Origin of the sequence: Leptolyngbya sp. FACHB-8 (genome assembly GCF_014695575.1) — a bacterium.
GTDB lineage: Bacteria > Cyanobacteriota > Cyanobacteriia > Elainellales > Elainellaceae > Vacuolonema.
In genome coordinates this window covers 1-57,671 of sequence record NZ_JACJOO010000057.1, presented here as the reverse complement: position 1 = coordinate 57,671, position 57,671 = coordinate 1, and the positions used below count along the sequence as shown (strand labels likewise).

Here is a 57,671-nt window from a genome sequence, read left to right as displayed (position 1 = left end):
GGCCTCATCTTGATAGTTTCGCCGATGAAATGGTGCGGCATATTCGGCAAGTAGGCCGTGTTCCAGATGTAATTCATACTCACTATGCTGATGCCGGATATGTGGGTTGCCGAGTGGCCGGGTGGCTGGGGATTCCCCAAGTTCACACCGGCCATTCTTTGGGGCGCGTGAAGCGCGATCGCCTTTTAGAGCAAGGCACCAAGCCTGAAGCTGTCGAAGAACACTTTCATATCAGCACTCGTATTGAAGCAGAAGAAAAAACTCTGGCCAGTGCTTCTCTAATCATTGCCAGCACCCATCAGGAAGTAACCGATCAGTACGGCATCTACGACCAATACCAGCCCGATCGCATGGTGGTAATTCCCCCGGGTGTTTCCCTGAAGCGGTTTTACCCGGCTGGAGATGATTGGGTTGAGCCACCCATTTTTGATGATTTGAAGCGCTTTCTACGAGAACCAGACAAGCCTATTATTTTGGCTTTGTCTCGTGCAGCTATGCGGAAAAACGTGGCCGGTCTGGTGGAAGCCTACGGTCAAGATCCAGAACTTCAAAAACTGGCGAATCTTGTGTTAGTGCTCGGTAACCGGGATGACATCAATCAGATGGAATCTGGCCCCCGCAAGGTGATGGCTGATATTTTCCGGCTGATCGACCGCTATGATCTCTACGGAAAAGTAGCCTATCCAAAACATCACAAGTCGGAAGAGGTGCCTGATTTATACCGTCTCACAACCAAGACTCGGGGCGTATTTATCAACCCAGCGCTAACCGAGCCCTTTGGATTGACTCTCATTGAGGCGACGGCTTGTGGAACGCCGATCATTGCCACGGCAGATGGTGGCCCTCGCGACATTCTGGCAGCCTGTGATAACGGGCGGTTAATCAATCCTCTCGATATTGCGGATATTCAAGCCGCTCTGCGCCAGGCATTAACCGACACCGAACAATGGCAACAGTGGTCAACCAACGGCCTCAATCGTGTACGCCAAAACTTCTCCTGGAAGAGCCATGTGGAGCGCTACCTGGAGCACCTGCGCCAGCTGCCCCAGCGGCGTGTGCAGTCCCCCTTGAGCTACCTCACGGTGGAAAAAACAGCGACATCTCAAGCATGGAATATGCCCAGCATGAACCGTTTGATGAACGCCGATCGCTATCTGGTCTGCGAAATCGACAATACCTTGTTGGGTGATCATGCAGCGCTGCAACAGCTGATTCAGCGGCTCAATCAAGAGGGCGGCACGACGGGAATTGGGATTGCCACAGGGCGATCGCTCACCAGTGCGTTGGCAATGTTGGGCGAATGGCAGTTCCCCATGCCGGATGTGCTGATTGCTTCAACGGGTTCGGAAATCTACTACGGCCCTCAGGTCATTCCCGATCCCAATTGGGCGCGGCACATCAACTATCGCTGGCAACCCGACGCTGTGCGGCAAGCGATGGCAGAATTACCCGGTATTGAGCTACAGCCTGATGAGTGCCAGGGCCAGTACAAGCTCAGCTACTTTGTCGATGCCAGCAAGGCTCCCAGCTATAACGAGATGATGCAACATTTGCGGCGGCGGCGGCTGCATATCAATGGCATCTTCAGCCACAGCATGTACCTCGACCTGCTGCCTATCCGAGCTTCCAAGGGTAATGCCATTCGGTATTGCGCAATGAAGTGGAATCTGGCGATTGACCGTTTCCTGGTTGCTGGAAGTTCAGGCAATGACGAAAGTATGCTGGCTGGCAACACGCTGGCGGTTGTGGTTGGCAACTACAGCCAGGAAGTTGAAAAACTGCGCGAGTATCCTAAAGTCTACTTCGCGAAGGGTAACTACTCCTGGGGCATTATGGAGGCACTGGATCACTACAACTTTATCGAGGATCGCGATCGCCTCCAGCCCGAAATCGAGCCCGATTTCGATTACGAAGCTGACTTCATAGCCGAAACAGAGACAGAGACAGAAACAGAAGCTGTTGCTGTTTAAGAAACATTGGGAGCAGCAAAACTGTGTGCAACTATTTAGCCAAACAAACTCCTAACGGAGCTTAAGAATCTCCCAAATAAGCTCCAACCCTACTGTGCAACCTGCACAGTTTTTTTTTGAAAGAGAGACAACCCGTTCTATAGCAACCTCAGTTCGGGATAAGCTGAAGTGCTCATTTTGGCGTGCGCTCTGCGCACGCCAAAATGAGCGTTTTCGAGTACCGCGCGTTGCGCGGCACTCGAAAACGCCCTTAACCCGAACTCAGGTTATAGCCATATGTAACCCCAATTTGGGATAAGCTCAAGCGCCCATGTTGACGTGCAGGGAGCACACGGCAATATGAGCTTTTTTGGGGGACGGAAAGCGTGCCCCGAATGAAAAAGAAGCCCAGCTCCTTTAAGGAGCCGGACTTCGAAGATTTGTTCAGCACAGTAAATTAGTGTAAATACACCCAGAGATTGAAGCAGTGTATTAAATTACTGAACCGTGGCTCTCAGGGTCAACCACCGTTTTAGGACTTGCCAAATCATTTTGGGGATAGGTTGACCATTGATTTGCGCCACCCCCTACGGATGACTTCACCTCTTGGCTGCGCTGCTTGCCCAGAGCACGGCTCTTTTCCTGAGCCTCATCCAGGGTATGCTTATTACCCTTAACAGGCTGCTCCACCATGCCCTTCGTCTCTACGACATGCTCATAGGGCTTTTGCACGTACTCCCATTCCTCTCCAGATTCCCAGGCTCCTTGCCCTTGGTTCCAGGGGCCACGAGCATCGGCTCCATTGGACATGTTCATATAGACATGGGTATAGCGGGGGTCGCCTTGCAGAACTCCCGGTGGGAAGTTGGGTTCAATGGTTTCCAGGGCCGACGCGAACATCTTGTAGTGGGCGATCTCCCGTGTCATCAAAAAGCCTAAGGTTTCCTTAACATAGGGATCATCAGTGAATTGCATCAAGTGTTCATACACAATCTTGGCTCGGGATTCAGCGGCGATGTCCGATCGCAAATCCACTGTCAAATCCCCGTTGGCGTTGACGAAGGAGCCCATCCAGGGCGTTCCCTGACTATCCGTTAACCGGGGAGCACCACCGGACAGTAGCAGAAACTGGGGATTGGTCATAGCCTGATGAATCATCTGCTCTTTCTGATTCGGCAGAAGGTTCATCCATGAGGTCGATTCGGAAGCATTTTTCAACTCACCATTGACCCCATCCAACAGCATTGTGATGGTGGCCCCAACAATCTCCAGGTGGCTCAACTCTTCGGTGGCAATATCCATCAACATATCGTATTTGTCAGGATAAGGCTTTCGGGCTGCAAAAGCCTGGGTAAAGTATTGCATGGCGGCTTTTAATTCACCATTTGGCCCACCAAATTGCTCTAATAATAAACTGGCAAAACGAGGATCGGGCCCCGATACTCGTGCATTAAACTCCAATTCTTTAACGTGATAAAACATAGAATGCTCCTTGGCTACATCAATTAAAACGAGTACAAGAACAATTTGAATTCAGGTATTTCTCAACGATTTGAGAAACAGCACCCCTATTAAATGATGAGGCTCATGCTAAATACATTGATCCAAATATAGAACCTATTTATTGATGAGCTGAAATGCCAGAATAGCTGCCAATTCTTAATTTCAAATATTCAGCACAGAACAATTTTTATATGTTTTATTGATGAGCCTAACTATTGTCGTATATTCACTATGTGCCACAAGACTGAGTTTCCTTGGATTGCATCGCCCAACAAAAATTAATTTTAGTAAAGCTCATCCATTAGGGAATAACTTCAATTCAATTTTGAATCTGAGCCGCTTCAGATCTCCTACTGAAACCTATAAAGATAGTTTTTCCGCCATAAAATGACAGGAAAAGCGCCTTCATAGGATTTAACAGTTGGGATGAGTCGTACCTATCTCATCTTGAAAAAGCATTTAGGATTTCTATATCTTTTCTATCAATATGCTCACCATTTTTTTCAAGCCCTTGATTTGTAGACGCGATGCGCCTGCAAAATCAAGGGCTTGAAAAAAATGGTGAAGGTATTGTTCTGCAAGAAACCGTTTTTAAATGGCTCAGCCTGATTAAACAGAAGATCTAAACTGTACCAACCGCTTCGCATGGGACACAGCTTAGGTCTCAACTGCCTCCTTACATGAAGCTTCGCCCACCCCTACAATAAAAACGCATAAGCACATTCATCTATTCAATTAGTTGAAATTAACGTGAGTCATAGTGTAAACATTGCCGAAATTCAAGCTCATCTCTATAAGCATCTAAAGACACGTGGATTTGGAGAAGGCTTTACCCTCACCTTGATGGCCCATGGAGAAGCAAATCTAATTTTTCGCGTCAACTCAAATCGTTTAATACGGGTTGCAGTCAACACCCCCAACAAACGGTTTGAAGGGGATTTCAAGCGCGTAACTCAGTTTGAGGAGAAAATTCTCACCTATTTGAGCGGATCGGGTATTGGTCATGAGTTACAGGCACGCCAGCTACAACCCAGTGACGATTTTAATTACACCTACTTAATTACCAATTATCTGGAAGGAGGGCCATTAGATTATGGGCGATCGCACCTCCAACACTGCGCCACAACCCTCGCTCACCTCCATCGTCTGCCTCAAAACCCTGGCTATGCCCTGGACGAGTTGCGCCACCATGTACCCACGATCGCACACCCCCTCACCCTCTTCTTTGAGGAATCACGCGACTACGCTCAACCCTACCTGCAATCTGCCGATGCCGATGCTGACATTGTAAAAATGCTAGAGGCGGTGTTGGCGAAAGCGGAACAGCGGTTGAGTGCTGAATCTTTGCTATCGGATTACCCTCACCAGTGTCTGGTTCATAGTGACCACACCTACGAAAACTGGGTCGTCAATTCCCAACAGGCTTACCTGGTGGATTGGGAGTGGGCCGAAATTGGCTCCCCCGCTGGGGATTTGGGTCACTTTCTTTCTCCCGTCACGGTGCGCCGCCGCCACAATTATCGTCTGCCAGCCGAGGATCGCGAGTTTTTCCTGCACTGTTATTACGAAGCTCTGGAGGATGCAGATTTAGCGGAACGAATTCGACAGCATTTTGTCGCGTTTGGGCCCTACCCGGCTGTGCGATCGCTCTGTTGGACAGCGGGCTACTGGGTTACCGCAAATCGCTGGTATGCCGATACGGACAGCCCTAATGCAGGCGATCGCATGGCACGGCTGAAGCGCAGCCAGCAGCAATTTCCTGAGCTGTGGCAGGAGGTAATGGACTGGCTTAATTACCCTGTGGAATCAGGGTGAGTGTTGTGTGCGTCACTGGATACGCGTTGCATCTATGTATTTGAATTAGAGCCGCATCAAAAAAGCCCGGCAGAGCCGGGCTTTTTTTGATGCAATTTTCTGAATATCTAAGATTCTGCTAGCAGGATAATCGTATCTTGCGGTTGAAATTCGATGAGTTTGTCTTTAGATGGATTAATGACCACTCCATAGGATCGCGCAACGTTATTCGCATCAGCTTTGTGGCGATACCCGATCGCAGATTCTCCCCGTTGTCTGGCGGCTTCTACTACAGTGTAGAAATTGACAGGGCGATCAACTGTGACGTAGTTATCGACGGGTTTGAGGTAAATCTCTGAGCCTTCAGAACTAAATAAATCCGTCAGCACAGCATTAACGTTTTTCTGTTCTGCGACCTGGGCTAGCATCAGGCTAATGATTTGCTCGCTAATTACGAAATCATCAGGGCGAGCAACCTGGGCCAATGCTTGATTGCGGACATCTAGAATTTCAGTGACGATTTGAAAGTCGTGATGATGGCGATCGCAAATATCCCGCAGATGGAGCAATGTCACCAGAGTTTGAGCATCCGCCTGTTCTGCATCCAGGGTTGAGTTGCACAGGACAAGAGCATGGTTATACTGCGTCAGGTTGAGACTGTCTAATACATCTCGATCCGTTGGATCTCCCTGTTGGTAGCGCACCGTTTGTTTTTGAAGTTGCAGGGATTTCTCCGACAAATCCACCTCAGCATCAGGAAACTCCGCCACGACCATCACCGTCGAGCCCGGTGCCACATATTGATCCAGGAGTTGGATGATGTTGTAGACCCGATCATTCCAACCCAAAATTAGTGTGTGTTCAGCCGTAGGTAACGTCGCTTCGGCAAGGTGAATCGCTTGCCGATCAATTGGAGCTTCTGCGGCCTGATTCAGATGCGTTGTATCGTCATCTTCACTAATAACAATCAGTCGTTCCCCGGGTTGCAAGAGCCTATTGCTGGGAGGATTGAGCTGAATTGCACCCTCTGCATCTTGAATCCCAATGACCACCGAATCGTTGTACGCCAAAAGCGTTTGACCATAGGTACTGCCATAGAGTGCAGGTTCCTCCCGGAAGTAAATTTCATCGCCACTGAAGTTCAGGAGATCGATGTACACCGTGGATAACCCGGACTGACGGCAGGTTTGCACCACAATACGTGAAATTAAATCATTGATTAATAATGGTTCTACGTTGTTATGAGCAACCAGCTTGAGCACATCCAGAGTTTTGGGACTCTGCACTTGCGCGACCAGATGGTAGGGTTGGGGATGCGATCGCGGAATACTGGTAATCGCCAGAAGGGTCTTCACCAACTGCGTATCGGCAGCATCCTGGCCCGGATTCAGAATGATGATAGATCGGGACGTTTGAATGCTCACGATACCCAGGTCTGTCATGCTGCTGGGGCTGCCTGTACGACACACCAGGCGAATTCGAGGCAACCTCCCCAACGTATCGTGAAGGGCAGTTTCCATCTCAACCTTATCTTCTTCACTGAGGATGACAATGCAGGTATCTGAACGATTTGCATTCGCCAGCGCCAACTCCGAGATCAGGGTGAAGATCTGCAGCGACCAACCCAAAATAACAATGTGATCGGTTTCGATGACACGCGATCGCCCTTTCCGCAAATCCTCTAATTTGGCATCAATACCACTGCTGAGTAGACCAATCAGTGTACTGACCACAAAGATGCCACCGAAGGTGACAAACAGCATGGTTAAACGGAACACCCAACCCGTGTCGCCGCCCACAGTTCCTGAGTCGAGTGTTCGCATCAGAACGCCCCACAGAGCTTCTGGGAGATTAAGGCGATCGCCTCCTTCCGGTGCAACTCCTGACACGCTGACCAGCACAGCCATCAGCACAATAAACGCGAAGGAAACCAATGCCAATCCGCTGACCAGGGCAACAGTGCCTCGGGCCATGAAGTTGTCGAACCTGTAACGGAGTTGGCCGGTAAGGGTACTCTGGCGTTTTCGGTTGCTGAATCTTGCACGACTCGGAAGAAGGTTTTGCATGGGAGGCTCGGGAAACAATTCGTTACTTGGTGTTGTAAGACACCAGGGGTATCCCGTAGTATTCCCCATTCGGTTCTGATCGCTACGTCAGCCATCAATATCTACAAAACCCCTCCAGCACCAATTCAATAACCTGAGTTCGGGTTAAAGGCGTTTTCGAGTGCCGCGCAACGCGCGGCACTCGAAAACGCTCATTTTGGCGTGCACATAGTGCACGCCAAAATGAGCACTTCAGCTTATCCCGAACGGAGGGTTCAATAGGAGGATGTGCATTTGTGTGGTGTACGCACACTACATAAATGCAGCAGGTACAGTGAGTGTGCGACAGTCCTGCTATTAAAAAGATGTAAAGTCTGGTGTGACGGGGGAAGTTCGCCGTGGGGACGTACCCTGCTTCAAGATTGCTATAGTTGGGGCAAAAGCGCTTCTCCCTGGATGGCTTAAACTGCATGCTATCTCCATTCTCTCGCGAACCCAATTTGGATCGCGTTGTCGCTGCCGTTGACTATACAGCCGAGGAGTGGGAAGAATTTCTTCAGCAATTTCTCAATGCGGAAGATTATCAGGTTTGGCTGCAACAGCAAGAAGTTACACCGGAAGATTTTGAACTGTGGGTCAAGCGAGAATTAGCGATCCGAAAATTCCAGAACCAACAATGGGGACGCAAGGTCGCATCTTATTTCCTGGATCGTAAGCATGAGCTCGATCGCGTCGTAGCATCACTGATCTACTTGACGGATCAAGGATTAGCACACGAACTTTATTTCAGAATTGCTGAAGGAGAAGCGACCTTTGACGAAATTGCGCGCACCTATTCCCAGGGGGCCGAAGCTAGCAATGGTGGCAGAATTGGCCCCGTTGAGTTAGGACAACTGCATCCGCGATTAGCCCGATTGTTTTATGGAGCCCAACTTGGGCAACTGTGGGCACCCCTAAAGCTGGATCAATGGATTGTTATTGCACGACTGGAGGAAAGTTTACCCGTTCAGTTCGACGACTTTATGCGTCAATCACTACTCAATGAGTTACTAGACATCTGGCTTAAGGACAACCCTGCTGAGTAAGCCAGGCTGAAACGCTTGCAGCAAATTCTTGTACACGATGTCCATATTTCAAATACCTGGATGGGATGTGGTGAAAGGAACACAAAGCGTCTCTTTCACCACATCCCATCCACACGTTTAGAACACTTTTATCCTGGGGAGCATTAAACGATCAATCAACTTTCTAGAGAAACGTCTTATTCAAAAGATTTCGGATCTTATATAAAACAGTTATTTATGCCAATTCAATTATTTTATTCCCACCCTATACAAGCTATTTGGAACCCCGCAACAAAGTTATGATAAAAGATTCTATTAATCTGTAAAACGATCGCTACACTAACAAAACCTCAGAGCTTATATTTCATTAGTTCGGACAGTTTTTCTGAAACCCTTGATTTTGCGTGCGCTTCGCGCACGCAAAATCAAGGGTTTCAGAAAAACTGTCCAGAGTATTGATATTTTTAATGAGTAGATTATCAATAACAAAGTACCCGACCAACCATTCATCCAAGTTTCTCGGGCCATGCTGTCAGTGCTAGAGCAACCAATATTCGGGGTGCGTCATGTCCAGAGCGATCGCCATCAAGTTCGCAAAATCAATGCGAACTGAAAGTAGCCAAAACTTGGCTTGGGCACGGCTCCGCTGAATACCACGGGAAGTCGTGAGCCGCCAGAGTGCGATCGCTAGCGGCAACCAGGGGTAACTGAGACGGAGGATACGCCACTGAAGTCGGCACAGCAGAGTCATAGGATTATGCCAGGGTAGAAACAGGTATAACGTTAAGGGCAACGATCGAGTAACAAGTTTTTCCAGGCTTGTTCCACTGTTCAGGCGCTCAATGAGAAGCTCGACTCCGCCTATTTGAACCTTTGAGTATAAACATACCAAGGGTGCCGTAAGAAGAGACTAACAAACTACACTCCTTTCCATGAGGATATGAGAATTTCTCGCGGGAAGGAACTGTTTTATAGTGTTTCACCTGAAAAAACAACCCTTTCAATCCTTTCTCAGATGCCCCATAGTGTTAAGGGGAGATCTGGGCAAGCAGGCTTCAGGCCGATGCTCTCACGCCTCCTGACCGAACTATGAAGCAAAAGCTGACGGGTGTGATGCGAATGAGACAAATTCAGCAATTTAGCATCATCATTGAACCAGTAAAGGAAGCCCCTGCATCCACAGAGACCCAGCAGGCTACGGATGGAGCCCAACACTATCAGGCCGAATGTCCAGAATTAGAGCTTTCGACGTATGGGGCCACTGCAGAAAAAGCACGGGCGAAGCTTATCGAGGCGATCGAACTATTTTTTCAGTTGGCCGATGCCAGCGAAATTTCTACTCGCTTAAATCGTCATCAACAACCCATCCGTCTTTCCTTTTGGTTAGAGGATGACCCCGATGATGGGTACCGAGCGATCGCCCTGGGGGAAGCAGGCATCATTCAGGACGAGGTGTTCGAGGCGTTGTGCGAGAGCTTGCACCATCCCTAACATCCAAAATTCTGTTTATATAACGCTGTGCGCGTTGATGTAAGTACGGTGGTGTGTGGCACGAAGTTCCCTAAACCACTGTCGCTGTATCTAACGCACTTGCACATTGCTATGTAGCCTTACATCATCTGCTAAGACAGAGTATTAAAGCTGCGCGGAGCGCAGCTTTAATACTCTGTCTTAGCAGATGATGTGGAGTTTTAGCTACAAGGTCATGGGAGCAATTGGCTCAATATCGGGGTCATAGCCTCCCACTTGATTTGTACGCAGGACCCATACCGATGCGTTATGTTGCAGAAACACTCGCACGATAGTGTCACTGGCCTTGCGTGGCAGAAGGGTCCGCCAACTGCCAATGCCGATCCACAGGTTACGCAGGGGTTCATCCTGCAAGGTACTGCCTAGATTGAACTCATTCTTCTCCCAGTCTGGGCGTGGGCCACCCAGGGGTTGCAGTTCCCGTTCCAAAGCATTGCCGACCTGCACCAAATCCTGATAGCGCTTGGCCTGCTCGGGGTTATCGTTCATCCACTGGCTTAAGCTTGCTGCATTAGCCCGTTCAATGCGTCGCTCGATATAGCGGAGACTGTTGAACAACGCCTGGTTAGAATCTTGCGAGCAGTTGTTAGCCGGGCCAACATAAGTGCCTCCCGTACCGTCGCCAATGCGATAGCGCGCCGTCATTACCTGAAGGGCTGCCAGCATCACATCCAGGGCAGATTGCCGCAGATCGTGGGCCGAAAAGCTATCTGTAAACGCCTTTAGTTTAATGACGATGTCGCAGGTAGGGCGATTGCCGAGCCAGCCCAATTGGCGATCGCCCATATACCGTGACCAGTGCAGTGTTCCTGCCGTCAGCCCATCGATGTTGTGGGTGTAGACCTGGTAATACTGAATATCAAATCGGAGCTCATCGACCAGAGGGTCACGAATCACCTTCGCCAGCCCATAGGCAAAGTGCCCGAAAAAGATAGGGCCACCCGCAGCAGGTTCTTTTTTCTTACCTCCAATGCCGCCGTAGGTGTGGAGTACCAGGGCGCGATCGCCTTCCCGCCACTCATCGATCGCCCGCTGATTCGACTCCTCTCGGGGGGTAATCAGCACCGAGTTAATCTTTCCTTTCTGCGCAGCCACATTGGCCCAAGATTCTTTGCGAATGTAGCGGTAGCCGGCCTTATTACCCACAATCACCCGATCAGGCTGGAGGCGGAAAAGCGATCGTGGTGCCAGGGATTGCACCACAAACTGGCCTGCCTCATTCTTTGCCCCATAGATATACCAGCCCGTTTCATTGAGGGGCGATCGCTCAATATCCCGTAAGGTTGAAGGGCAACTGCCATAATCCGCAGCCCGTAACACTGGGGGCGTTTGAACGACTTCCATTGGCCCATCAAACTGCCGGGTCGCACGATTAAAATGCACCACCTGAAAAGCGTCATGCCCGACTGGGGAATGGAACCGCACCAGGGCATAGTAGCGCCCAGTCACCTGGACAGGGGTACTCTGAATGCGAAGAGTGGCAGGGTTTCCCGCATCTACCTGCACTAGCCCTTCCAGCATCACGGTGATGTCATCCTGGGGATGAGAACCCGCCAGGGATTCCAGTGGCCCCACCTGCTGCCGGTGATTGAGCCGGGTTGGATGTACTAACCCGCCATACGTGCTGGTGTACTCCGCATCAGCGCTAAAGTGAACATCCCGTGTCACCGCATTGACCAGGCTGCACAGAGCGGGCTCTTCGAGCCATTGGAGCTTGACCTTCCGCCCCACCAGATGCTCATATCCCTGGGCCGCGTGATACACCTCAAACCAAACCCCTCGCACCTGGGGGCGCTCCTCACGGGTAGGCAGAATCAATCGCCCTATCCAGGGCGCAATCGGCTGATACCACTGAGTATCCACTACCTGTTGGGCTGGGTAGTAGGTGTATCGGTTAAACGCAGCTTCCTGGTAGCGGGTGTACTGACTCATCTTCTGAGGCAGGCGATCGCGGCTGCGGAGAAGTTGCCCCTGAAGAATTTGCACAATAAAGTCGATGGTTTGTTGCAAGTTAGTCCGACCATCGGGGACACGAGCTTTGGGGTCCATCAAGCCCCCCGGAAGTTGGTGCCCAACGGTTGACCCCAGCGCAATAAAGCTGATCTTGCCCAGGCGCTTAGCCCGGTTCCAGTAGGATAGGGGAAACAACTTCCAGCGGCCTGGAAACATAATCGGCCCAATTTTCTCAACGTTATCCTTCCCGCCGACCAGGTGGTAGAGGTGTTCCAGCACAAGGATGTTGTTGTTGGCACTGATGACGCCCCCCAGAGAAATCACATCAATGGGAGCACCGATCGCCCGCTTCAAAAATGCAGCCGAGGCACAGGCCATCTGCCCACCTCCGCTATATCCAATCAAAGTGATGGGCACGCCACTGCCAGTCTGGTAGCCATTCTTAAGCAGAGCATTGTGCATCACCTGAGCAATACCGCGGTTATAGAGCGGCCCGTAGCGTTTGTCTGAGGACACGCCCACAATTAAGACGTTGCGGAGGTTAACGAGTACTCCTAAAAGGCTGGCAGGGTTAGTCCATCGCTGCTTGTCGGCTAGTCGCCAGAGAAATGCCAGGGGACGGTCTTCATCCAAAGGGTTATTGAGCACTGAATAGCTGACCAACCCCCGAATCAAGGCAATATTGTCAGGCAGGGCAGGGGTTAGGGAATCTAGAAAATCCTCTACATCCGGCAAGTACTCCGCAGTAGATTGCCCGATGCCATCCAGGTAAATGATGTAGCGGGAAATACTGCGGGGGTCGGTGATGGGTTCAGCCAATTCCCCCACATTCACATTGGTATTGATTTCGTCGTCATACCACCCGGCCCACCAGCCCAGGGTTTCAAGAGGGGCCAGCAATCCGGCAAAAGCCAGGGCGATTACCCCAATCCACATCAGATCAAACAGGAAGCGTAAAACTCCTGGCAGGGTTGCATACCAACCAAACAATCCATCTCGTACAGGTGCCAGTAGAACGGCCACTATGTAGGCCAGCAGCAGCATACCCACTAAACCGGAGGCAACTTTAACCCACCCCCAACGGGTGCTTTCATCTTTGAACACCAGGGCTGCATCGGCATCGCTGGGAGCATTGCGGACAATGTTTTCTGCTAAATTTTCAACCCGTTGACGGGCCGTTTTAATTAGTTGTTGGGCTTCAGGAATCGGCGATGGATTCGGGGCAGTTAAGAGTGGAGAAGTGGCTTCTGCCATGCGCGATCGCACCATCTCAAGCACATCCTGGCGATTCGTGGACAGCTCTACTCCAGCGACTTTATCTGCCACCCAGCGACCCAAGTTAGCGATCGGTTGCCCAATCACCCGCTGCAAAATTTGCAGCACACCCCACCCCACCGCCACGTACCAGATGGACTGGGTCAGGGAAACCTCTGTCAGCCCAGCAAAACCCACCACCAGAGCCAAAAAATGCCACACCGACAGCAATGTGAGCAGAGGAATACCCAGATAGGGGATTGCCGCTAGAAAGCCAAACAGCAACGGCGCATAGGTGATTCCCAATACCCGGATCAGGTCTCCCAGAGAAGCTTGTACAGCCCAGGGGAATAGGGTAATGAGCCAGGTGCTAAATACCAGGAAAAGAAAACCGCAGACGTAGAGAACGGCATTAAGTAGAAGGCTAAAGATGAAGCGAACTGGCCTCACCCGGTTAATAAATAGAATGATGCTTTGCCCAACGGCCAGAGATAATCCGGCTGCTAATACAACCTCTAAGGCAAACCAGAACCCCCAGGGAACGGCGACGATCTGTTGAAAGGTTTCACCATTCAGGCTGAAAACTCCACCCAGGAAATCCCAAAAGTGAGCAAAGCGGCTGTTTCCCATAACTGTTTTATTAAACGAGAGATTGCGGGAGCAAGTTGTGATGAGGCCCAATTGGCAGTAGCCGACAGCTCTCCCTTGGGCTATGCCCCAGACAATAACCCTAGTTTCGCTAGAGGAACAGGCGATCGCAACTGCCTCGAAGTGGATTTCTCAATCAGTACTGGGAGTCAGGGATGTCGTACTATCCGCCAACTCCAAGGTCAATAACCTAAACTCAGGTTAATTTTAGAAAAACCACTCAGATCAATTGCAACGTTATTAATTTCTTATTTTTTAGAACTACGTTGAATTCAGTCAGCTAAGAGCGTATTGGGGGCAGCCGCAGCCGTCGTGCTTCAAACGCCTTTCAGGATTGCAAGGTATCTAGCCTTCATTCTAAACTGGCAGTTTGGTTCAGGCATTAAACGTGCGTCTTGCCCTTTTTTATATAGAACTGCGGGTGAAAAACCAGAAAGGTTATCTTTGATAAGCTATACGCTTCAGCACGTATCAAAAATAACTTTCGATAGCTAATCTGATCTCCAGTTGAAGAACCATAATAGGTAGCGCTGCAGCGCTACCTATTATGGTTCTTTGCAGAAATCTTCTAAGCCTCCAGCATTTGAAGTCGATAAAGGCTCGCGTACAGGCCATCCATGGCGAGCAACTCGTCATGATTGCCAGACTCTACTAACTGACCATGTTTCAGGACCAAAATGCGATCGACCCGGCGAATTGTAGAAAGACGGTGAGCAATGATAATGGCAGTGCGATCGACCAGCAGCGTATCCAGGGCTTCCTGAATCAGTGCCTCAGTCCCCACATCTAGATTAGCGGTTGCCTCATCCAGTACCAGGATGCCAGGGTTGCGAATGGCCGCGCGGGCAAAGGCAAGGAGTTGTTTCTGACCGCCTGAAAGGTTTGTGCCTCGCTGGCGCAATTCGGTGTTGTAGCCCTGCGGCAGCTGCTCAATAAATGAGGCCACATTCGTCTGCGCCGCAGCCTTTTGCACCTCCAGCATGGAGTAGGATTCTCCCAGAGTGATGTTGCTTCTCACATCCCCCGCAAACAGGAAGCCATCCTGCAAAATGACGGTCATGCGACGGCGCAGTTCTGCTTGGGGCAAATCACGAATATCTACCCCATTCAGCAAGATACGCCCCTGGCTTACGTCGTACAAGCGACACAACAGGCGAATGATGGAGCTTTTTCCGGCTCCTGTAGGGCCAACGAGGGCTACTTTTTCGCCAGGACGGATGGTAAACGTGAGGTCACGCAGTACCATTTCATCAGACTTGTAGCCAAACCAGACATGGTCAAACTGAATCTCACCGGGGATGGTGGGCTCGCTGGCGTGGGGGGTGTGGGCGACGGGAGAGAGGACAGCGGGATCACGAATCTCGATCGGTTCGTTGAGGATGTCACTCACCCGCTCTAAAGCCGTCAGCCCGGCCTGAATGGAGGTGAACTGCTCAGCGAACTCTCGCAGTGGGTCAAAGAGGCGCTGACCATAGAGGATAAAGGAAGCCAGCAGGCCAATGTGAAGGGCATCCTTCAAAACAAGGGTACCGCCCAACCAGAGAACAGCGGCGATCGCCACTAACGAAATCCACTCCAATGTTGCCGACACAGCCGAGTCAAAAAGGATGGTGCGATCCACCTCATGCACATAGCGAGAGTTGATCTTGTGGAATAACTCTGAGTTAAACGCTTCCCGTCGGAACAACTGCACGACGTTAATACCGACAATGTTCTCTTGTAGGGTTGCGTTCAGGGCAGATAGTTCTTCTCGCGCACGGTAATTAGCTTTGCGAAACTGCCGTTGAAAGGTGATGATCAACCCGGTTATGGGAATCAGAATAGCCAGCAGCATCAACGCCAGTTGCCATTGCAGCGTAAACATTGTCACCATCACCACAACGATGGAAAACAAGTTACCCACAATGCCGATCGCCCCGGTAGAGAACACGTCCCCCAGAGCATCGACATCACTGGTGAGACGGGTGATCAGTTTACCAACGGGGGTGCGATCGAAGAAGCGAGTTGCCAACGAGGTGACATGGTGAAACAGGTCATTGCGAATATCAGCGGTAATACGTTGCCCGACCTTCTGCACCAGGTAGCTCTGCATGCCATCCAACGATAGGCGTACGGCGATCGTGACCAGCAGGAGTAAGGCAACTCGGTTTAGAGCATCCCGCAGGGGCAAACCCTGAAAAAAGCTCATCACAGGTTCATTCTTAATCAGCGAAATCGCCTGCCCCACCAAAAAGGGTTGTAGTGCCGTCCCCAGGGAAACTGGAATGAGCAGGACCAGCGACAGGGCTAGAGTGCGCTTATGACGAGCCGCATAGGGAAGCAGCATCTTCAGCAATCGCCAATCTGTTTGGCGAGAAGGCCGAGTGGTTAGCTCATCCGTGGAACGAGAAGTAGCAGAAGACATGAGGCAAGCAGTGAAGATCTAACGTTGTGCTGGAGCCGTTCTAATCAACTGTAGCGTAGTATGCAAATGTCCCCGGGATGCCGCCCGAAATCCCCCTTCGGGTAAGGTTTCGCTATCCTGGGCAAAGTGCCCCCCTATTGGCTCAACCTCTATGACTATCCAGGTTCTGATTTCAGCCATGCTGCTGGTGTTTGTCCCGCTGTCTATTGCAGCGGAGATGTGCCATTGGGGCACAACGGCTGTGTTTCTAACCTCGGTTGGAGCGATCGCCCCCCTCGCCATCTGCCTCAGCATCGCCACCGAAGAACTGGCTGTCGCCACTGGCCCTACCATTGGCGGCCTGATCAATGCCTTGTTTGGCAACGCCACAGAACTCATCATCGCCTTAGCAGCCCTGCGAGCCGGACTGGTGGATATTGTGAAAGCCAGTATCACGGGCAGTATTTTGGGAGATCTGCTGCTGGTATTAGGGCTGGCAATGCTGCTGGGCGGATTTCGCTACAAGGAGCAGAAATTTCAGCAAATTGTGGTGCGGGTGAGTGCGCCAACAATGGCTCTGGCGGTAACGGCGATCGCCCTTCCCACTATCGTCATTAATACGTCCAATGTGGTAGACGCAACCGCCATCACCAATCTGTCGATCATTGCCGCTGCGGTGTTGGTCATCGTCTATGGCCTCACCTTGCTGTTCTCACTCAAAACCCACAGCTATCTTTATGATGTGGGCCTCGCCATCCAGGAAGACGATACTCCTGAAGAAACCAATCACAGCGTTACCCTTTTGATCAGTATTCTGCTAGTTACCAGCGTTGGTATTGCCCTGGAGTCTGAGTTGTTTGTGGGAGTCGTGGAAACCGTCACCCAGCGCTTTGGCCTGACGCCCCTCTTCACAGGCGTCATTCTGCTGCCCCTGTTAGGAGATATTGCAGGCTATATCACAGCAGTCCGGGTGGCGATGAGAAACAACATGGATCTCACGGTATCGATATCTCTAGGGTCAAGCCTGCTAGTTGCGCTATTTGTCGCTCCTGTGCTGGTGCTGGTAGGGCAGATTTTAGGAGAACCGATGGATCTCAACTTCAACCCATTTGAGGTGATTGCGATCGCGATCGCCGTTACCGTGACCAGTTTGATTAGTTTAAGTGGGCGATCGAACTGGTTGGATGGAGCGTTGCTCCTCGCGACCTACATTGTTTTAGGCGTAGCGTTTTATTACCATCCAGCATAATTGCCGTATCCAGAAGCTATTGATCGATCAATCGTCACGTTCACGGGAACATATAAAACATGTCTGAACGGCAGTTGATCCCAATAGCAAAAGACTTCTTCTGCGATGGGTATTACTATGTATTAACGTCATCCAGTTTGGCAAATAGTGGCCTTAAACCAGAGGAACTTGCAACTATCCTGGGTGAATCCGAGCCATCACACATTGAAGATGTGCTTAGACGAGGAATTTGTATTCCATTATTCTTCGATGGTGATTGTGCACTAGACAATCACACTATTTTTGTTTTAGGTGACCTAACCGAAGCAGAAGAACGAGATTGGATTGGCCGAATCTCCTGGAAGTTAAGCATTCCCTGTGGCAAATTGATTCTTCAGTGTGGTGGAGGGGATGAAGAAGATTTAGCTCACGCAATATCAGGACGTCCTCCTGAGCCCAACTACCAATTTTTTCAGGTCATTGATGTGCTACCTGGAGAATATCAGGTCAATGTTTATGCTTACTTATCCAGCATGACCGTCCAGGTATTTCTCCACCCGTTTATCGAAGCGGAAGATAGGATGCAGCGATATGAGGCGATGGAAGCATGGTACAAGACTCATCGTCCTGGACCTCCAGACATTGGCTACATTATCCAGCTCACTCCTCTTGAACAAGAACCTCCATTCCCTGACCTGGTTCCTGAAATTGGTTGGTGCGGATTCGAGTTTCGTGAACCGGATCACGTTGCTTGATGGGCGATCGCACTCAATCTGCATGGAAAAATGGGACGGGGATAACCCGTCCCATTTTCAGTTTCCTATGGTTTAGCGAGAGCCCAGAGGATCGCGCTCCAGCGACTTCTCAAGTTCACGCTCAGGGTCATAATGACCTTGCTCCAGTTCATCAATATTCAGCTTATCTTTGATCGCTTCACCCAGCGATTCAGACTCATCGTTCTTGTTTTCATGGAGAGCAGACGCTTTGCTCTGCCACTCGCGCCGTTGTTCCCGCATCTCAGCGAGATTTTCACCCGGAATAGGCTCGGTAATACCAGGTACACGTACAGGCTCAGCGTCAGCACGAGAAGCCGCTAATACAGCAGTTTGGGTAAGACTTAAAAACATGACGACACCGACAAACAGCATCGTTAAACGTTTGGCGATCGCCTTAAGCGATTGGAATACAGGAGTTGTCATAGCTCTACCCTTTAAACAAATGAACTGACGTAACAAAATCCAATGAAGACATGAATTGGAAGATGTCTATAAGCTCAGCAGTAATGCTTTAGTATTAGCTTCTTAAATAAACCTGCAAAAGATTTACCAGCTAATCGATATTGCTGAGCTTCCGTTTCATTCAGTAGCTTAAACAAGCATCGCCCAGTTCTCGTCTTCCACAGGATAGAAACGATGGGCAGATCTTCGACGGAAGCTCTCTTTCAAGACCTCTTTGGGGCTTACGCAAGCCCACTATATTGAGAGCATTTGGGTTGGTTGTGGTGGCTTCGCACACCACAACCAACCCAAATGCCTAAGTCCTGCTCTTTTTAGAGCCATTTGTTGAGCTTCCACAAACTCAGACACCAGGTGTTTCTAAAAACACCCGGTGTCTAGAGCGCCCCACACCTTTCCAGGCACTTTAGTAGCAAAAGGGTTGCCATGTTTCACATGACAACCCTTTCAAAGCAGAGCGATTGAGTTGTTTGTAATTCAATCGCTCACACGTATTCCTATCCCTTCATCAACCAGGCAGCCAATCCTTCAGGAGCCTTCACCTGCGACAAAATGGCCTCTAACTGGGCATCCTCCAACACTTCCTCTTCCAGCAAGATTTGGGTGGTTGCTTCCAGAAGACTGCGGTTGAGTTGCAGAATCTCAAGTGCCATACCGTGGGCTTTATCAAGCGTCTGCTTGACCTGGCGATCAATCTCCGTCGCAACTTCCGTACTAATTGAACGACGAGAGCTACCTCCGTCTAGAAATTGCGCCGAATTTCGATCAAAGGCAACAGGGCCCAGGGTGCGACTCATACCGTACTGAGTAATCGCCCGTTCCGCCAAATCCGTTGCTTTCTGAATGTCATCGCTAGCACCGGTGGAGACTTTGCCAAAGATGATTTCTTCAGCAGAGCGCCCCCCCAGGAGGATGGCGAGTTGGCCCCGTAGCTCATCTTCGAGCAGCAGGAAGCGATCGCCCTCCGGCATTTGCATCGTATACCCCAGCGCCCCTAACCCACGAGGCACGATGGAGATCTTGGACACCTTATTCGCACCTGGCATCAGAGCCCCCACTAGAGCATGGCCGACTTCATGATAAGCAACAGTTTGTCGCTCCAGAGGAGAGAGGATGCGCGATCGCTTCTCCAAGCCGGCAACGACCCGCTCAATCGCTTCTTTAAAGTCAGCCATGAGCACAGCCTGACGATTGTTACGGGCAGCCATAAGAGCTGCTTCGTTGACCAGGTTTGCAAGGTCAGCTCCAGCGAAACCTGCGGTTTGGGTAGCAATCACCTCCAAATTCACATCCTCACCCAGAACAACGGGACGAGCGTGAACCTGTAGGATTTCCAGACGGCCGCTCTTGTCAGGGCGATCGACTAAGACCTGTCGGTCAAAACGACCAGGACGACGCAGAGCCGGGTCTAGGGTCTCAGGGCGGTTGGTGGCTGCAATCATGATGACGCCATCATTGCCGTCAAAACCATCCATTTCCGTCAACAACTGATTCAGGGTTTGCTCCCGCTCATCATTACCGCCCATGGGATTTGCACCCCGGGTTTTACCAATTGCGTCCAATTCATCAATGAAGACGATGCAGGGAGCCTGCCGCTTAGCCCGATTGAACAGGTCGCGTACTCGGGACGCACCTACACCCACAAACACTTCCACAAATTCTGAACCCGACATGCTCAGGAAAGGGACTCCGGCTTCCCCAGCCACAGCTTTTGCCAGAAGGGTTTTACCCGTTCCCGGAGGCCCAACCAGAAGGACGCCCTTAGGAATTTTGGCCCCGATCTTCCGGTACTTTTCACCATTAGCCAGGAAGTCAACGACTTCTTTCAGCTCTTGCTTGGCCTCATCTACACCCGCAACATCAGCAAAAGTAGTTCCAGTTTTACCAGGGTTATAGACCCGCGCATTGCTGTTACCCATGCCAACGCCTACGCCCAGGCCGTTACCCGTCTTAGCCGATTTCATCAGCCAGGTAGCCATACCCGCTAACACCCCAACCGAAAGCAGGCTCAAAAGCCCTGCTGCGGTCGCTGAAGCACTATCAGGAACGGTGGTAAACGGGACTCCATGACTACGCAACAAGGTTGGAAGGTCTTCACCTTGCCCGGATGATTGGGTGTAATAAGCGTGGCTACCAAACTGAGGCTTGAGGTTGTATTCAATGCGATCGGGTTTGATGGTCACCCGTTGCACCTGGGAGGATTTAACCTGCTCGATAAACTGGCTGTACGCCACATGTGAACGGGTTTCCGTCTTCATAGCAGAATTCCTGTAAGCACGAAGGGAACATGTAGAAACCCAAACTCCAGCTCGCATTAAATTCAGGTTTCTGACTTCCTTGATCATCCTGTAACCGCTTCAGGAATAGCAGGTGAGATTACTACACTCCTTTTACGGGTTTACCGAAAGTTGAGGAGCATAATAATGGCAATCTGATAGTGTATGGCACGACATGCTAAGAACCAGGAAGGTTATTTGAAAAGCCGCGCTAAGCGTGGCTTTTCAAATAACCTGTTCTAACCAGAGTAGTGATAGGAAAGGGAACTGAGCCCCTCTTTAGGTAAGAATGGTGACGCGGCCTGTGTCTAAATCATAGCGACCGCCTACGATTTTTAAAGCACCCGATTGTAGACGTTCGGTCAGGAGGGGCGATCGCTTTAACTGTTCAATCTGGTAATGCACATTAGCGACAACCACATTCTCAACCGCATCACCAGACTTGTTTTTAACGCGATCAACCGCTGGCAGAATGGCTTTTACAAAACTACCAATATCACCGGGTAAGGTTTCGTTTTGAACTGCAGCGGTCACAGCTCCACAGCGCTCATGCCCCAACACCATGAGCACAGGCGTGCCTAACAGAGTAACAGCATACTCAATGCTACCTAAGATTTCAGGGGTGGCAATATTGCCAGCAACTCGGACATCAAAAATATCCCCAACCCCCTGGTCAAACACAATCTCAACCGGCACCCGAGAATCTGCACAACTCAGGATGGTCGCAAAGGGATGTTGAGTCTGAGCAACTTCTCGCACACGCCGTTGAGATTGGTCAGGATACTGCGGGTGATGCTGAGAAAAGCGTTCGTTTCCTTCAATTAACCGTTGTAGGGCTATATCGGGCTCAAGCTGTAGAGTATCTGCTTGAGCAGGTTGCACCCGTAGAACAGATTCTGCTGCTGTTACGAATAGACCCATTGCCCCAGCGACACCGAGCTTTAAAAAGTCACGACGTTCCATCCAGTGCTGCGATAAACTCATCCCTTAACCACCTCCGGGAATAATCCGGTAAAACCGGTAAACAGTAACTTTTTCAGGTTGATGAAATCGCTAGAAATAGACAACGTTTTATCAACAAGAAGTCCCTAAGATGAAACACACTTAACTGAACGAATCTCTAGAGCATCCGTAATGTAGCAGGTTCCCCCGAACTTATTCAGTAAGGGTCGGAGATTTTCGACAACGGGCTTAACCAAATCAGGTGAACAAAACGCAATGATATAAACATTGTCCAGCATGGTCATATCAAGGTCTTCGTTACCCTCGCGCAACCCTTTACCCACAACATTTCTGATGACGGCATGGCCGTGAACACCGGCCTTATCTAAACTATCCAAAATTTTGCCAAGCTCAAAGGAGTTAGCAATAATTTCTATTCGTTTAACTTCGTGCATAGTTTCATCTCCACAGAAACTCAATGCCATATAAATAGAGCGGAATTCCCACAATAATATTGAAGGGAAATGTCACTGCCAACGCCGTTGAGACATATAAACTTGGATTGGCCTCAGGAACCGTCATTCGCATTGCCGCTGGAACCGCGATATAGGAAGCACTGGCACAGAGAACAGCAAATAGAAGGGCATCTCCTTTAGGCATCCCGATCAGCTTGGAAATTAGCAAACCAAGGCCAGCATTGAGGATTGGAATGAATATCGCAAATGAGATGAGAAAAAAACCTGTTTTTTGCAAGTCTTTAATTCTTCTGGCAGCGACAAGCCCCATATCTAATAAGAAGAAGGTGAGGATGCCATAAAACATACCCTGGGCAAATGGCTCTAGCACTTGCCAACCGTGCTCTCCAGTAGCAACCCCAATCAACAAACTGCCTACCAACAGGAACACAGAACTATTCAGAAAGGCTTCTCTCAAAACCTCAGACCAGGCGACATCACGCTTTTCTTCTGTTGATGACAAGTTCACCAAAATCAGGCCCACGATGATAGCTGGGGATTCCATCAACGCCAGGGCGGCCACCATGTACCCGTCAAAATCAATGCCCAATTCTGTCAGAAATGCGCTGGCCGTGATGAAGGTAACGGCACTAATAGAACCGTAGGTGGCAGCGATCGCCGCCGCATCATAATTATCAAGCTTCAGCTTGAGGATAAAAAACGTATAGATCGGGACAAAACATGCCATTAACATAGCTGCCAGAAGTGTCAGAACCACCTCCTGAGTGATTCCACTTTTGATCAGCTCAACGCCTCCTTTAAACCCAATTGCAAATAGCAAATACAGGGATAAGAGTTTGGGAACAGGAGGCGGAATTTCCAAATCAGACTTTACAAGAACCGCCGTCATTCCTAGAAAGAAAAACAGAACCGGCGGATTCAGAATGTTAGACAAAATTAAGCTACCATCCATGCCGTCTCCTCCGGGTAGAGGCTTTTGTATTCAAAAAACTTTGCATTGTGAACCACTAACATAACGGTTGAACCCATCATGTATCGCGTATAGTCCCAATATGTCAATCAGTTAACACATTAAGATTTTGAGTATTTTTTTAATCTGTTCCATTTAGGGGATGTTTAAGCCATTATTTTTTGCATTTATTGCTCAAAAAAATTGACGACTGAAAGTCTTCCCAAGCATTTTGTCAACAACTTTTGAATCTGAAGCTTGATGAATTGGATGCTGTACCCTATATGCAATGTACCGTCCAATCTATCAAGCTTCAGATTTACTCTGATATAAGTTAAGAATCTTATTGCTGTTTCACCTGTTCAAAACTGTTTCTTAGAAATACCTGAGTAAGCTTGGGATTTTGTGATTAATTGAACTGAGCTAGATCTAACTTCTAATTTAACAAAATACGAGGGAGGGATGTGGGGCGACGTCCCACATCCCTCCCTCGTACTTCATTAGGCCGGAAAATGCTTTATAAGAACGGCTTCTCTCAAAAAGAGCCCTAGATGTTGTTTACTGAAAAACAGTATTTTAGGGGAAAACAATTGGCACCAACAACTTTATACTAGTTTTGTACTTAAAACAGTAGCCAATGATTTGCCCTCAAAAGATTTAAACTTATTCATTAATTTCCCCGCCATCTAAACGTTTCTTTCTACAATAAAATCGCGGCAACGCTGACCCCATTCAATGTCCGGCATGGCTGCACCAGTAAAGCCAATTAAAGTTAATCATCTGCTTAAGGCAGCGACCCTGGAGGAGGCGATCGCCGACCTTTCCGGGCGCTTTGTGCGCTTTGAAGAAGGCAAAATCAAACTGGGTAAGCAAGCTACCGACTTTCCCCTGCGCCTGTTCTGCAAAACTTTAATAGAAGACTGGCAAACAGGCAAATTCGGCTATCAATCTGGAAAGGTTACCCTCGTCTTTAACAACGCCCAACCTGGCATTGAAGCGGACTTACTGATCTTTCAGCCAGAGGAGGGCGATCGCTTCCTCTACACCCGCCGCACTCCACGCTCCTTAGGGCAGCTCAACCTGCCCGTTGAGGTGGATATGTTGAAGCAGATGGGTCAGCAAATTCAAACATTGACAGAAACCCTCAAGCAGCTCACGGAGCACCAGCGATCGCTAGAAATCCGCATTCAAGCCAGTTCGTCACCCCCACCACCGGCCCCTACCACGCCCCCCATTGATCCCACTATGCTCCGAGAGCTACTGGAAGCTCAGGCCGCTATGGTTGTAGGTCAGATGGTGAACCAGGTCGCTGAGAAGATGGAGGCGATCGCCACCCGTCTAACGGAACGTATGGATGCCCTCCAATCTCAGTTGGACCAACTAGGAGCTCAGTGGGACACTCCTGAAGAAACTCCGTCTCCCCATTCAGAAACGGAATGGATCCAGCGCATCAAGGAAACTTTTGGCACCGTGGGCGACTATGAGCAGTACAGCAACAGCCATCGGGAAAGCAATGCTGAAACACCCCTATTCTTTACCCCTGACTGGATCGCCTTGTGTGAATTAGATTGGGCCCGTCGCCTGAACTCTACCCTGGCTCAACTCTATAATTTAATCCACGGTGAGGATGGCATTGGGTTCAGTGGAGCCGATGTGCTGCATCAGTTTGGCTGCCATATCGATCCTCGAACTGGCGATCGCTACTACATCTACAGGATCGGGGGCTACTCTGCCTACGAAGCCCTCTGGCAGATGGCAACCCATCCCCAATACCCCTGGCTCCAGGAGTTAGAACGTCTAAGTAAAAAGGTGGGCCGCTTTCGAGAGGTGTTCAAGCTGTTTGGGTGGGAGACGGAAGCGATCGCCGCTCTCGAACAAATCGTTCAACACGGCAAGCAACAACGGCAGGGTGGCTCCCGCTCAGGTTATAGCTCCCAACAGCCTAACCCCCAGCAGCGCTGCCCCGGCAATGCCCTCAGCGATTACCTGGCCGTGCTCAACATCGGCCCCTTTACACCCATCTCCCTGGAATCCCTCAAGCATGCCTATCGCCAGGCTATGAAAACGGCCCACCCCGATACAGGTGGCAGCAAAGAGCGCGCCCAACGGGTGAACGAAGCCTATGAGGCCATCATGCGCCATTATTTCCCAAATGCAATTTAATAGCTCACCTGGAGGGCTCACGCATTTTTGTTAGGGGTAGTGTGCAAAGCACACTACCCCTAACAAAAATGCTCCAGATGCACTGAGGTCAGGTATCGTGGCCGGCGATCGCCAGACAGTTTGTAGAAGAAGAGAAGCTCTACCCCTCTCCTTCTACAAGTTCTGTAACACTGCTGTATCTCGTACAAACCATATGGCGTCAGGGTTCAGTCCGGAAAACCGCCCCTATTGGACGAGATTTCCCAACAATTCCGTTAAAACTACTTTACAAAAGTTAACGGCCTGGTTAATATTAGGACATACATAACCCAAGTCAATTCGTCCTTTACTTGCACTAATTCATCATGACAACAACCCTTCAACGGCGCGAGAGCGCCAATGTGTGGGAGCAGTTCTGCAACTGGGTCACCAGCACCAACAACCGCCTCTATGTAGGCTGGTTCGGCGTTCTGATGATCCCCACTCTGCTCACCGCCACCATCTGCTACATCATTGCCTTCGTCGCGGCTCCTCCTGTGGACATCGACGGTATCCGTGAGCCTGTTGCAGGTTCTCTGCTCTACGGCAACAACATCATCACTGGCGCGGTTGTTCCGTCTTCCAACGCCATTGGTCTGCACTTCTACCCCATCTGGGAAGCTGCTTCCCTCGATGAGTGGCTCTACAACGGTGGTCCCTACCAACTGGTTGTATTCCACTTCTTGATCGGCGTCTTCTGCTACATGGGTCGTGAGTGGGAACTGTCCTACCGCCTCGGTATGCGTCCCTGGATCTGCGTTGCTTACTCTGCACCTGTTGCAGCCGCAACCGCAGTGTTCCTGATCTACCCCATCGGTCAAGGTTCCTTCTCTGACGGGATGCCCTTGGGTATCTCTGGTACCTTCAACTTCATGTTCGTGTTCCAGGCAGAGCACAACATTCTGATGCACCCCTTCCACATGCTGGGTGTAGCGGGTGTGTTCGGTGGTTCTCTATTCTCTGCGATGCACGGTTCTCTTGTGACCTCTTCTCTGGTGCGTGAGACCACCGAGACTGAGTCTCAGAACTACGGTTACAAGTTTGGACAAGAAGAAGAGACCTACAACATCGTGGCAGCCCACGGTTACTTCGGTCGTCTGATTTTCCAATACGCGTCCTTCAACAACTCTCGCGCACTGCACTTCTTCTTGGGTGCATGGCCTGTAGTGGGAATCTGGTTCACCGCGCTGGGTATCAGCACGATGGCGTTCAACCTGAACGGGTTCAACTTCAACCAGTCGATTCTGGATTCTCAGGGTCGGGTAGTGAACACCTGGGCGGACATTCTGAACCGCGCGAACCTGGGTATGGAAGTGATGCACGAGCGCAACGCTCACAACTTCCCTCTCGACTTGGCTGCTGGTGAGGCTGCTCCTGTCGCTCTGACCGCTCCTGCTATCAACGGTTAATCTTTAGTCTGTATCGAGCCAAAATGAATTGATGGGCGCTTCCTTCGGGGAGCGCCCTTTTTTATAAAGTTCCCCTTCAGCTGTAGCCCTGTTGCGCAACAGGGCTACAGCTGAAGGGGAATGTATTCGCGTTAGGGGCGATCGCCCACCTTTAACCCGCTTTCCGATGCTCCGTTAGAAACCAGACCCGCCGCTTCACAGCAGGTCTGATTGCTCCCAGGCTCACCAGGTCCTCATCCTCCTCAACTCTCTGCCAGAATTCCTCCTCATTCCTGGCCGTACCCATCACAACCCAGGGATGACCAAACCGGGTTTCTGCTACCCACAGCTCAACGTAAAACCCTCCGCCATCCTCTAGCAATTCCTCGCCAACCGGTCGAGATTGGAGTTCGCCGACCCGTGCTAATAAGTGCTTACCTGGGCATTCGTGGGGTAAGACTTGGGTTTGGTAAATGGACAGCAAATGAGCTTGTTTATGCTCTGCTGTAGCGATCGCCGCCTCATACTCTGGCTCAATGGCATTCCGAAAACCAGGCCGCTCAACTTTTAGCAGAAGAAAATGCTCACACCCAGCCTCTTCCCGTTGCAATCGATAGAGTATGTAAATATCCAGGGGGATGCCCATCCGTGTCTCAATCCAGTGCTAGCTGGCATTATTTCCGAAAATAGATTTATAACCCTTTCTGAATCTGGTGAGGGACGAGAGCACAGATACGGGGCTTTGTCCCACATCCACCCCTGGCACCCCACCAGACCGGAAGATGCTGTATAAGCTGAAACCCCTATGGTAAGGACATCGCATGCAGTGCGCCTACCGTACGGGTTTCAGTCGACAAGATCGAGACTATAAAAAAGGAGGAAATCCGTATCTCAACCACCCACGTTCATTGCCCAAACGCTGGCAATATAGAATGGATGAATTAGCAGTTCGCAACATTACGATACTCGCGAGGAGCATCGCTACGCATGGGCAAGGTCGTCGGCATTGATTTGGGCACAACCAACTCTGTAGTTGCCGTCATGGAGGGCGGGAAACCGATCGTCATTGCCAACGCCGAGGGAATGCGAACGACGCCATCGGTGGTGGCCTTCAGCAAGGAGGGAGAACTCCTGGTAGGGCAGATGGCTCGTCGCCAATCAGTCCTCAATCCTCAAAATACGTTCTATGGGGTCAAACGCTATATCGGTCGGCGCTACAGCGAAATTAGCCCCGACTCGAAGCGCGTACCCTATACCCTGCGGCGCGACGAAAACGGCAACGTCAAAATCAAATGTCCCCGTCTCGAAAAAGAATTTGCTTCCGAAGAAATTTCTGCCATGATTTTGCGGAAGTTGGCAGATGAAGCCAGCCGCTATCTGGGGGAACCGGTCACGGGGGCCGTTATCACGGTGCCGGCCTACTTCAACGACTCCCAGCGTCAGGCCACCCGTGATGCAGGCCGTATTGCGGGGCTGGAAGTCAAGCGTATTATTAACGAGCCTACCGCCGCATCGCTGGCCTATGGGCTGGATCGAGCTGACAACCAGACCATTCTAGTTTTCGACCTGGGGGGTGGCACCTTCGACGTCTCTATCCTGGAAGTCGGGGATGGTGTGTTTGAGGTCAAGGCTACAGCCGGAGACACCCAGCTTGGGGGTACCGACTTCGACAAGAAGATTGTAGATTGGCTGGCGGACCAATTTCTAGAAGCAGAGAATATTGATTTGCGGCGCGATCGCCAATCCCTTCAGCGCCTCATGGAAGCATCCGAGAAAGCCAAGATTGAGCTATCGGGCGTTAGCGTTTCTGAAATCAACTTGCCCTTTATTACCGCCACGGAAGATGGGCCAAAGCATTTAGAAACCCGATTGACCCGCTCCACGTTTGAAGGGCTGTGCACCGATCTGGTCAGCCGTCTGCGGGGTCCGGTTAAACAGGCTGTACGCGACGCTAACCTTCGCCCCAGCGATATTGATGAGGTGGTGCTGGTAGGGGGTAGCACTCGCATGCCCATGGTGAAAGAGCTGGTGCGATCGCTCATCGACCGGGAGCCTAACGAGAACGTTAACCCTGATGAGGTGGTGGCAGTCGGTGCCGCGATCCAGGCAGGCATCCTGACCCAGGAAGTGCGCGACATTCTGCTGCTGGATGTAACCCCCCTATCCCTGGGGTTGGAGACCATTGGTGGGGTGATGAAGAAGCTGATCCCCCGTAACACTACAATTCCGGTGCGGCGTTCCGACATCTTTTCCACCGCCGAGAATAATCAGACGATGGTGGAAGTTCATGCCCTGCAAGGGGAGCGTGAAATGGCTTCGGACAACAAATCTCTGGGCCGCTTCAAGCTGATGGGGATTCCCCCGGCTCCCCGAGGGGTACCTCAGGTGCAGGTTTCCTTCGACATTGATGCCAATGGCATTCTGCAAGTAACGGCAGTGGACAAAACCACAGGCCGGGAGCAAGGCATCACCATCCAGGGAGCATCCACCCTGGCTGAAGATGAAGTGCAGCGGATGATTCAGGACGCCGAGAAGTTTGCCCAGCAAGACCGTCAGCGGCGGGAGCAGGTCGAGAAGCGTACCCGTGCCGAAGCACTCACCTACCAGGCTGAACGGCAACTGCGGGAAGTGGCGTTAGATTTTGGCATGCAGTTTGCCAGCAACCACCGTCGCCGCATCGAGAACCTGGTTCAAGAGCTACGCGACGCCCTCAAGAAAGACGACGATCGCAGCATTGACGTCGCCGAGGCAGACCTACGCGATGCCCTGTACGAGTTGCAGCAGGAGATCTACGACTTCAATAAGGAGGAGGAAGGCGAAGGGATCCTGGGCTCCATCAAGCGCACCTTGTTTGGAGATGAGGAAGACGACGATTTCTTCTACCGCAGCGATCGCGACTACAACTCCCGCTGGGACGAGCGCGGCGACTCCTGGGGCAACCGTCGTGATCCCTGGGATGAGCGTCGTGATCCCTGGAGTAGCGATCGCCGTCCGGCACCTCGCGACAACTGGGACAGCCGCTCCACTGATCGTCGTCCGGCCGCTCGGGATAATTGGGACAATCCGCTAAATGACCGTCGCCCGGCGGCTCGAGATAATTGGGATGACCCGGTAGATCGCCGCCCCGCCGCTCGGGATAACTGGGATAACCCCAGTGATCGGTGGTCTAGCAACAACGATCGCCGTCCTGCGGCTCGGGATAATTGGGACAATCCGGTAGATCGTCGCCCCGCCGCTCGCGATGATTGGGATGAGCCTACGAGCGATCGCCGTCCGGCTGCTCGGGATAATTGGGATGCTCCCACAGGCGATCGCAATAACCGCCGCTCTAACCCTCCTCGTAATAATGGTTGGGATGAGAGTCGTCGGGATGAACGGCCGGCACGCCCCGCTGCCCGGCGCGATCGCAACGATGACTGGGATACTCCAGCCCGTCCTGCTAACCGTCCTGTCACGGACCGTTCGGATGATTGGGATGCCCCAGCTCGTCCCACGAACCGTCCTGTTCAGCAGCCAACTGAACGGTGGGATGACGACGATGCCTGGAGCGACTCCCCCAGTCGCCGTGAGCCAGCGCGTAACCTCGATCGCGAGAATCGCGATAATGGAGATCGTCGACCGAGCGATGCCCGCCGTGATAGCTTACCCCCAGCCCCCTCTGACCGTCGCCCTGTGGAGGATCGCCCCTTGCCTGGCCGCAGTCGGGGTGCTTGGGATGACGACGATGATGACGACAACTGGCTGTAACGGGGCATCTACCTTCCGCTGTCTGCCTTAACCTTTCGTGTCTTACCCCTGTGCTACTTGAATGCAAAATTTTCGGAATTACTATCAAATTTTAGGAGTTGGGAAGGACGCAACCCCTGAAGAAATCAAGCGAGTCTACCGTAAATTGGCCCGCCAGTACCATCCGGACTTGAATCCAGGGGATCAGGCGGCGGAGGAACGGTTTAAGGAAATTGGCGAAGCTTACGAGGTTCTGTCGGACACCGGGAAGCGGGCCAAGTATGACCAGTTCAGTCGTTTTTGGAAACAAAGTGGATTCCAAACGGCAGGTAACGCGGCCACTCGTACTCGCAAATGGGCCGATCGCCCCCGTAAAGCGCCTGACGAGGTCGACTTTAGTCAATATCGCGACTTCAACACCTTCGTTGATCAACTCCTAAACCGTCGGGATGATGAGGTCGGAGCGCCGCGTCCTGCTGCGGAGCGTGACCCCTATCGACCGGGTACCAGCAAAACAGCGTACACGGTGCCCCGCGCTACCCCCCGCAATGCCGAAGCTCGTCTCACCGTACCGCTAGACAAAGCCTATGCGGGAGGTCGTGAGCGGATTCGTCTGGAGGATGGGCGATCGCTCGAGGTCAACATGCCCGCTGGTATGCTGGACGGTCAGAAAATTCGACTGAAAGGCCAGGGCGTGAATGGCGGCGATCTGTTTCTCAAAATCAACCTGGCTCCCCATCCCCTCTTCCGCCTTCAGGGGGCCGATGTCTACTGCCAGATTCCGGTTACTCCCAGTGAAGCGGTGCTGGGGGGAGCGATCGAAGTGCCAACTCTAGATGGCCTGGTCAAAATGATGATTCCTGCGGGAGTTCGCAGTGGCCAGAAATTGCGGATGTCGGGCAAGGGCTATCCCATTGAAGGGCGACGGGGCGACCAGATTGTAGAAGTTCTGGTGCTGGTTCCCCGTGACATCAGCGAACCCGAAAAGGAACTCTACGAAAAACTCCGCCAGGTCGAGACTTTTAACCCTCGAGCCGATTTATTAGTTTAAGCATTTTGGCTACCCACTTTATTTATCTCTCCAGAGGGCATGACAGAATAGATAAGTTTAGAATCCTCCCACAGCAAGAAGCGCATTGCGTCTCCGCAAGAACCCTTTCCAAAAGATAGGCCGCCAGCCTTGGCCCCTTAAGTGGCACCTCGTGGTGTTGATCGCGGGGTCTTTACTGCCCGTAGCCTTGTTTGCCGTTGTCATTGTCCAGAAGCTATCCATAGAGGAGCAAGAAGCCACTGAACGGCGCACAGTTCTGGCGGCCCGTACATTAGCGGAGACGGTTGAACAAGAAACCTCCAGCACCGTCAGAACTCTCCAGGCTTTAGCTGAATCTGAAAGGTTGGAGCAGGATGACCTTAAGGGCTTTCATACCGAGATCCGAAGGGTTCTGAAAACCCAGCCCACCTGGATGACCATCGTTCTGGTTGCACCCAACGGCCAGCAATTAGTTAATGCTCGACAGCCATTTGGCAAACCGTTGCCGTCCATCAATGAGCGAGGTAGCTTTTGGCGCGTCGTACAGACTCGTAAGCCGGCGATTGGAGACTTAGCCGTTGGTACGCTTACTCAAACCATGGCCTTTCCCATTCGGGTGCCTGTACTTCGTGATGGTGAATTACGGTACGTTCTGACAGCCGTCATTACCCCCCAAGCTCTGACCAGTACGGTAGAAACTCAGGCTCCCATTGATGGCGAGTGGACTCGCACCATCGTTGATAGTGCTGGCATCGTCGTTGCCCGTACCCGCTCGCCTGAACGGTTTGTGGGGCAACGGGGGACACCCCTATTTCTAGAACAAATTGCCTCTAGCACAGAAGGCATCTACCAAAATACAAGCTTAGAAGGTGAACGGGTTTATATGGCCTTTCATCGGCTGAGCGATTCTCGGTGGACGGCGGCGGTAATTGTTCCCATCGATGTCGTTCATGGTCCGGCGCGGCAAGCCATGGGATTGGTAGTCGGCTCGGGGGTGGTCTTGTTATTGTTCAGTATTGGAGGAGCGCTCGCCCTCTCAGATCGCATTTCTCGTAGCATTGCCTCCGCAACAGCCGGAGCTGAAGCCCTCGCCCAAGGGGAAGACCCCAAAGTTGGCTTTTCAGCCATTCTGGAAGTAGCGTTGTTGGGAAAAGCGCTGGAGCGTTCGGCTCAGTTGCTGACCCAACGGGAGCAAGAGCGAGCCGAGCACTTAGCCCGAGCTGAGGCAGCCCGGGCTGAGGCAGAAACCGCCAACCGTCTGAAAGATGAATTTCTAATTACCATTTCCCATGAACTGAAAACGCCGCTGAACGCCATCTTGGGCTGGAGTACGCTACTGCGAACGGGGCGATTAGAAGGGGAGAAGATGGAGCAGGCGATCGCCACCATCGAGCGTAACGCCAAAGTTCAAGCCCATTTAGTGGATGATCTGCTAGACACATCGCGGATTATTACCGGTAAACTGCGGCTCGAAACCCAGCCCCTGGATCTTTCCAGCGTGGTTGCCAGTGCTATGGACTCCATTCGGCATGCGGCTGAAGCCAAAGATATTGAGCTGTATCTACATCGGTTGTCCACCATAGAGCCCATCATGGGGGACCAAAACCGCTTACAACAGGTCGTGTGGAACTTGTTGTCTAATGCGGTCAAGTTCACCCCACGGGGAGGGCAAGTAACGGCTGAGGTGCAATCGATTGACTCGTTTACCGAGGTTGTGATTCGCGACACGGGTCGGGGCATTAAGCCAGAGTTTTTGCCCCATGTATTTGACCGCTTCCGTCAGGCAGACAGTTCGACGACTCGGGAATTTGGAGGGTTAGGACTGGGATTGGCTATCGTTCGGCATCTAGTGGAAATGCATGGCGGCACAGTTGAGGCGGATAGCCCCGGCTCCGGCCAAGGAGCAATTTTTACTCTTCGCTTTCCCATCACCACAATATCTCCGTCAATACGGCGGCGATCGCCCCAGGCTCTAACCACCCAAAATCCAAATCTGTCAGTTTTGGAAGCCAATAAACTACCCGATGTGCGGGTCGTAGTTGTTGACGATGAACGGGATGCCCGCGAATTTATCGCCGCCGTGCTGATGCAACAGGGGGCTGAGGTTAAAAGCTGTAGCTCTGCAGCAGAGGCATTTGAAACGATTACGGCGTGGAAACCCGCGGTCATTCTGTCTGACATTGGGATGCCCCAGGAAGATGGGTATGTCTTTATGTCCCGGGTACGAGCCTGGGAAGCAGGCGTTGGAGGGACCATTCCAGCCATTGCTTTGACAGCCTTTACCCGTAAGGAAGATCGGGAGCGGGCGATCGCCGCAGGCTATCAACTTCACATCCCTAAACCCGTTGATCCCATAGAGTTAGTCACAGCCATTGTTGAATTAATCAAGCAATAGTCAACCCGACTCAGGTGATGGCCTGACGCACTCTGGTTCTAGGCGCTACGCGCTCTAAAGCTAATACAGCCATTCAAGAGACCTACTGCGTGAATCGTTGCACGGCTTCATGTTGTAATACCAATTTGAACAGAAGCCAGTGCAGATGTTTGTAAGGAAATGGCTCGTAGAACCATTTCCTTACAAACATCTGCACTGGTTTGGTCTTTAGATTGGTATAACGATTCACGCAGTAGGTCTAAGGAGATTTCCAGATAAGAACTTCCCCATTATTTGGAAAAAAGGCGCGGCTTCGCCGCGCCTTTTTTCCAAATAATGGGGATATTGTTTCTCAGAAATCTCCTAAGAGAAGAGGACAGATGCATTGCACCCGTCCTCTTCTTCTGAATGGTTGTCACTCAAGCCCGTAACTAGGCAATTACAAGCCCCTGACGGCCTCCAAGGGAAATATGGAGGGTATCTCCTTGCCGGTCTACGGTTCCGGAGCCGTAGAGAACATGTTGAGAGACAGAGTCCATAGTTTCGTTGAGGGTGATGGCCACTTTTTGTGGCTCTGTGTCAGCATTGACGACCACAATCAGCGTCTCACCCTGGTGTTGACGGGCAAAGGCGTAGACCAGGCCCTCAGCATACAGGATGCGATAGCCGCCTAACCGGAGACAGGGATACTGATGCCGCAACGCAATCAGACGACGATGGTAGTCCAGCACTTGCCGGTCCCACTCGTCTTCTGGGGGGAAACCTCGGCGGCAGTCGGGGTCGAGCCAGCCTTCCAGACCCACTTCGTCGCCGTAGTAGACGCAGGGGGCACCGGGGGAGGTGAACATCAGCAGAGTTGCCAACTCCATGGCCGGGCGATCGCCCCCCACAATCGACAACAAACGAGCTGTGTCATGACTATCCAGCAGGTTGAGCTGGGTCAGGGCAATGTCCCAGGGATGGCGGTGGAAGATGTCGTGAGCCTTCTCGGCATAGCCCTGAGCAGAGAGGGCTGGGTAGGGTTCATAGGAACGGTCCAGCACCAGATCCATGACGACGCGATCGCCTCCTACAAAAGCGATGTTAGCGGCCGTTAACGGATAGTTCATTACCCCGTCAAACTGGTCGCCCTCTAGCCATTCGGTGGCGTTTTCCCAAACTTCCCCAACAATGTAGGCCTCGGGGTTTACAGCTTTGATGCGATCGCGAAATTCTTGCCAGAATCCGGGCTCTTTCACCTCAAAGGGTACATCTAGACGCCATCCATCCGCTCCCTGGCGAATCCAATGTTCGCCCACCTGCATAATGTAGTCGCGCACAGCAGGATTTTTGTGATTGAACACAGGGAGAGCACGGTTCCCAGCCCAACCAACATAGTTAGCGGGGAGAGATCCATCGTAGGCCGATAAGCCCCAGCTCTCAATTTGGAACCAATCTACCCAGGGGGAAAAGGAGCCATTTTCAAGAATGTCATTGAAGAAGAAAAAGCCCCGGCTGGCATGGTTAAACACACCATCTAGCACCACCTTCATGTTTCGCGCATGGCAAGCATTGAGTAGCTTCTCAAAAGCCACATTCCCCCCTAATAGGGGGTCAATCTGATAGTAATCGTGGGTGTGATAGCGATGGTTTGAGGTGGATTGAAAAATGGGCGTAAAGTAAATAGCGGTAAAACCGAGATCTTGTAAATAATCGAGCTTTTCAATAATGCCCCAGAAATTACCGCCTTTGTAACCCTGCAAAGTAGGCGGATCATTCCACGGTTCAAGAGGCACCCGTTCTGCAGGTAATGGCCCGCCAGGAGGGATAGCCCGGGCAAAGCGATCGGGGAAAATTTGATAGAAAACAGCATGTTTAACCCAATCTGGGGTGTGTATCAGCACCATGGCGACAAACCCATAACTCCAAGGATTAAGATAACGATCCCATCACGAGCAAGCGAGGCCTGAACGGAACATTTAAGGAATAATTTTTAATTTCATTAGTTACTAGAAAATATCTCCTTATTTACCTCTCTAAAGACAGATGAAATTACTGTAAAGAAATTGTCAAGGCTATTTGAAGCAACACATTTCTTGAGATAAATTAGGGGCATGAGAGTAAGTATTACTACGGATTCTTCTGTAAAGATACGTATTGTACGTTTATTGCAATGATGTCGTGGTGGTTCCCAAAAGGCATAGATTTTGTCTTGCCAGCCCTTTTCATAGGCCAAAGGTAAGAGCTTTCAATATCTAACTTTTGGTAGAGCGTTTGTGTTGGTTTATTGGTTTTCAAACTATCAGGGTTTCTTTGTAAATACGCCCAAATAGAGAGACTGTAATCGCTCATTTCTTCATATGTTGAGTTTGCCTCTACAGAAAATGTTTGAGGCAGTAATCTTTGTGCGCATTTTCATAGAAAATCAGTCCATTTCGGCAGGCTTCAGACACGTTTTAACTTCAAGATTAATTTTTGGTTGTTGGCCCGAGCATTTTCTTAAATCTATTTGGTTGGCCAAAACCCTCATTCTTTGGGAGGCAATATGTCCACAGCTCCACTCCAAATCCTGAATTTCGCACCTGGTACCGCTTACATCAGTAGCAGCTTTACTGCTGTCAATGATCTAACCTACGTTGCTGTTGAAGAGAGCGATGATCTTTACCCTGATGAAGGTGTACGCGATCGCCACCTCTGGGTTCTGGATGGCACCGTAGAGGGTACCCGCGCCATTAACCACACTGGAGCTTTGATCGGCACAGTTGGAAGCATTGGAAATCAAGTCTATTTCTTCACTTACCAACAAGGCACAGGGGCCACTCCGGGGGGCGCGTACCTATGGGTTACCGATGGCACTGATGCGGGTACCCGACGGCTCTCGGGGCCAAATCCTGGTACCTATCAGGAGCTCGAATTCAGCCTGGAAACCCAACGGCCCACAGTGTTCGACGGGAAACTGGTCTTCTCCTTTGGGACCGATGGAGCCTTTGAGCCCTGGATTAGTGATGGCACTCAAACCGGCACCCGGGTCTTAGACGATTTGCAACCCAATACATCACCTGAGAAAGGCTCCGACTCTAATAACTTCGTTGTCTTGGGCGGTCGCCTCCTATTCTCGGCCTACACCGATGCCACCGGGCGGGAATTTTGGATCAGCGATGGCACCCCCGAAGGTACGCAACTCTTAATGGATATTGCAGAGGGGGATGTTTCGTCATACCCATCCCTTCTAGGGCAGGTTGGCAATCGTCTGATATTCAAAGCCTACGACGAAACCGTAGGAAGAGAGCTTTGGGTCACGGATGGAACAGCAGCAGGCACTCACCTGCTCAAAGACATTAGAAGTGGTCCAGAGTCCGTAAGCGAGATATACCGAGGAACTTACACGGCGGACGGCAGCATGGTGTTTTTTGCCGGTGACCAGGACGGCAATATGGATCTGTGGATTACCAACGGTACGACTGCGGGTACCCAAAAGCTGTATGACACCGATTTTTATGAAGTAGGGGTGGGGGCGATCGCGGCTGGTGACAAAGTTTTCTTTGCAGGGACCAGCTTCCTGGGAGTTACAGATGGCACGGTAGCCGGCACTCGACGTCTAGCTGATATCGATTTTGAACTGGTAGATCGGCCACCTAATTACAACACTGTTGTCCCGGCGATCCTGGATGGTAAGGCCATATTCCGCTCCAGCACAAACGCTGCTGGTGGTTCGGAGCTTTGGATCAGCGATGGCACTGCAGCAGGCACCCAGTTATTGAAAGATCTGAATGCCAGTGGCAGCTCTCGCCCTTTTGACTTCTATATGGCCAATGGCCGAGTTCTTTTCAACGCCAATTACAACGAGTTATGGGTAACGGATGGAACAGCAGCGGGTACCCGTCGTTTAATGGCAGGGGTCAGTGACGATGACTTCTTCGAGGCGAACGAAGGTGGCAACGCCTATTACGAAACCGTCCCGTCTGGTTTTACCTCGCTGGCTGGAAAAACATACTTCCAAGGCTATGACCTATCCCATGGGTTTGAACTCTGGGTTACTGATGGCACAGCAGCCGGCACTTCTCTCGTTGCAGACCTGAATCCAGGTAGCGCAGGTTCTTACCCCCGTGGGCTCGCTGTAGTCAATGGGCAGCTCATGTTTATCGCGGGAAATGGCGTCTGGGCAATTGACCCCAGCAGCGAAACGCCAACGCTATCTGGGGCAGGGGGACGACGCAGCTTTACCGTACGTACCGGAGATGGAACGGTAGAAATTGCGAATTTCGGTGGCTATGGTACAGGTTCCCTCAGCACAACCGAAAAAGCTGAATTGGATACCCTGAGGCTTATTGGCTCTGGGTTAGATCCCCGTCGTATGTTGCTGCAACAACAAGGTGCGGATCTGGTGCTGGCCTTTGAGGGAGTTGCGAACACCCGCATCGTATTGCAGGATTTTGCCCTGGAAAACCTGGAGAACTTCCCTTCAGGGCTGGGGAACATCATCTTCAATGGGCAGAGGCAAGTACGCGACAGCTTTGACGTATTTGATGCCAACTCGTCTCGGCAAACCCTCTGGCGGCGAGACACGACCACGTTTTTAAACGATCGTGCCAACTGGGTACGCGGGTTTAACAATTCCGATGATGCCATCAATGGCCAGGATGGTGCAGATTGGATTGATGGCCGCAGCGGGAAGGATACCCTGCGTGGTGGTAAGGGGAACGATGCCCTGGTCGGAGGCCGGGAAAATGACCGCTTAGTGGGCAACGATGGAGCCGATGCATTCCGTTTTACAGCGAATCAATCCTTCAGCCAGGCCCGGCTTGGGGTGGACACGATCGCCGATTTTACCGGGGATGAGGGCGATCGCATCGTTCTAGATAAAACGGTATTCCGTAAACTTCAGAGTGGGGTGGGCGAGGGGCTTCGCTCAAGCGAATTTGCCAGAGTCAGCGAGGATGCTGCAGTAACCCGTAGTGGAGCGCTAATTGTCTACAACACCAGCAATGGCCGTCTGTTTTACAACGAAAACGGTAGCCAAAGTGGTTTTGGCTCAGGCGGCCAGTTTGCAGTTCTGACGGGCAGCCCCGACCTATCCCGGAACGGGTTCACGGTACAGGCATAGGCATAGGGCTTCGTTCCCTTCGTAGAAGGAGAGGCGAACTTCGTTCGCCTCTCCTTTTAAATGAACCTGAGCTTGAATTAAGGGATTTTTCCGAGGGGCGTACCCTTCGAGATACCTCATTTTGGCGCACACCAAAATGAGGTTTGGGCTGATCCCAAATTGAGGTTAATTAATGAGAGCACTGCATTGAGTCCGACTTTCCGCATCGGGCACTCCGCCAATTCGGTTGCGTGTGCGGCACTCTTCCCAGGCCAGGCGGTTGCCGACCTGTTTTACCAATCGATCGCGATATTGCAGAGCTTGCTGAAAATAATCCAGGCTGGCCTGATCTTGCCCCTGGCGTACCAGGATTTGGGCTTTGAGGTAAAGCAAATCAGGGTTATCTGGAGTGTCTGCGAGGGCAGAATCAACAGCCCGAATCGCATCGTCAAATTGATTCAAGTCGCGGTATCCAATTGCAATTCCCCGGTTTGCCATATAGTCTGGGCCAGCTTTTTCCTGGAGACGGGCGATCGCCTGAGCTGGGTCTGAAAAGGGCAGGTTTACCGCCAGCATCAGATCCATAAAGCCACGCACCAGATTCAGTTCTGGGTCATCGGGGTTAATCTTTTCAGCATCGTTGAGGTTGCTAAACACCTGCTGAAGTTTCCGCAGCAGGGTAGGTGTTGCCTCCAGCAAGCCCTGATCGTGGGCAATATACGCCCCTTCCAGGAAGTGGCCTACCGCAATATAAAGATGACCTCGCAGCGGATCGGCATCAACCAATGCCTCAGCGCTTTCGCGGGTGCGCACGCTGCTGCGCTCTAAAATGTCCCAATCTTCGCCCAGGTAAGCGATCGCTGCCCGCAGGGCATGGGTCAGGGGCTCATCATCCTCGGCCGTGCGAAGCAGTTCCCGAGCCTGTTTATAGTCACCCTCCTTAAACATGGCATTGAAGGCGGCTTCGGCCTGCTCACCCACAGCGTGGGGTTGAGCCGCACGGAAGGGATCGGCCAGAGCCGCTTCACCCAACAGACTGAGGGCGATCGCACAGCCGCCCACAAAGGTAGCAGCCCATCGCTTCAGAGGCTTCCAGCGCCCCTGCTCCAAAAACTTGCTCTTAGGGGAGCGATCTCCCCGAAAAACCTGAGAGTCAACCATAGTTTCAGACCGTGTGCGACGTTGCATAAGAGGAGGATGAGGGCAGCGTCACCCGTCGGGGCTCAGCTGGTGCCATTGACGAAAAGGGGCCTATCAAGGGTTCCCACGCCATTCTAAAAGGTAGGATTCAAACTCGCCGAGAGGTACAAATTACATCTGTCATAACATTTTGGAAAGACACAATCCGAAGCCTTTTCAGCAAAATCTTGCGACCTGTTTTACCGTTCATAACCGGAGTTTGGATTCAGGATATTTTCGAGTGCGGGCGCATCCCATTTTTGTAAGTGAAGCGGGCGAAGCCCGCTTCACTTACAAAAATGGGTTTCCAGATTGCAAAAGTGGGATGCGCCATCGAGTGCTGCATATTGCGTAGCACTCAAAAACATGAATTTCGCCTGGGAAGCACACCCAAAAACAGGTACTTCGCCTATCCCAAACTTAGTTCATCAGTTATCTAGTCAGGCCAGCTTATAGCGCTACGCACTCAGACCTAGGCGTTTTTTATAGGGCTATAGTCTCTCTGACCCAACCAACTCGTGGTCTGTCAATGTTCAAGTGTGGGGTACCCCCACACTTGAACATTAAATCTGAGAAGTTTTTGAGGGGTCTACGACCCCTCAAAAACTTCTTGACAGAGGACTAGGGCTAAAGTTCATGTTTTACTGTCGTGTGGCGATCGCAAACCCTGGAATTTTAGCCCTCCCCAGACAAATACCACGAACCCCTGATTGTTTGCGGGTATCTCAGAGTTTGCCACAATGGATAAAGCCTTTTAGACTGACACCGAATGCTTCGCGTCAAAGACCTGGCCTATCACCCAGCCGCTACCCCAAACCCCATCCTACAAGACATCAACCTGGAGCTAGGCCCTCAGCAAATGGGCCTGATTATCGGCCCTAGTGGCTCCGGAAAGAGCACCTTACTAGAAATCTTGTCAGGTTTAGCAAAGCAAACCTCTGGCCAGGTATTGTGGCGCGATCAGGAACTGAACCCTGACGATCTACGGCAGTTGGGGGGGCTCGTCTTCCAGTTTCCTGAACGGCATTTTTGTGGGGGCACCCTGCTGGAAGAGTTGCGGTTGGGCCATCCTGATGTGAAGAGCGATCGCATCGAACAAACCCTTCAGGAAGTCGGGCTCAATCACTTGCCCCGCAATACCTCCCCCCAAGCCCTCAGCGGCGGCCAACAACGGCGGCTGGCCCTGGCCGTACAACTGATCCGACAACCCTTCCTGCTCATGCTCGACGAACCTACGGCGGGTCTAGACTGGTCAATGCGCCAACAACTCGTGAGCGTCCTCCGCAAACTCAAAACGGAGTGGAGCCTACTTGTCGTCTCCCACGATGCGGGAGATATGGCGGCGATCGCTGACCATTGCTGGATCATCGATCATGGGCGCCTCATCACCAATCCCGTCCCCCAGGCCAGCTAACCCATCTCACTCCACGACTTCTCCCGTCCACTCCCCTGCTCCATCCACCCATCTCTCATCCCATTAATGATCGAATCCCCCCCCTCCCTCCCCTCCCAAACCGACCTGTGGCAATCGACCCTTCAGTGGGTCCCTACACCCATCCAGCAGGAGTTACTACAACAGCTCTATCAGGGCGTTTTGGAGGGAAATCAGGTCTTGAACCTGACCCGTATCACGGCCCCCGAAGAATTCTGGGAGAAGCATGTTTGGGATTCGTTCAGTGGGCTACAGGGCTATCTCACTCAAACGACACCGCCTCCCACCCGCATTATTGACATCGGCACCGGGGGCGGCTTTCCGGGCCTCCCTGCCGCGATCGCCTTCCCTGAAAGTACGATTACTCTCCTCGACGCCACCCGCAAAAAGATCGCCTTTCTCGAAACCCTGGCCCACTCCCTGGGGCTCACCAATGTTATTCCAATCACCGAGCGGGCTGAAGCGTTGGGTCAGCACCCCACACACCGTGAGCAGTACGATCTGGCTCTACTTCGGGCAGTCGCCCCTGCGAACGTCTGTGCAGAGTATGCACTCCCCCTGCTAAAACAAGGCGGACGAGCCATCCTGTATCGGGGCCAATGGACGCCAGAGGAGGAACAGGAGCTGGAGGGCGCGATCGCCCAATTGGGAGGTCAACTTTTCCGAGTTGATGCCCTGACGACGCCACTGAGCCAAAGTCTGCGCCACTGCATTCATCTCGACAAAGTCGCCCCTACACCGGAACGCTTCCCCAGAGGGGTTGGCATTCCGCGCCAACGTCCGCTTTGAGGATTTCGTACAGCATCAAACCCGATTTTGTGGGGAGTACGACTTAGCCGCACTCCCCACAAAAAAGTCCACTTGCCTTTCTTACGACTGCATCAGGCGTCGCCCTTCAGCACCGCCCAACAGCTCATGGGCTTCCTGCAAAAATGCTGGGAGCTTCTCTGCGTGGGGGCTACGGCTCAAGCATGCCTGTAGCTCCGGCATCGTTGCATGGGTCAGCTTGTTACCAGGGAACCAGTGTCCTGCATTCCCCAGCATGTTGTAACGGGCTCTGGCATAGTCCACCATGCCAAAGGCGATCGCCAAATTTCGCAACCACAAAATGCTGCGTACACTCACCTGACCCGGCACCTCCTCCAACCGGGGTAAGCCCACTTCCCAGGTGCGATACCAGTCCTCCCCCAGCGTCCGAATTGCCTCCTGTTCCAGCCGATCCAGAATAGGGGGCAATACGTCTTTGACTCGATCCAGAAAGGCCAGGGTTTTAATATGTTCATCAAAATCGCCAGGGTGGGCAGCCCCGATGCTTAAGGTATGAACCTGAGGATGGCTCAGGCAGAATAGGTTGTTAAACACAATAGGACTGAGAGGCGCACAAAGATCCACCAACTTCTGAGGTGGGCTGTACAGATGCCCCCCCTTATCGGTGGGGCTGATGATGAAAACCCCCATGTCATGCTGGGTTGCTGCTTCGATCGCCGCCCAGTTGATCTGGTTGATGTAGTACCAGTGCAGGTTGACGTAGTCGAATTGATCGGAGGCGATCGCCTGCACAATCACTTCCGTCGGAGCATGGGTCGAAAAACCAATAAATCGAACCCGTCCCTGGCGCTGAAATTCTCGCGCCACATCCAGACAACCGCCAGGCCGTAGCGTCCATTCCAGGATTTCCGGCGTGTTGATGCCGTGCATTCCCAATAAATCCACCTGCTCCAGTTGCAGGTAGGCGAGCGATCGCTCTAAATCTGCTCGAAACTCCTCTGCATTCTCCGTAGGACTGACCTTGGTTTGCACAATCAGCTTCTCGCGGGGAATGCGGGGCAGAATGCGCCCTAGCTGCATTTCAGAGGTTCCATACCCCCGAGCCGTCTCGATATGGTTAATTCCCAGGTCTACCGCCCGACGAATGGTCGCCTCCAGATTTTGCTGGCTGTCCTCAGAGACTTCGGCCTGGGGTACATCTTTCCATTTGTACTGGTAACGCATTCCTCCACAGGAAAAGACCGGCATGGCCAGTTCTGTTCGTCCAAATCGGCGATAGTCCATAACATCAACGGGTTGCAATAGTGCTTTGTGCACTGTATCAAGTCGAGCGATATAGCGTGGTGATCCATGCCACCTTGTTTATGTACGAAGTGCAGCGACCCTCCTGAAGAAGTTGTTTGGCTCAGTCTGTCTACCTGAGAGGCAATGCAAATAAACTCCTTAATCAAGTTCTAAACGTGCTCGGTCATATCTCAAGCCTGAGGATGAGGTTGTGGTGAAAGGGGCACGAAGGAATCCTTTCACCACAACCCCATCTGCCTGTCTAAAACACTACTAAGTGCTTTATCCCTAATTCAATCAGTAACTCAATGACCTGAGCGCGGCTTAGAAGCTCCTTCGAGGGGCGGGCAAAGCGCACACCAAACCAGACAATTGGGTTTATCCGAATTGAGATTGAGTAGGTAGTTATTACTAAGGAGGTTTCTGCATAAGAATTTACCCAGAATGTTGGTGCTTTGCCCGCGAAGCGGGCAAAGCACCAACATTCTGGGGGTAATTTCATTACTGGAAATCTCCTAAATATAAGGTCTAGAAGACTGTGCCACCCACAAAGTAGGTGGCACAGTCTTCTAGACCTTATGTTTCACTGAGTTGAGCGACTTAAAATCATCTAAATAAATTGCCAATACCTAACTTAAGGCTGATTTCCCTACTGATTTAAGCTTTTGCAGAAACTAACATTCCAAACCTTCGTCTATCGAGTTATTAGATACGGCAAAAATTAAGTTCATACTACCTTTACACGGAAAAATACAGTGTGAGTTTTTCGTGTTGAAACCTCCGTATTTACCCTGAGTATCGGGAACAGATATTAAATTACACGAATACTTTAATAGTGCCCCTGTCGCCTGGTCTCTTATGACACAACAGTTGTTAAAACCCAACACGCGCAGGAGAGATTCATCAGAGCCTCTACCACCTGTCCAGAGAAGCTATCGAATCCCCTCCGCGCCTGAATCAGATGCGCTTAGTCCACCTACGGTTCCCACACAATCCATTTACCTGTCTGTTATTCTCCCAACTTACAAAGAACGTACAAACCTACTGGGAATGGTTACCGCCCTTTCCTACCTGTTAGATGAAGTGCTACCCAACGCTTACGAGCTCATTGTGGTAGATGATAATAGCCCCGATCAAACCTGGAACGTTGCTCTACAACTGATCCATCACTACCCAGCGTTACGAGTCATTCGACGCATGGAAGAACGAGGTCTGGCGACTGCTGTGGTCAGGGGTTGGGAAGCAGCGCAGGGGGAAATTCTGGGAGTCATTGATACAGACCTCCAACAACCTCCGGAAGTACTTCTAGAATTGGTCAAACGGATGCAACAGGGAGCCGATCTGGCGATCGCCAGTCGCAATGCTCAGGGTGGGGGTAGCCGGAACCTGAGCCCCGCTCGCCGTCTTCTGCGGTTTGGGGCGCGTTTGTTAGGAAGGCTCATCCTACCGAATGTGGTAGGGCGCGTGTCCGATCCGATGAGTGGCTATTTTCTGGTGCGTCGGGAAGCGATCGCTGGTCGCGTTCTCTTTCCCTCAGGCTATAAGATTTTGCTGGAAGTCTTGAGCCGAGGCGATATTCAAAACATTGCCGAGGTTGGGTATGTGTTTCATGGCCGGCCAGACAAACGGAAACATAGCTTCGGTTCTAAGGTGATTGGTTATTTACGTCACCTGATGCAGCTACGACAATCCCTAGAAACGCTCTAGTCACGTTAATCCATTGGTATTTGTAACCGCCTCAATCGAATTCACAACCCAGAGTATTATTCAGAATTTATTGGATAGATGCTTCGCCAACTCCCAAAAGACTTGACGTGCCATCTATTGAACAATTAGCGCTCAGGGCTTCATATATGTTGCGCCAACTCTCCCAAGTCTTGCCGAATCATTTATTGAACGCCTTAGCACACATTTCCCTGCAAGATGATTTGGTGATATGACATCCGGTTGAAGAACCGTAATCAGAAATGGTGCGACGCAACGTGGCATCTCTGATTAAAATTCTTCAGCCAAATTGGGTGTAAATAACCTGAGTTACGGTTAAGGGCACTTCAGCTTATCCCGACTTGAGGTTGAACATAAAGAATGGCGTGGCACAATGTGCCACGCCATTCTTGCCAAGTACTCAAAGGATTTTACATTTCCCGCACGGTTGGAACACCGTCAATAATTTCTCCAATCAGTACCAGATCGGTCAGGCCGACAAACAAACCGTTATCCAGCACTCCAGGGATGTTGTTAATAGTTTTCTCTAGTTCTGCCGGGTTATCCAGGCTATCGAATTTCACATCCAGAATCATGTTGCCCTGGTCTGTGATCACTGGGCCATCCTTCTTAACTCCCATGCGGATTTCAGGCACCCCACCCAGCTTTTCCATCGCCTGCATCACCGGTGTCACGGCCATCGGCATGACCTCTACGGGCAGCGGAAACGCCCCCAAGTGATCAACCAGCTTGGAGCTATCTACCACCACCACAAATCGTGATGCCAGACCATCTACAATTTTTTCCCGGGTGTGAGCAGCCCCGCCGCCCTTGATCAAGTTCTTCTGTGGATCAACTTCATCCGCACCGTCAATGGCGATGTCAATGCGATCGACTTCGTCCAGCGTCGTCAGCGGAATGCCATACTTACGGGCCAGAACGGAAGCCTGGAACGATGTGGGAATCCCCTTGATATCTGTAAGAGTACCTGCCTGCAGCCGTTCTCCCAGGTATTGGATCATGAAAGCGGCCGTAGAGCCTGTGCCTAACCCAACAATATTGCCGGATTGCACCAGATCGGCGGCGGCTTTACCGACCTGCTGTTTCATGACCTTGACGGGATCTGTTCCTGTACTCATGGGAGCCTGTCCTGCGTTTAAATGCTTACCAACACTAAAGGCTATCATTTCTAAGCCCCGCAAAAAATAGGCTCAGATCTTGCACCGGACCTCAGAGCCCTTATCTTTTGTCGCTTCGTGGGGAAAATAAGGGTTCTGAGCTCTGGTGCAGGAAAGGTACAAGATCTAAATACTCTCGCACCGCGCCGGGCGGAAAGGGTTATAAATGCGGCAAGATAACAAAGGTAGTCTTGCGGAACACCATGGTTGAGCAGCCTTATCCTCCCTCTTTTTCGTTGTCTCTAGAGGAATGCCAGCAGCGGTTGCAAAACCCTCATCTATCCACCAGCGAGCGTACCCACCTCCTGTGTCGCCTTGCAACGCTACATCTGCAACGCGGCAACCCTACAGCAGCCATTACTACCACCGAGCAAGCCCTTCAGCTCCAGCCCGATTCTGCCCTGGCCTACTACTACCGTGGCCTTGCGCTAGAACACCTCGGGCAACTGCAAGCAGCCCTGGCCGCCTACGACCGGGCGATCGCCCTCACCCCCCAACCCTCTGCGCAATGGTGGTGCGATCGCGGCAATGCCTTACGGGGTCTGGGCCGTTACAAAGAATCCCTACATAGTTATGACCAGGCATTAGAAATTGCCCCAGCCCATGAGGAAGCCATGGGGGCAAAGGGTTCCATCCTGGCACTCCTGGGACGGCGGCGGGAAGCACTTCAGATGTGCGATCGCGTGCTGGAGCACTATCCCAGTTCAGCCCAGGCCTGGAACAGCAAAGGAGTCGTGCTGATCACAGGGGGCAGACTCCAGCCAGCGCTGGGGTGCTTTGACCAGGCGATCGCCCTGAATGGTAACTTCGATCGCGCCTGGTGCAATCGGGGCAGCACACTGATGCGGCTGGGGCATACCCAGGAAGGAATCAACAGCCTGGATACTGCCCTATCGATTCAACCGGAGTCACGGGAGTACTGGAAAGCCAACGGTTTGACGTACCGGGGTTATGGCCAGATGAAATTGGGGCTGTATGAGGAAGCGATCGTCGATTTTGACCAGGCTCTTGAGATTAAACCGGGTTATCCTCTCGCGGCGCTTTACCGATTTGTCACTTTAGTCCAGGCTGGAGAATTTTTTCGCCATCTTTCCCATCGGCAGCTGCGTCCCCCACTACTCCGTAACCTGGGCATTATTTTCAACACGTTGAAGTACCGGCTGGGAATTTTGGTCGGGCTGATATTGCTCCTGGGGTTTGGTCAAGGAGCATGGGTTATGGCTCTGCGGCAAGTTCTGCCTGCGCTGCTGTCTCTGGGGGTGGTGGCAGTAGTGGTAGCAGACCTATGGCGCTATCGGCTGCGTCTGGGTTTTGTGCGGCAGACCTATTTCCACAAAAATCCGCTGATTTACTTGCGAGCCTTTTGTACGGTGGTGCTGACCCTCTTTACTTACACCGTGACAGATGCGATCGCTCCAGCCTGGATGCGTTGGGGTTGGGCCAACTGGGTCTTTGGTCAGCCAGGAAACATTATCTTTCAACCCTTCAATCTGTTTTCTGAGCAGACAGGTGAGGCGATCGCCGTCTCCTACAGCCCCTCTGCGCCTCTCCTCAGCACCGCTGGCTTACTGCCGTTTGACGGCAAAGTGTTACTCATTCTCGGCTTCTGGCTGGTTCTGATTCTGGGAATTCCCTTTTGGTCCAGCCTGGAGGAACGCATTTTTCGTCGGGGAGCCGATAGCTGGAGACAAATTGGGGTGCGATCGACCCAGTTCGGGCTCATTCACTTGCTGGCGGGAATTCCCATTCTGGGCGGATTTGTGTTGATTTTGCCAGGATTTTTGTTTGCGTGGCGCTATAAGTTTGTGCGCGATCGCCACTTCCGCAAAACTGGCGATACCCTCCAGGCTCAAGAAGCCGGAGTCGCAGCCAGCACAGCCGATCACGCGATTTACAACGCCATTCTGATTACCCTTGCGGTGGGCTCGATCCTGGCGTTCGGCAACGGGTAATGTGCATTGCAAAGAAGGTGAATGCCACGCACCCCCTTCTTGACCATAACGTTGGTGCATCCCACTGTTGTCAGTGAAGCGGGCGAAGCCCGCTTCACTGACAACAGTGGGATGCACCCATGACGTTTTACGGTTGGTGTTACGCCTTGGACTTGGCCTCTAAACTCTCCAGGCGACTGCGCAGCTCCTGGTTATCCTTCTTGACCTGTTCTAGATCTTCCTGAAGTTTCTTCACGGCCTGGTTTTCTCCGACTTTGCGATAGACGCGCTTGACGGCTTCCTCGGCAATGCGGCGAACACGACCATCGGGGGTGCGATCGCTCAAGCTCTGCAAAATTCCGATGGCACGGGTCGTTTCCATCTGCCCTAGAGCGTTAACCACGGCAACTTGCGTCAGGAAGAAGGCTTCGTCGGCCAGCTCACTCAGTCGCTCTAGAATGCGATCGAGTTGGCTGGGAGCTTGACCACTGGAGATAGCCCCCAGAGAACGAATCGCATTCAAGCGCAGAGCTTGTGGTGTACCGGGAGCCGTGTAGGCCAGAATCAGATCGAGGGCAGCTTCCGAGGTTTTGAGACGGGCCAAGCCAGTGATCGCCCCACTCCGCACCACCTCATTCCATCCGGCCCGCTGCTCTAGCACCGACTTCAGTACGGCCAGCACTGTGTCCTCCTGAGTTTTGCCATCGATGGATACGGTGGCAGCGCTGGCGAGAGAGCGAATGGCAGCAGCCTCGGTGTAGTAGCTGGGGTCACCTTTTTCCACAACCGTTTTGAGGGCGTTAAAGCTGGCGGGAGTCTTTTGTTTGCCCAGCGCTTCGACCACGGCACGACGAACGCGGGCTTCGGGGTCTTTCAATCCCTTCAGAAGAACTTCCACCACCTGATCGAGCTTGATGGTGCCCAGTTGTTCCGCCACCTCGGCCCGAACGGCCCAAAAGGGCTCGTCATGGAGGGCTTTGGCGAGGATTTTGACAGCTTCTAGATTACCTTTTTTGGCGAGGGCGATCGCTGCCATCGTTCGAGAAATGGGGTCGGGGTCGTGCTGTAGCTGGGCCTTCAGCTCAGCCATCGGATATTCCAACTTGACCGTTTTGAGAATGGCGTTGCCTGCATCAAAGCTGACAAATTGGGGTTTCTTTTCCAGGGGGAAGTAGAAAGTTTGTTCCTTCTCGAAGACCCGTACCGTAAAAGTTTGGAGGGTTGAAGTGGCACCTTTCTTGCCCTTTTTGGCATCATCCACATAGCCAAAGCCAATGGGAATTTTCAGGTCAAACAAATCGCTGGCAAGGGGCGTTTCTCCATCCTTCGCCTGAGTCTGAACAATCGTGACCTTCGCCAGCTTGCTGTCGTTATCCCAGGAATAGCTCACCTTGTAGTCAGGGTGACCGCCCCGGAATACGTATTGATCAAACAGGAATTGCAAATTGCGTCCTGTTGCTTTCTCGATCGCCCGCAACAGATCTACTGTTTCAACGGTCTGGTGGGCGTTGTCATTGACAAAGGTGTGGATGGCCTTGAAGAACAACTCATCCCCCAACTCTGCCCGAATCATGTGATAGACGCAGGCTCCCTTTTCGTACAGGTGACCATCGTAAAGTTCGATCGCCTCCCGATATACATGCGTGACGATGGGACGACGGTAGCGGGAACTGTCTTCGTCAATGTAGCTACGGGCTTCATTGAGGCGATAGTAGGCCGCTTCCTCGGCTCCATACTCGTGGTTTGTCCACAGCACCTCGGAGTAAGTCGCCATGCCTTCCTTAATCCAGGCGTGCGACCAATGTTTTACAACCACCAGATCACCAAACCACTGGTGGGCCAACTCGTGAGCCACCAAACTTTCACAGGTACGGTTATCCAGCGCCGCTCGTTCATCCAACAGGCAGCGGTCTGTCAGGAGGGTTGTGGAGGTGTTCTCCATGCCACCAAAGATGAAGTCATCAACGCAGACCTGGGCGTACTTAGGAAAGGGGTAGGGATAGCCAAAGGTCTGGCTGAAGAACTCAATCATAGACGGGGTTTTGCCCATACTACGAAGCGCATCATCAGCCCGGCGTTTTTCTACATAGTAAGTCACAGGTCTGTCTTGCCAGGTGTCTTGAAACTCGGCAAAGTCACCCACCGCCAACGTCATCAAATAGGTGGGATGGACCTGCTTTTGCATCCAGTGGTAAATTTTCTCGTCGCCATCCTCCAGGGTCTCGACAAGTTCCCCATTGGAAATCGCCAGCAGGTTTTGCGGCACGCGCACACGAATCTCAGACGTCGCCAGTTGCCCTGGATAGTCGAAGCAGGGGAACCAGTAGCGTGAGTCCTCGTCCTCCCCCTGAGTCCACACCTGAACGGGCTTGTTGGGATAGTGAGGCTCAGGACCAACAAAATAGAGACCCCGTTGGGGATGGTCGTTGTGGTAGGCGATCGCCACTTCCACCCGCTTCCTAGCCACCGTCGGCTGCTTCAGGTGAATGTGCAACACCTCGCCATCGTAGTCAAACTCCAGTTTGGTCTTACCCACGGTCACTGTATCAATGTCCAGGTTCACCGCATCCAGGGTCAGCGTTTCGATGCCGTCCCGAACAGGATTCAGGCGAATGGTACAGGTGCCGCTATAGCGCTGACTCGGAATGTCCAGCCGCAGATCCAGAGCAATGTGCTCTACCTGGCCAGGGCGATCGGGGGTGTAATGGGGTTTCGCACCGGGTAACTCAAACTTGCGATCGCTCTCACCATTCAACAAGCGGGCAAAGAAGTGGGACTGCGACATTGGTGGACTGGCCTTTAATAGTCATAGAGTCAGCAAAGCTCAACCAGACCCCCACGCGACGAAGGGTAATCTGGAGATGCATTCTTTCTCAGAGTAACGCGAGGGTCAGAGAACGCGACAGGAATTCTCTAAACGGCTGAAGTCTCTGAAAAAGTGAGGTTGTATGCAACGTCACTCCTTCAGAGCGAGGTCATACTCCAAAGAGATGGATGGTGCGGTCAAAGTGGCACTTTGCAGCCCCTTTCACCACTCCATCTGTCTAATCCAACCTCAGTTCGGGATAAGCTGAAGTGCTCATTTTGGCGTGCGCAAAGCGCACGCCAAAATGAGCGTTTTCGAGTGCCGCGCGTTGCGCGGCACTCGAAAACGCCCTTAACCCGAACTCAGGTTAATTCAGGTTAGCGGGATGAATAAGATGCCTCAATTTTTCCTGATGATGGGGCTTTGAGGTTGCAAAGAGTAGCGAATCCTTTGAGATAAGGGTATCGCTGACGTTTGCGAAGTGAGACAAAGCGCTATGCAGCAGAACTGGAAGTCCTTTGGCGTGCTGAGCGGTGTGCTCATGGGGGGATTGGTGGGATTCCCGGTAGCCATCCTTCCGGTGGAGGCCCAAACCACGGTAGCTCAAGCATCAGGGGTAGATGACGGCTACCTGGTGGGAGCGGGCGATCGCGTCCGAGTCGATGTTTTCAACGTGCCCGAGTATAGCGGCGAGTTTACGGTACTGGCGAATGGCACTGTGAACCTACCCGTCGTGGGCGGAGTGGCGGTGGAGGGGTTAACGCTGGCTCAGGCGTCTCAAGTGGTAGCTCAGCGGTATCTGCAGGTGATTCGACGGCCCTATGTGACGCTGTCGTTGTTAGAAATGCGGCCTGTAACCGTAGCGATCGCCGGAGAAATCAGCCGTCCCGGCTCCTACACGTTGGACCCGCAGAATCCGCCTAGCCTGACGAATGCGCTACGGCAGGCCGGGGGAGTGCGACAGTCAGCTAATATTCGTCAGGTGCAGATCCGACGGCGACGTCCTTTTCAGCAAGCCGAGATGCTGACGGTAGATTTGCGGCAACTGGCGCAGTCAGCCGACTTGAGCCAGGATATTTTGCTGCGAGCCGGAGATCAGATTATGATTCCAACGGCTATGAATATGAGCCTGGAAGATGCTCGATTCTTGGCCAGTACGACCTTTGCCAGCCGCGAAACGGAACCGATTCAGGTGGCGATCGTGGGTGAGGTGAACCGCCCCGGCCCTCACATTTTGGCCGCAACCAGCGGCGAAAATACCCCGCCCACTGTGACCAAGGCCATTCAGACGGCAGGGGGCATTACGCAAACAGCCGATATTCGCAACATTCAGATACGACGCGCCCTCGCGAATGGGCAGGAACGCGTCATCGACGTTGATTTCTGGGCCTTACTTCGGAATGGCGATTTACAACAGGACTTGCCCCTGCAAGCGGGAGATACCGTAGTGGTACCCACTGCCACTGCCCTTACCCCCGAAGAATTGACCGAGCAGGCTTCAGCCAGTTTCTCGGCTGATTCTATGGCGGTTAATGTGGTCGGGGAAGTGCGGCAACCGGGGACGGTTTCAATTCCACCCAACACGCCACTGAACCAGGCGATTCTCACAGCGGGTGGTTTTAACAACCGGGCCCGACGTGGGAAAGTGCAACTCATTCGCCTTAACCCAGATGGCACCGTCAGCCGCCGCGACATTGATGTGGATTTCTCCAACAATGCCAACCTGGAAAGCAATCCGCCTCTACGCCCAGGGGATACCGTGGTCGTTGGGCGATCGGGCATTGCAGCGCTTTCAGATGCTCTCAGCAACGTAGCCGTACCGCTGGGAATTATGTTGCGATTGTTTGGGATTTAAGAGTGCTAAAAAGACACGACCTGAGGTTACTTAAGATGCTTTGAACAGTTCTGGCAAATAAATTTCGTTGAGAAACAGGCTGTAGTTGTCGGGGAGAGGTTGTTGTAGGGGCGATCGCTCCCAAAAGTAAGAAAACCGCAATCCTGCATCATTGCCGGTGCCATGAACTGTGTGAACCCAACTATCGGCAATATCATTCGGTGCTTCTAACAAGTAGAAGTGCCGCCGTACGGTTACACGACTATTTAAGCGACAACGCTCTGAAATCCCAATCTTCCGTATCAAGGTCAAGTCGGTTAAACCGCTTTCCTCATTAATTTCTCGATAGAGGGCCGCCTCAATCGTTTCACCCTTTTCGATACCACCTCCCGGCACCTGAACCGGAACATCCTTTTTGTCTAGATGCCGAAATAATAACAATTCGTACTGATTTGCCCTTAAGCGCACAATGAAGGCTGCAACCTTCTCTGCAATATCCTTGGCCATGAAGCCTGTTTTACCTAACTCAGGAAGATTAACTTCAGCTTTTCAGGATATCCTTCCAGCTAACTAATGATATGAAATGACATAGAAATTATTTCGGCAATAGACAAATTGTAGCAAGCGCTACCAAGCCAATATAATTAATACCTTCAGATACTGCATTGACATCCTCATAGCCATTGAGGTAGGTCAAAAAGGCGGCCATGTTTCAAACCTATAGATGAAGTGTGGAAGAAAGCAGACCGCGTGTCCTTTCCTCCGCATCTTATCAACAGCTCTAAAACAGTACTAAAAACCGAAACTCCACCCCTATTGATAGCGGCAGAGTCTCTGTATTTATGCAATCTTTGTGGACAAAAACGATGGAAAGCAGTTAACGTTTTGAGTTCGTCAAGTGCTTAAGCGTGTGCTCCTCAACAGGCGATAACTCTACATCATCAGAGTTTTGAGCCGCACGGGCTTTATCAGCCAGAGATTGCCACTTGTCACTGGCCTTATCGCGCCCCTCCTGAATAATTTCGTTGCGCTTTTCGGTTTTACCAATGATCTTCTTGGTTTTATCTAATCCTTCATAAATTTGATCGGGTGCTTGCTGGGCAGCATCAATGCCTGCATCCAAATCCACACCACTTTGGTTCGTGCCTGCCGTACCTTGAGTGAGCAGATAGAGGGGACTTTGAGCGGGAAGAGAGAGTACATTCAAAGCCTGGGCACTGCCTACAGGAAAGGTGAGGGCGAGCGCCATCACCAGTACAACTAAACCCTGCCACAAACGACGAAATCGAGAGAATAAAACAGGTTTTGCCATAGCAAAGTCCCCAAAAGAATCCATCAAGAACACACAACTACTCCGCAGGCATCTGATCACGATAATGAGCGTCTACCCAACAGCGGGGCAGTTCTTCTCCTGAGGGAAAAACCAATCCGTCTTTCGAAAAGGCAGTTGGCGGTTCCTCGTTTTGACCAGCTTGCATTTGGGCCGAAATTTGATTGTTGCTAGGGTTGATTAACTCAGTTATTTCAACCACTTCAACCAATTGACCAGTTTGCTTGTCTTTCAGAAACATAGCAATAGACGGTATGTATAAGGGGGCAAAACAACCCAAATAATTGGGTTATCTGAACCGTAACGTTTTACCGAATATTCTTTCATCTATCATCCGAACGAATCTAAAGAGAACGTTTGACAAGCCAGTTCTCTGTGCAAATGACAGACCAAAGAATCGTCTCTTTAAACATTCTTAAAACAGGAGTAACAGGCAGTGGAGAACGCAGGTTCAATTGTTAGATGCTACAAGATTTCATAATTTCTGAAGTAGTTTTTGCAGGACAAAATTTGAACTGCATTCCCCATACCTCACAAAAAACATTTAGCTCTAGGCAGCTCAGCTAATTCACATAAGTTTGGGTTAAGAACGTTTTCAAGTACCGCGCAATGCATGGCACTCGAAAACGCCCATTTTGGTATGCAAGAAGCGCATGCCAAAATGGGCACTTCAGCTTATTCCGAGCTGGGTTTACGTACAGCTACTCAACTCAAATGTTGAACCCTGGGTTGATCAATTGAAATTGCAAAATCTTCCAGGTTAAACGCCATCAGGGGATGGTTCAGCTTTAGAGGAGCAAAGGGGCTATCCGAGGGAACTTCCACTTCTGCTCCCATTAATAGATGAGTTTTCGCACGGCCCTGAGCTTTAAACCACACGAAATTAGAGTGTAGTAAGCTAAATGCTCCCAAAAACGGGGGAAGAGAAACCGGCACACCCGGAAACTGGCTGTGATATTTCAGCCGACAAAGCAACTGATCATCTTGGTAAACCGCCACTTGAGGATTTTCTCCAGCCGTCCAGCGGAACGAGGCCATTTCCTTCGGCAAGCCCCAAATCTCTCGGCCCCCAGCAACCGATCGCGGGTTATCCACATAAATGTGAGTTACCCAGGGGCCAATGCGATCGCCATACCGAGTCAGCCCACAAAACACAATCAACTCGTTGTAGGTCAACACTGACCCCTCTTCATAGGAGGACAGGTACACCCCTCCCAACGTCTTACCGGGAAAAATCTGAATCACATCCAGGGCAGCGGGCAAAAATTCTCGCATTGCGGCGACATCAACCGTTTGCACACTCACCAGCGCTCGGCCCTGGAGTGACCAGGGAGCGGCTGGATACTGCTGAGTATTGGGAATGGCAGATTGGGTAGTCATAGGGTTTCCCAGTGGTGAAGGTTTGGGAGGATCGTTAACCAACGTCAGCTATCTTTATGCTGAAAGACTTTGCGAGTCATCCAGCGAGTCAATTGAGGGAGGGCGGCATGTAGCGCTGCAGTGGCCTGTGCGGAACCAACATAAACTTTCTCTTTACGAGACTGCACGGCATCCCATACTGCGCCTGCTACATCTTCGGGCTTTTCAACCAGGGGATTTTCGAGCAATTTCTCAACTTGTCGTCGTCGCTCCTGTTGGTCGTTTTCGTCAACTCCCCGAAAGATAGCTCGCTCCAGGAAGTCGCTTCTGATGATGTTGGGGTAGATGCCACAGACATGAATACCTTTGGGGCTAAGCTCTGTATGCAGCGATTGGGTCAGACCATCGACCGCAAATTTTGTCGTGGTGTAGGGCGTCAGGTAAGCCGCAGGAACACTACCCCCAATAGAGCAAAGATTCACAATGGTACCCTTACCCCTTTCCAATAGATGAGGCAACAGGGCATGAATGGTATGGATGTAGCCCCACAGGTTGGTATCAATCGCCTGGTGCCAGTCAGCCAGGGTAAACGCTTCGACAGGGCCAGAAAGATAAATGCCAGCATTATTGATGAGAACATCAACGGCATTAAAGCGGGTAACCGCAGCCTGAGCCAGAGTCGCAACTTGATCCGCGTCCCGCACATCCGTGGGCACAGGGAGAGTCGCAACGGAATAGCGCGATCGTAATTCCTCTGCCGCTTCTGTTAACCGCTCCTCATTCCGCGCCGCCAGCACTAAGTTGTAGCCATGCTTGGCAAAGCGGTGAGCGATCGCCCGCCCAATCCCCTGAGAAGCCCCTGTAATCAAGACGGTTTCTGTCATCGTTAGCCTCTACAACTACCTCGTCGTGTTTCCCTTCGATGTTGAGTTGTGGATAGATTGCACACACCCTATTCACAACTCAACACAGGTTGAGAACACCACAAACTACCTCTTCAGTGTTGTCAAAATTGCGGGTAAAAGGGTCTAACTTTTGTCAGGTATTTTGGCTAAGCACAGCCCAGTTACGCTATTTCACTGGGTGAAACCGTGAAACGATTTCACCCAGTGAGGAGCTTGCTGTTACTTCATAACAACTTGAATAGAAAATAAAAGGAGAGGCGGTGCCATGCAGCGCCTCTCCTTTTGCATAAAAACCAACAGGAACTCGAGCTTCATGCCCTGCGTCCTGATAAGAAGAAACGCATCCTAATATCAGGGAGCATTTACTTTTCGCATAGAGCCTGCGAATTTCACCCCTTAAGTCTGATGACTTCTAGGCATACCAAGTTTTTGTCGATGATTGGGAATGACGGACCGCACAAACGGTGAGGCCGTAATACAACGCAGTTGTTGAGGTGTTGGGCTAGCAACGAAGGCCCGCGCTCCCTGCAAAAAATGATAAGGAAGGTGCAGCGTCTCCAGTAACGTACGGAGCTGCTCGATCGCCCGCTGCCCATTATCCCGAGGTTCAGCAATATGCTGTACCGATTGCACTCGGAAATTCATCCCCCGCCCAGAGGGGGGATGGGTCAGTTCCAAAACGGAGTCCGGTGCCTCGACCTCAATGAGGACGGACACCGGGTCAGCCTGCTCGGATGCGATGAAATTTCTCAAATCCTCATTCCGGATTTTCTTCTCCCAACGGTCTCCCGAGGTAGCCATACGTAACTCCTAGTGGGTCATCTGGCGTGAGTATTGCCATTTCAGGTGGAGCATTTCAGGCCACCAAGGACTGGGTTACAGCCCCAGACCCTCCTAATCGATGCTTAGGTCGTTTAGATCGCGCTCGTTGTCGTCGTGCCGCTCGCTTGCCACCCCACTCAAACGGTGTT

Annotated in this window: 37 protein-coding genes and 1 pseudogene (1 of these 38 running past the window's edge); 17 read left to right on the top strand and 21 right to left on the bottom strand. The window is 51.6% G+C overall.

The features are described 5' to 3' along the window. Nucleotides 1-1,970 carry the 3' portion of an HAD family hydrolase gene (locus H6F91_RS14050; RefSeq protein WP_190772374.1) on the top strand. 298 nt of this gene lie to the left of the window's left edge, so only the last 1,970 of its 2,268 coding nucleotides appear in the window; its start codon lies beyond the left edge, outside the window; it ends in the stop codon at nucleotides 1,968-1,970. Between the two features lie 471 nt (nucleotides 1,971-2,441). Here H6F91_RS14050 and H6F91_RS14045 read toward each other — a convergent pair whose 3' ends face one another. Further along, the gene (locus tag H6F91_RS14045; RefSeq protein ID WP_190772373.1) at nucleotides 2,442-3,431 is read right to left on the bottom strand and encodes a manganese catalase family protein; all 990 of its coding nucleotides are present in this window, start codon (nucleotides 3,429-3,431) and stop codon (nucleotides 2,442-2,444) included. A 771-nt stretch (nucleotides 3,432-4,202) separates the two neighbouring features. Here H6F91_RS14045 and H6F91_RS14040 point away from each other — a divergent pair. Further along, on the top strand, nucleotides 4,203-5,267 hold the full coding sequence (locus H6F91_RS14040) for a phosphotransferase (protein WP_190772372.1): 1,065 nt from the start codon (nucleotides 4,203-4,205) through the stop codon (nucleotides 5,265-5,267). Between the two features lie 107 nt (nucleotides 5,268-5,374). On the opposite strand, the gene H6F91_RS14035 is transcribed toward H6F91_RS14040, so the two are convergent. Then, on the bottom strand, nucleotides 5,375-7,219 hold the full coding sequence (locus H6F91_RS14035; protein ID WP_199307826.1) for an NAD-binding protein: 1,845 nt from the start codon (nucleotides 7,217-7,219) through the stop codon (nucleotides 5,375-5,377). A 542-nt stretch (nucleotides 7,220-7,761) separates the two neighbouring features. Between H6F91_RS14035 and H6F91_RS14030 the strand changes: the two genes are divergently transcribed. Further along, nucleotides 7,762-8,376: a peptidylprolyl isomerase gene (locus tag H6F91_RS14030; RefSeq protein WP_190772370.1), complete on the top strand. Its 615-nt coding sequence runs from the start codon at nucleotides 7,762-7,764 to the stop codon at nucleotides 8,374-8,376. Between the two features lie 517 nt (nucleotides 8,377-8,893). Here H6F91_RS14030 and H6F91_RS14025 read toward each other — a convergent pair. Next, nucleotides 8,894-9,106: a hypothetical protein gene (locus tag H6F91_RS14025; protein WP_190771456.1), complete on the bottom strand. Its 213-nt coding sequence runs from the start codon at nucleotides 9,104-9,106 to the stop codon at nucleotides 8,894-8,896. Nucleotides 9,107-9,444: 338 nt separating this feature from the next. On the opposite strand from H6F91_RS14025, the gene H6F91_RS27560 reads away from it, so the two are divergent. Next, on the top strand, nucleotides 9,445-9,846 hold the full coding sequence (locus H6F91_RS27560; protein ID WP_199307825.1) for a hypothetical protein: 402 nt from the start codon (nucleotides 9,445-9,447) through the stop codon (nucleotides 9,844-9,846). Nucleotides 9,847-10,050: 204 nt separating this feature from the next. Here the strand turns inward: H6F91_RS27560 and H6F91_RS14015 are convergent, their stop codons facing one another. Both H6F91_RS14015 and H6F91_RS14005 read right to left on the bottom strand, forming a co-directional pair. After that, the gene (locus H6F91_RS14015) at nucleotides 10,051-13,722 is read right to left on the bottom strand and encodes a CAAX protease (protein WP_190771457.1); all 3,672 of its coding nucleotides are present in this window, start codon (nucleotides 13,720-13,722) and stop codon (nucleotides 10,051-10,053) included. 586 nt (nucleotides 13,723-14,308) lie between these two features. After that, entirely contained in the window at nucleotides 14,309-16,144 is a 1,836-nt protein-coding gene (locus tag H6F91_RS14005) for an ABC transporter ATP-binding protein (protein ID WP_190771459.1), read from the bottom strand. A gap of 151 nt (nucleotides 16,145-16,295) precedes the next feature. On the opposite strand from H6F91_RS14005, the gene cax reads away from it, so the two are divergent. Beyond that, nucleotides 16,296-17,372: a calcium/proton exchanger gene (gene cax / locus H6F91_RS14000; RefSeq protein WP_190771460.1), complete on the top strand. Its 1,077-nt coding sequence runs from the start codon at nucleotides 16,296-16,298 to the stop codon at nucleotides 17,370-17,372. 59 nt (nucleotides 17,373-17,431) lie between these two features. After that, a complete protein-coding gene (locus H6F91_RS13995) occupies nucleotides 17,432-18,106 on the top strand; it encodes a hypothetical protein (protein WP_190771461.1) in 675 nt (224 codons plus the stop codon). A gap of 72 nt (nucleotides 18,107-18,178) precedes the next feature. Here H6F91_RS13995 and H6F91_RS13990 read toward each other — a convergent pair whose 3' ends face one another. The 5 genes from H6F91_RS13990 to H6F91_RS13970 all read right to left on the bottom strand — a co-directional run bounded on the left by H6F91_RS13990 (nucleotide 18,179) and on the right by H6F91_RS13970 (nucleotide 23,232). Further along, nucleotides 18,179-18,550 carry a hypothetical protein gene (locus H6F91_RS13990; RefSeq protein ID WP_190771462.1) on the bottom strand — a complete coding sequence of 124 codons (372 nt, stop codon included), beginning with the start codon at nucleotides 18,548-18,550 and terminating at the stop codon, nucleotides 18,179-18,181. A 533-nt stretch (nucleotides 18,551-19,083) separates the two neighbouring features. Next, a complete protein-coding gene (gene ftsH / locus H6F91_RS13985) occupies nucleotides 19,084-20,844 on the bottom strand; it encodes an ATP-dependent zinc metalloprotease FtsH (RefSeq protein ID WP_242035784.1) in 1,761 nt (586 codons plus the stop codon). Nucleotides 20,845-21,141: 297 nt separating this feature from the next. After that, on the bottom strand, nucleotides 21,142-21,846 hold the full coding sequence (locus H6F91_RS13980) for a carbonic anhydrase (protein WP_199307824.1): 705 nt from the start codon (nucleotides 21,844-21,846) through the stop codon (nucleotides 21,142-21,144). 104 nt (nucleotides 21,847-21,950) lie between these two features. Further along, the gene (locus tag H6F91_RS13975; protein ID WP_190771464.1) at nucleotides 21,951-22,259 is read right to left on the bottom strand and encodes a P-II family nitrogen regulator; all 309 of its coding nucleotides are present in this window, start codon (nucleotides 22,257-22,259) and stop codon (nucleotides 21,951-21,953) included. Nucleotides 22,260-22,263: 4 nt separating this feature from the next. Continuing rightward, a complete protein-coding gene (locus H6F91_RS13970; RefSeq protein WP_190771465.1) occupies nucleotides 22,264-23,232 on the bottom strand; it encodes a sodium-dependent bicarbonate transport family permease in 969 nt (322 codons plus the stop codon). A gap of 741 nt (nucleotides 23,233-23,973) precedes the next feature. On the opposite strand from H6F91_RS13970, the gene H6F91_RS13965 reads away from it, so the two are divergent. Further along, nucleotides 23,974-25,392: a J domain-containing protein gene (locus H6F91_RS13965; protein ID WP_190771466.1), complete on the top strand. Its 1,419-nt coding sequence runs from the start codon at nucleotides 23,974-23,976 to the stop codon at nucleotides 25,390-25,392. 344 nt (nucleotides 25,393-25,736) lie between these two features. Further along, complete coding sequence (psbA, locus tag H6F91_RS13960) at nucleotides 25,737-26,819, top strand: photosystem II q(b) protein (protein WP_190770234.1); 1,083 nt, start codon at nucleotides 25,737-25,739, stop codon at nucleotides 26,817-26,819. A 151-nt stretch (nucleotides 26,820-26,970) separates the two neighbouring features. On the opposite strand, the gene H6F91_RS13955 is transcribed toward psbA, so the two are convergent. Further along, nucleotides 26,971-27,444 carry a hypothetical protein gene (locus tag H6F91_RS13955; RefSeq protein WP_190771467.1) on the bottom strand — a complete coding sequence of 158 codons (474 nt, stop codon included), beginning with the start codon at nucleotides 27,442-27,444 and terminating at the stop codon, nucleotides 26,971-26,973. 341 nt (nucleotides 27,445-27,785) lie between these two features. On the opposite strand from H6F91_RS13955, the gene dnaK reads away from it, so the two are divergent. From dnaK to H6F91_RS13940, 3 genes are all read left to right on the top strand, one after another. Continuing rightward, nucleotides 27,786-30,545, top strand: coding sequence for a molecular chaperone DnaK (gene dnaK, locus H6F91_RS13950; RefSeq protein WP_190771468.1), 2,760 nt, complete (start codon nucleotides 27,786-27,788; stop codon nucleotides 30,543-30,545). 61 nt (nucleotides 30,546-30,606) lie between these two features. Next, on the top strand, nucleotides 30,607-31,575 hold the full coding sequence (locus H6F91_RS13945) for a J domain-containing protein (RefSeq protein WP_190771469.1): 969 nt from the start codon (nucleotides 30,607-30,609) through the stop codon (nucleotides 31,573-31,575). 151 nt (nucleotides 31,576-31,726) lie between these two features. Beyond that, nucleotides 31,727-33,949, top strand: coding sequence for an ATP-binding protein (locus H6F91_RS13940; RefSeq protein ID WP_190771470.1), 2,223 nt, complete (start codon nucleotides 31,727-31,729; stop codon nucleotides 33,947-33,949). A gap of 410 nt (nucleotides 33,950-34,359) precedes the next feature. Here the strand turns inward: H6F91_RS13940 and H6F91_RS13935 are convergent, their stop codons facing one another. Beyond that, nucleotides 34,360-35,811, bottom strand: coding sequence for an alpha-amylase family glycosyl hydrolase (locus H6F91_RS13935; RefSeq protein ID WP_190771478.1), 1,452 nt, complete (start codon nucleotides 35,809-35,811; stop codon nucleotides 34,360-34,362). A gap of 641 nt (nucleotides 35,812-36,452) precedes the next feature. Here H6F91_RS13935 and H6F91_RS13930 point away from each other — a divergent pair. After that, nucleotides 36,453-39,011, top strand: coding sequence for an ELWxxDGT repeat protein (locus H6F91_RS13930; RefSeq protein WP_190771471.1), 2,559 nt, complete (start codon nucleotides 36,453-36,455; stop codon nucleotides 39,009-39,011). A 165-nt stretch (nucleotides 39,012-39,176) separates the two neighbouring features. Here the strand turns inward: H6F91_RS13930 and H6F91_RS13925 are convergent, their stop codons facing one another. Then, a complete protein-coding gene (locus tag H6F91_RS13925; protein WP_190771472.1) occupies nucleotides 39,177-40,151 on the bottom strand; it encodes a Sll0314/Alr1548 family TPR repeat-containing protein in 975 nt (324 codons plus the stop codon). A 787-nt stretch (nucleotides 40,152-40,938) separates the two neighbouring features. Between H6F91_RS13925 and H6F91_RS13920 the strand changes: the two genes are divergently transcribed. Together H6F91_RS13920 and rsmG are read left to right on the top strand one after the other, a co-directional pair. Then, nucleotides 40,939-41,583: an energy-coupling factor ABC transporter ATP-binding protein gene (locus tag H6F91_RS13920; RefSeq protein ID WP_190771473.1), complete on the top strand. Its 645-nt coding sequence runs from the start codon at nucleotides 40,939-40,941 to the stop codon at nucleotides 41,581-41,583. 66 nt (nucleotides 41,584-41,649) lie between these two features. Beyond that, a complete protein-coding gene (gene rsmG / locus H6F91_RS13915; protein ID WP_190771474.1) occupies nucleotides 41,650-42,390 on the top strand; it encodes a 16S rRNA (guanine(527)-N(7))-methyltransferase RsmG in 741 nt (246 codons plus the stop codon). Nucleotides 42,391-42,471: 81 nt separating this feature from the next. On the opposite strand, the gene H6F91_RS13910 is transcribed toward rsmG, so the two are convergent. After that, nucleotides 42,472-43,653: an aldo/keto reductase gene (locus H6F91_RS13910; RefSeq protein ID WP_190771475.1), complete on the bottom strand. Its 1,182-nt coding sequence runs from the start codon at nucleotides 43,651-43,653 to the stop codon at nucleotides 42,472-42,474. Nucleotides 43,654-44,646: 993 nt separating this feature from the next. On the opposite strand from H6F91_RS13910, the pseudogene H6F91_RS13900 reads away from it, so the two are divergent. Beyond that, nucleotides 44,647-45,261, top strand: a pseudogene (locus tag H6F91_RS13900) (glycosyltransferase); the annotation flags it as partial. Nucleotides 45,262-45,788: 527 nt separating this feature from the next. Here the strand turns inward: H6F91_RS13900 and rpiA are convergent. Next, on the bottom strand, nucleotides 45,789-46,496 hold the full coding sequence (gene rpiA, locus H6F91_RS13895; protein WP_190774693.1) for a ribose-5-phosphate isomerase RpiA: 708 nt from the start codon (nucleotides 46,494-46,496) through the stop codon (nucleotides 45,789-45,791). 242 nt (nucleotides 46,497-46,738) lie between these two features. Between rpiA and H6F91_RS13890 the strand changes: the two genes are divergently transcribed. Next, on the top strand, nucleotides 46,739-48,487 hold the full coding sequence (locus H6F91_RS13890; RefSeq protein WP_190774692.1) for a tetratricopeptide repeat protein: 1,749 nt from the start codon (nucleotides 46,739-46,741) through the stop codon (nucleotides 48,485-48,487). A 139-nt stretch (nucleotides 48,488-48,626) separates the two neighbouring features. On the opposite strand, the gene H6F91_RS13885 is transcribed toward H6F91_RS13890, so the two are convergent. Next, complete coding sequence (locus H6F91_RS13885; protein WP_190774691.1) at nucleotides 48,627-51,251, bottom strand: M1 family metallopeptidase; 2,625 nt, start codon at nucleotides 51,249-51,251, stop codon at nucleotides 48,627-48,629. A 517-nt stretch (nucleotides 51,252-51,768) separates the two neighbouring features. Here H6F91_RS13885 and H6F91_RS13880 point away from each other — a divergent pair. Continuing rightward, on the top strand, nucleotides 51,769-53,127 hold the full coding sequence (locus H6F91_RS13880) for an SLBB domain-containing protein (protein ID WP_190774690.1): 1,359 nt from the start codon (nucleotides 51,769-51,771) through the stop codon (nucleotides 53,125-53,127). A gap of 30 nt (nucleotides 53,128-53,157) precedes the next feature. Here H6F91_RS13880 and H6F91_RS13875 read toward each other — a convergent pair whose 3' ends face one another. The 5 genes from H6F91_RS13875 to H6F91_RS13850 all read right to left on the bottom strand — a co-directional run bounded on the left by H6F91_RS13875 (nucleotide 53,158) and on the right by H6F91_RS13850 (nucleotide 57,501). Next, nucleotides 53,158-53,613 carry an NUDIX domain-containing protein gene (locus H6F91_RS13875; RefSeq protein ID WP_190774689.1) on the bottom strand — a complete coding sequence of 152 codons (456 nt, stop codon included), beginning with the start codon at nucleotides 53,611-53,613 and terminating at the stop codon, nucleotides 53,158-53,160. Between the two features lie 370 nt (nucleotides 53,614-53,983). Continuing rightward, nucleotides 53,984-54,418, bottom strand: coding sequence for a hypothetical protein (locus H6F91_RS13870; RefSeq protein WP_190774688.1), 435 nt, complete (start codon nucleotides 54,416-54,418; stop codon nucleotides 53,984-53,986). A gap of 723 nt (nucleotides 54,419-55,141) precedes the next feature. Further along, complete coding sequence (locus H6F91_RS13860) at nucleotides 55,142-55,816, bottom strand: acetoacetate decarboxylase family protein (protein WP_190774686.1); 675 nt, start codon at nucleotides 55,814-55,816, stop codon at nucleotides 55,142-55,144. Nucleotides 55,817-55,860: 44 nt separating this feature from the next. Continuing rightward, nucleotides 55,861-56,679, bottom strand: coding sequence for an SDR family oxidoreductase (locus H6F91_RS13855; protein WP_190774685.1), 819 nt, complete (start codon nucleotides 56,677-56,679; stop codon nucleotides 55,861-55,863). Between the two features lie 417 nt (nucleotides 56,680-57,096). Further along, nucleotides 57,097-57,501, bottom strand: a complete 405-nt coding sequence (locus H6F91_RS13850; protein ID WP_190774684.1) for a hypothetical protein — start codon at nucleotides 57,499-57,501, stop codon at nucleotides 57,097-57,099. Nucleotides 57,502-57,671: the final 170 nt, after the last annotated feature.

Bases quoted from the DNA above. Each gene is read 5' to 3' on its own strand.
- H6F91_RS14035 (WP_199307826.1), bottom strand. From the start codon at position 7,219: ATGGCCCGAGGCACTGTTGCCCTGGTCAGCGGATTGGCATTGGTTTCC.
- rpiA (WP_190774693.1), bottom strand. From the start codon at position 46,496: ATGAGTACAGGAACAGATCCCGTCAAGGTCATGAAACAGCAGGTCGGT.
- H6F91_RS13930 (WP_190771471.1), top strand. From the start codon at position 36,453: ATGTCCACAGCTCCACTCCAAATCCTGAATTTCGCACCTGGTACCGCT.
- H6F91_RS27560 (WP_199307825.1), top strand. From the start codon at position 9,445: ATGAAGCAAAAGCTGACGGGTGTGATGCGAATGAGACAAATTCAGCAA.
- H6F91_RS13860 (WP_190774686.1), bottom strand. From the start codon at position 55,816: ATGACTACCCAATCTGCCATTCCCAATACTCAGCAGTATCCAGCCGCT.
- H6F91_RS13980 (WP_199307824.1), bottom strand. From the start codon at position 21,846: ATGAGTTTATCGCAGCACTGGATGGAACGTCGTGACTTTTTAAAGCTC.
- H6F91_RS13975 (WP_190771464.1), bottom strand. From the start codon at position 22,259: ATGCACGAAGTTAAACGAATAGAAATTATTGCTAACTCCTTTGAGCTT.
- cax (WP_190771460.1), top strand. From the start codon at position 16,296: ATGACTATCCAGGTTCTGATTTCAGCCATGCTGCTGGTGTTTGTCCCG.
- H6F91_RS13875 (WP_190774689.1), bottom strand. From the start codon at position 53,613: ATGGCCAAGGATATTGCAGAGAAGGTTGCAGCCTTCATTGTGCGCTTA.
- H6F91_RS14025 (WP_190771456.1), bottom strand. From the start codon at position 9,106: ATGACTCTGCTGTGCCGACTTCAGTGGCGTATCCTCCGTCTCAGTTAC.
- H6F91_RS14045 (WP_190772373.1), bottom strand. From the start codon at position 3,431: ATGTTTTATCACGTTAAAGAATTGGAGTTTAATGCACGAGTATCGGGG.
- H6F91_RS14005 (WP_190771459.1), bottom strand. From the start codon at position 16,144: ATGTCTTCTGCTACTTCTCGTTCCACGGATGAGCTAACCACTCGGCCT.
- H6F91_RS13995 (WP_190771461.1), top strand. From the start codon at position 17,432: ATGTCTGAACGGCAGTTGATCCCAATAGCAAAAGACTTCTTCTGCGAT.
- H6F91_RS13925 (WP_190771472.1), bottom strand. From the start codon at position 40,151: ATGGTTGACTCTCAGGTTTTTCGGGGAGATCGCTCCCCTAAGAGCAAG.
- H6F91_RS13880 (WP_190774690.1), top strand. From the start codon at position 51,769: ATGCAGCAGAACTGGAAGTCCTTTGGCGTGCTGAGCGGTGTGCTCATG.
- H6F91_RS13920 (WP_190771473.1), top strand. From the start codon at position 40,939: ATGCTTCGCGTCAAAGACCTGGCCTATCACCCAGCCGCTACCCCAAAC.
- psbA (WP_190770234.1), top strand. From the start codon at position 25,737: ATGACAACAACCCTTCAACGGCGCGAGAGCGCCAATGTGTGGGAGCAG.
- H6F91_RS13970 (WP_190771465.1), bottom strand. From the start codon at position 23,232: ATGGATGGTAGCTTAATTTTGTCTAACATTCTGAATCCGCCGGTTCTG.
- H6F91_RS13855 (WP_190774685.1), bottom strand. From the start codon at position 56,679: ATGACAGAAACCGTCTTGATTACAGGGGCTTCTCAGGGGATTGGGCGG.
- H6F91_RS13965 (WP_190771466.1), top strand. From the start codon at position 23,974: ATGGCTGCACCAGTAAAGCCAATTAAAGTTAATCATCTGCTTAAGGCA.
- dnaK (WP_190771468.1), top strand. From the start codon at position 27,786: ATGGGCAAGGTCGTCGGCATTGATTTGGGCACAACCAACTCTGTAGTT.
- H6F91_RS13990 (WP_190771462.1), bottom strand. From the start codon at position 18,550: ATGACAACTCCTGTATTCCAATCGCTTAAGGCGATCGCCAAACGTTTA.
- H6F91_RS14015 (WP_190771457.1), bottom strand. From the start codon at position 13,722: ATGGGAAACAGCCGCTTTGCTCACTTTTGGGATTTCCTGGGTGGAGTT.
- H6F91_RS13870 (WP_190774688.1), bottom strand. From the start codon at position 54,418: ATGGCAAAACCTGTTTTATTCTCTCGATTTCGTCGTTTGTGGCAGGGT.
- H6F91_RS13945 (WP_190771469.1), top strand. From the start codon at position 30,607: ATGCAAAATTTTCGGAATTACTATCAAATTTTAGGAGTTGGGAAGGAC.
- H6F91_RS13885 (WP_190774691.1), bottom strand. From the start codon at position 51,251: ATGTCGCAGTCCCACTTCTTTGCCCGCTTGTTGAATGGTGAGAGCGAT.
- rsmG (WP_190771474.1), top strand. From the start codon at position 41,650: ATGATCGAATCCCCCCCCTCCCTCCCCTCCCAAACCGACCTGTGGCAA.
- ftsH (WP_242035784.1), bottom strand. From the start codon at position 20,844: ATGAAGACGGAAACCCGTTCACATGTGGCGTACAGCCAGTTTATCGAG.
- H6F91_RS13850 (WP_190774684.1), bottom strand. From the start codon at position 57,501: ATGGCTACCTCGGGAGACCGTTGGGAGAAGAAAATCCGGAATGAGGAT.
- H6F91_RS13890 (WP_190774692.1), top strand. From the start codon at position 46,739: ATGGTTGAGCAGCCTTATCCTCCCTCTTTTTCGTTGTCTCTAGAGGAA.
- H6F91_RS13910 (WP_190771475.1), bottom strand. From the start codon at position 43,653: ATGGACTATCGCCGATTTGGACGAACAGAACTGGCCATGCCGGTCTTT.
- H6F91_RS14030 (WP_190772370.1), top strand. From the start codon at position 7,762: ATGCTATCTCCATTCTCTCGCGAACCCAATTTGGATCGCGTTGTCGCT.
- H6F91_RS13955 (WP_190771467.1), bottom strand. From the start codon at position 27,444: ATGGGCATCCCCCTGGATATTTACATACTCTATCGATTGCAACGGGAA.